We start from the raw sequence: 56,658 nt of genomic DNA, 5'->3' as shown, positions 1-56,658 counted from the left end.
GCGGCCATCGGCAGCAGCGCGGCGCGGTTCCACACGTTCTTCAGTTCGATGCCGCGTGGCGCGTCCAGCGCGGCCGCCTCCTGGGCCACCTCCGTGTCCGACGGCCCGTCGGCCAGGTCGAGCCGGGAGCGCAACTGCCAGGTGACCAGCGCGGCGACGGCCAGATGACCGGTGATGATCCGGGCCCCCGTCATGCCCGTGTCCGACAGGAGGTAGCCGAGGAAGATGACGACGACGATGCCCGCCACCCACATGACCTGCGTGAAGGACACAAGACGCGCCCGGCCGTCCGCGGGTGCGGCGTCCGAGACCACGGCCAGGGAGGTCGGCAGGTCGGCACCGGCGGCGAGCCCCGCCACGAGCACGCCGGCGAAGAGCACGATGTCGTTCGGCGCGAGCGTGATGACGACCGCGCCCAGCGCGAAGCAGAAGATGTCCCAGTTGTAGACACGGCGGCGCCCGAACATGTCGGCCAGCCGTCCGCCGACCAGGGAGCCGACCGCGATGCAGCCGGTGACGATCGCGCTGATCGCGCCCGCCATCCATACGCCCATGTCGTAACTGTCACGGTAGATGGCCAGGTTGACGGCGATGCTGACGATGAGAGCGGCGTCGAGGTAGGAGGCCATGCCCGACAGGGCCGCCACCTTCCACAACCGCCAGGGGATGGGCTGCTCCGAGCGTTCGGGAGCGGTCGGGGTTCGGACCATGATGCGACTCCGTCGTCTGGGGATGGGCCGAGCGGAGGGGGATGTCGCGGCACTGAGGCCGAGTGCAGTGAATATAGGGTGGGAAAAACGTTCCAACAACCCCTCATGCGTCCATTTGCAGGAAGACGCGACGGCGTCCTTCCCGTTGTTCGGATCCGGTGCCAACATTCCAGGTTGTCGACGACCCGGCTCACGTAAAACGTTTTTGATCCGCGAGGGTGCCCCGGCCGAACCCGGAAGGACCGTATTCGTGATCTCCTCCGCGCTGCAGCAGCTGTTCGACGACCCGCCCCGGGACTTCGGCCCCACTCCGCTGTGGTGGTGGTCGGGCGCGAAAGTCACCCGCGAGCGCCTCGCCTGGCAGATGCGCAGGTTCGCCGAGGGCGGCGTCCACAACCTGGTGGTCATCAATCTCGCGCCGGCCGGCCCGAGTTTCGGCGCCCGCGCCGACGAACCCCCCTGGTTCGGCGAGCAGTGGTGGGCACGCTTCACCGACGCCTGCGAGATCGCCCGGGACCTGGGCATGCGCCTGTGGTTCTACGACCAGATCGGGTTCTCCGGCGCCAACGTCCAGGGTTCGGTGACCCGCCTGCATCCCGAGGCGGCCGGCCTCGCCCTGCGCAGCCGCACGGCGCACGTCTCCAACGGCGTCGTGCCCCTGGGGAGTTCGGAGACCCTGGTGGGCGCGTACTCGGAGCAGGGCCGGCCCTTGCCCGTCACCGGCACCGCACGGATCGCGGTCGCCGACGGCAGCGAGGTGCGGGTCGTCACCGCCGTCCCCACGGCCTTCGACTACCTGGACCCGGACGCCGTCCGTCTGCTCCTGGAGGCCGTGCACCACGAGTTCGACCGCCGCGTCCCGGAGTACCTGGGCAACGTCGTCGCCGGAAGCTTCCAGGACGAACTGCCCGGCACCAACGCCTGGAGCCGCCGCTTCCCCGAGGAGTTCCTCGCCCGCCGCGGCTACGACCTGCTCGCCCACCTCCCGGCCCTCTTCCACGGCACTTCCGACGTCCCTGACGCGGCGAAGATCCGTGCCGACTACTACGCGGTCCGCGCCGAACTCGCCGAAGAGGCCCTGTTCAAACCTCTTGCCGCCTGGCACGACGCACGCGGCATGCTGCTGGGCTGCGACCAGAGCCACCCCGCCCGCTCCGGCTTCCCGGCGCAGTCCACGCAGATCTACACGGACTACTTCCGCACCCACCGCTGGTACGGCGGCGCGGGCAGCGACCACCACGGGGACTCCAAGGTCCACTCCTCCATGGCCCACCTCTACGGCCACGAGCGGGTCTGGATCGAGGCGTTCCACTCCTCCGGCTGGGGCGGCACCCTGGAGGACACCTACGACTGGCTCCTGCCGTTCCTGCGCAGCGGCGCCAACCTGTACAACCCGCACGCCAGCTACTTCGGCACCGCGGGAGGCTGGTTCGAGTGGGCGCCGCCGTCCACGGACTGGCGCCAGCCCTACTGGCCGCAGTACCCCGCCTTCTCCCGGGCCGTCGCCCGCATCTGCTCGATCCTGTCCTGGGGCACCTACAGCGCCGACGTCGCGGTCCTGCACCCCACCGCCACCATGCAGTCCCTCATCCCGCTGGACGCCCCCGTCCAGCACTTCGGCGACGGCCGCCTGGGCGACAGCCACGCCGACGTCGACGAGACCCAGCGGCACTACCTGGACCTGTGCGGCACCAACAACTGGCTGCGGCCCCACGTCGGCACCCTGGACCGGCACGGCGTCTCCTACGACGTCATCGACGACGCCTCGGTGCAGAGGGCCACGCCCGCCGACGGCGCCCTGCGGGTCGGGGACCTCGCGTACACCGCGGTGCTGCTGCCCTCGGCGAGCGTCCTGGAGCAGGGCACGGCACGACGGCTGAGGGAACTGCTGGACGCCGGAGGACGGGTGGTGGCCGTGGGCCGTCCGCCGGCGGCTGCGGCCGGACTGGCCGGTGACGACGCCGTCGTGGCGGCGCTGTGCGCTCATCGGAAGCTGGAGCGGGCGAGCGACGCCGAGGCGGGCGCGTTGGCCGTGGCGGACAGTGCCGGGTACGCGAGGTGTGACGTGCCGCTGCTCGTGCGGCGGAAGGGCGGGCAAGCGGTCGCCCTGGTGACGGGGGCCTTCCCCGACGCCCGTGCGCATCCGTCCGGCGGCAACCACGACGTCGACCCCGCCCGCTACGCTCCCACCAGGTCCCTCACCGTGCGCGCCCCGGTCGCCGAGGCAGAGGTCTGGAACCCGGCGACCGGCGCCCGACACCCCGCCCACGTCACCGTCACCGACGGCGTCTCGACCATCGAGGTGCCGCTGGAAGGCGCCCCCGCCGTCCTCGTCGTATGGCGCGAAGGCCCCCCGGCGGCTTCCTCGCCCGCACCACCTCCCGCGTCGGCCCGGACCATCGACGTGTCGGGCGGCTGGGAGGGCCGACTGGTGCCCACCATGGACAACACCTGGGGCGACCTTGCCCTGCCCGCCGGGTCGTCCGTCGACGAGCCGCAGATCTGGACCATGCGGTGGACCGAGAGCGACGCCCCCGACGCCCGCTGGGAGCAGACCCGGGCGACGTACGGCAACCGGGCGCGCGTGCTGCCCCCGGTGCCGGCCGCGAAGGCCCCCGACCCGCTCGACCCGGCGTCCGTCGCCCGGGTCCTGGCCGGAGAGCTGCCCCTGGTGCCGTGGGGCGAGAGCTGGCCCGTGGCGGTGTTCTCGTCGAGCCGCGGGATCCCGGATCCGGACGGGCTGCTGGGCAACAAGGGGCTGGTGAACGAGGAGTTCGTACGCGTCCCGGTGCCGGGCCGCGGAACCGTCGCCCGGGTCCGGTCGATCGTCGAGACCGACCACCTCGGGCCCGCCGATCTGCACGTCGGCGCGGCAGCGGCCAAGCGGGTGTGGTGGAACGGCGAGAGGCTGCCCACGTGCGGCGGATATCTGGCGTCCGCCCGGGTGGAGGTGGACCGGCCCCGCAACGTCCTGGAGTACGAACTCTCCGACGCCGAGGACCGCCCGTCGATGATCTCGGCCGAGGAGCATGCCCCGCTGGGCAGTTACTTCTGTCTGTCTCCTCCGGACGGTTTCGTGCCGCGCCCGCAGTTCATGTGTCTGCCGGACGGTGTACGGCCGGACGGCGGCGTCACCTACCGGGGCCGTCTGCGCCTGTCCGACGGCGGCGCGCGGGCCGTACTCGTGGTGGGTGCCGCGGCGGGAGTCACCGTGCTGCTCGACGGCGCGGTCGCGGCGCGGCAGGAGAAGGTCGAGTACTACGAGTCCGACTGGGGCGCGGTGCCGATGTTCTTCCGCCACGAACTGACCCTGTCGGCGGGCGACCACGTGCTGGACGTCGTCGCCGACAGCGTCCGCGCCCGGGATGCCGTGTTCGTCGACCTCGTCGCGGGAACAGGCGTGACCGCGCTGGTCAGCGGAGCCGGCTGGGAGGCGGAGACGGGGAAGTGGCGCGGGCGTACCGTCGAACATGAGGGCAGGTGGGGGGAGTTGCAGCACTGCCACGCCGCCGTACGACCGCATCCCCTGCCCGGCACCGCGTGGCTGACCGGCGAACCGGTGCTCGGCACCGCCGTACTGCCGCTGCGGTCCACCGACGAAGTCCGCGTGTACGCACAGCGGTTCCGCTTCATCGCGCCGCCGGGCACGGTGTCGCTCGACCTGCCCCTGGCACTCGCCGGGCGAGTCAGGACCGGCGACGGCGCGGAACTTCCCTTGGACGGAAGAGTGCTGACGCTGCCTCAACCGCTCCTCGAACCCACGGAGTTCGAGGTCGTCACCGAGCCGACAGCCGTGCTGCGGGGCGGTTCCGCCTGGTTCGGGCCGGTGCGTGTCCGTTCCGTGGCGGCCCCGCTGCCCCTCGGGGACTGGCAGTCGCTGGGGCTGGGGGGTTGGAGCGGCGGTGTGACGTACTCGCGTGATGTCGAGGTGCCTGCCGGGCGGGACCCGGTGCTCGACCTGGGGCGGGTGCGGGGGAGCGTCGCCGTCCTTCTCGACGGGGAGCCGGCCGGAGAGGCGTTCTGCGCGCCGTACCGCTTCGAACTCAGCGGTGCCGCCGGGCGCACCGTACGGATCGACGTGACCCTCCACAACACCCTGGCCCCGTATCTCGCCGAAGCCACCCCGACCGCCTGGGCGTTCCCCTCCCAGCTGACGTCCGGGCTGCTGGGACCGGTGACGCTACGGGTCGGGGAGTCAGCCGGCGGCGAGTGACAGGGTGGAGTCCCGCAGGACGAGCCCGGGCGCGAACACCCTTGCCTCGTGGGCGTGTTCGGCGCGGGCCTCCACCTCGTCGAGCAGCATCTCCACGGCGGCCCGGCCGAGATCCTCGACGGGCTGCCGGACCGTCGTCAGGGTCGTCCCCACGAAGCTGGCGATGTCGAGGTCCCCGTAACCCACCACCTGCACGTCCTCGGGCACCTTCACACCCCGCTCGGCAAGGCCCCGGCACAGCCCCGCGGCAAGGAAGTCGTTCGTGCAGAAGACACCGTCGGGCAGGTCGTCCAGTCCACGGGCGATCTCCATGCCGTACGCCACCGTCATCTCCTCGGCGACCACCTGGCCCAGCCGCGCCTCGCGCCGGGTGCGGACGGCCTGCCGGGCGCCCTGGTAGCGGTCGGTGCACTGCCGTATCGACCGTTCGCCGTTCACCACGACGATGTCGCGGGCCCCGCAGCCCAGGAGGTGCTGCACGGCGATACGGCCGCCCGCGATGTCGTCGACGGAGACGGAGCAGCCGTCCTGGGCGGGCATGGCGCGGTCCGCCAGCACCAGGGGAATGCCGCGCTCGCGCAGCCGGGTGAGCCGGGTGGGGTCGGCGCTGAGCGGGACGACCACGGCGCCGACGGCCCGCTGTTCGACGAGCATGGTGAAGTAGCCCTGCTCGCGCTCCGGGGCGTCCCCGCTGTGGCAGAGGACGAGGGCATAGCCGTGGTCGTACGCGGCGTCGGCGGCGCCCCGTGCGATGCGCGCGTAGAAGGAGTTGGTCACGTCGGGCAGGACCAGGCCGATCGAGGACGTGTGACCCGTGCGCAGTCCCGCGGCGCCCGGATGGGGCACGTAGTCGAGCGCCGCGACCGCGTCGCGGACCCGCTCGGCGGTGCGCGCGTTGACGCGCTCCGGGCGGTTCAGCACGTTGGACACCGTCGACACCGAGACTCCGGCGGCGGCTGCGACGTCCTGGATCCGGGCGGGGCGAACCGGAATGGCGTCCACCCCCCTCGCTGTGACAGCCGTGCGACCAGGCACGACGTGGTCCTTATGGGCGACGCAAGTCTACCCCGGCGGTGACTAAAACGTTTTTTGCCGGTGGACCGGCGTCTCGCCGGCCTCAGGCAGGCCCTCGTCTGACGAGCATCAGCACGCCCTCCGCGCTCGTCCACGGCCCGTGCTGCGTTCCGGGGTGCCGGTACGCGTACATCCCCGCGGTGAAGGTCTCGCCGAGGCTCAGGTCGGTCAGGGAGCCGTCGACGATGTACACCTCCTCGAAGTAGTCGTGCCGGACGCTGCCCTGCGCGCTGGTGTCCGTCCCCGGCTCGTACCGCTGCAGCACGGTGGCGTCCCCGGTTTCCCGATCCTCGGCCAGGACCTGCTCCCACACGCCGTCGGACGCCCCGGGCGGCCGCCGCCAGGGCGCCTCGGGCCGGTGGAACTCGGACTGCGGTCTGCTCATGGGCCATGCCTCCTCGCGGTGTCCACCGAGTTCAGCACAGCCACCGAGCCATTCACCCTCTGTCGTACCCCCGAGCACCTCCTGTCATCGGCGCATCGCCGACTGTGCCGGACCCGGTCGAGGTGGGACGCTGGGACGAGAGGTATCCGCCGAGGGGACTCGGGAGGGCCCGATGGGACGTGACGTACCCGCCCTGGTGTTCACGCGGGAGGACCGCCGTCGCTACCGGGACAAGATGCACACCTGTCTCGACGTGCTGGCGCAGATGCTGCGAGAGTCGGGCTTCGAGAGCGAGCGCCCCCAGGTCGGTCTGGAGATCGAGCTCAACCTGGTGGACGGCGACGGACGGCCCGCCATGCGGAACACCGAGGTCCTCCAGGCCATCGCCGACCCCGCCTGGTCGAGCGAGCTCGGCCGCTTCAACCTGGAGATCAACATCCCGCCCCGGCGGCTGACCGCCGGCGGCCCCGGTGCCTGGGAGCAGGAGATCCGCGACGCCCTCAACCACGCCGAGGAACGCGCCTCGGCGCTGGGCGCACACATGATCATGATCGGCATTCTGCCGACGCTGGGTGAGTCGGACGTGGGTGAGTCCGCCCTGTCCGGCGACCCGCGGTACAAGCTCCTCAACGAGCAGATCTTCGCGGCACGCGGCGAGGACCTGCGGATCCGGGTGGACGGCGTGGAGCGCCTGTCCATGTACGCCGACGCCATCACCCCCGAGGCCGCCTGCACCAGCACCCAGTTCCATCTGCAGGTCGCCCCGAAGGAGTTCGCGCCCTACTGGAACGCTGCCCAGGCCATCGCCGGCGTACAGATCGCCCTGGCCGCGAACTCCCCCTTCCTCTTCGGTCGGGAGCTGTGGCGCGAGACCCGCATTCCCCTGTTCGAGCAGGCCACCGACACCCGCCCGCAGGAGATCAAGGCCCAGGGCGTACGGCCGCGGGTGTGGTTCGGAGAGCGGTGGATCACCAGCGTCTTCGACCTCTTCGAGGAGAACGTGCGCTACTTCCCGGCCCTGCTGCCGCTGTGCGACGACGAGGACCCGCAGGCGACGCTCGACAGCGGCGGCGTCCCCCAACTGGGCGAACTGACCCTGCACAACGGCACGATCTACCGCTGGAACCGCCCCGTGTACGCCGTCACCGAGAGCGGACCGCATCTGCGCATCGAGAACCGCGTCCTGCCCGCGGGCCCCACCGTGGCCGACATCATCGCCAACGGCGCGCTCTACTACGGTCTGACCCGCGCCCTGGTCGACGAGGACCGGCCGGTGTGGACGCGGATGTCCTTCGCGGTCGCCGAGGAGAACCTGCACGCCGCCGCCCGCGACGGCATCGACGCCCGCCTGTACTGGCCCGGCGTTGGCGAAGTACCGGTCACGGAACTGGTGTTGCGGCGCCTGCTGCCGCTGGCCCATCGCGGCCTCGAACTGGCCGGCATGGACGCGACCTGGCGCGAACCCCTGCTCGGCATCATCGAGCAGCGCTGCGTCACGGCCCGCAACGGCGCCCCGTGGCAGGCGGAGACGGTGCACCACCTGGAGAAGACCGGCGTCCTGGACCGTCAGGAGGCGCTGCGCCGGATGACCACCACGTACATGGACTATATGCACCTGAACGCGCCCGCGCACACGTGGCCCGTGGACTGACGCGGTGGACGTTCGTCGTGCTGTCAGGGCTGCTCGTCGAGCAGGTCGACCCCCCACGCGGTCGCCACGGGCATGAACCTGTGCTCGGCCGCGTGCGCCGCCATGCGGGCGTTGCGCGCCTCGGTCTCGGGCCCGTCCGGCAGGTGGAACTCCTCGCCCGCCACCGCGGAACGGCCCTGCATGCTCGTGGCGGCCGCCAGGCGCCGGCGCACATACCGGTCGAGGGCGTCGGGTACGTCGGCGGGCCCCGCCTTGGTGAGACAGTCGCCGAGCACGGCCGCGTCCAGGATCGCCTGCGCCGCGCCCTGGGCCTGGAAGGGCACCATCGCATGGGCACCGTCGCCCAGCAGCGTCACCCGGCCGATGTGCCACCGCGTGAGCGGGGTGCGCGTGTAGATGCTCCAGCGGAAGACCTGCCCCGCGCGTTCCAGGACGCTGCGCACCCGGGAGTCCCAGCCTTCGAACGCGCGCAACTGCTCTCCCGGCTCGGCCTGCGCGGTCCACGACTCCTGGGCGGCGACCTCCGTGCCGAACACGGCGACCACGTTGAGGAGTTCGCCCCGGCGCACCCAGTAGTGGACGAAGTGCCGCCCCGGCCCCAGCCACACCCCGGTGTCCGGCAGGCCGAGATCGGCCACCTCCTCGACCGGGAGCAGCGCCCGATAGGCGGCAGTCTTCGAGAAGACGGCCTGGTCCGCGCCGAAGAGCCACTGGCGGGCCGCGGACCGGATGCCGTCCGCGGCCACGACCAGGTCCGCACCCAGGCGTTCGCCGTTCGCGGTCGTCACATACGCGCTCCTGTCGTCCTGGTCGGTTCCCACGACCAGGCTGTTCAGCCGCACCGACCCGTCCGGCACGGCGGCGGCCAGGGCATCGCGCAGATCGGTCCGGTGGACCTGCAGATACGGCGCCCCGAACGCGTCCTCGACCTCGTGGCCCAGCGCGTAGCTGCAGATCTCGGCCCCGTCGGACCAGGTGCGGAAACTGGCGGCGGCAGGGCGGGCGGACCGTGCGGCGACCGCGTCGAGCAGATCCAGCCGGCGCAGTTCGCGGGTGGCGTTGGGGGCGAGCTGGATCCCGGCGCCGGCCTCGGTGAACTGCGGTGACTGTTCGAGGAGCGTGACCTCGTGCCCGGCGCGGCGCAGACTCAGTGTCGCGGCGAGTCCCCCGATACCCGCTCCCACGACGATCGCTCTCACGGCACGACCTCACTTCGACGGACTCGCGGGCCCCGCATGGTGGCAACAGGCTATCGAGCAGAACTCCGCCGTTGTACAAGGCCTTTCCGGCCAGACAGGGGTCGGCCGCCGATGCCGAGGTCAGTCTCGGTAACCCCGCAGCTTCCGGTACAGCGTGGCGCGGGCGATGCCCAGGGCCGCCGCTGCCCGGGCCTTGTTGCCGCCGTGCAGGCGCAGGGCCTCCAGGATGGCGGCGCGCTCGGCGTGCTCCATCGGGCTCAGCTGCCGTTTGGCGGGGCCCTCGCGCACGGGGTCCGGCAGCTCGCTGCGCCGGACCGGGCCGGCCGCACGCCGCTGCTCGGCCAACGCCCGTACCAGATGGGCGAGTTCGGTGACATTGCCGGGCCACGGATGCTGTTCCAGAGCACGCAACGCGTCCAGCGTCCAGGTGAGCGGGGGCCGCCCCGGCGCCGGGCGGGGAGCCAGGGCGGTGAGCAGCTCTCTGATGTCGTCGGGCCGTTCCCGTAGCGCGGGCAGGGTGACCGAGCGTGCGGCCAGGGCGTCCAGGAGCCGTTGGAGACACGGCCCCGGCGGCACTCCGGGCGTGTAGGTGACCAGCAGACGCGCGCCCGGGTGCGATTCGAGCAGCGAGTTGAGGATCGCCGTGCCGGGCTGCGTGAGACGCTCGACATGCCGGACGAGCAGAGGGCGGCCGCCCGCCAACTCGTCGCCCTGAAGGGTAAGTTCACCCTCGGCCGCGTCCATGGTCACCAGATGTTGCTGTGCGAGGTGCCGTGCGAGCGAGGTCTTCCCCGTGCCGCGCTCGCCGACGAGTAGCAGCGGCTCGGGGGTTGCGGCCAGCTCGACCGCGCGGCCGACCGCATGCCGCCACGGCGCCGAACGGCCGGCCAGACCCACCGCGGGTCGCGCGGTGGGGGCCGCCCCCGTGTTCCCCACCGGCTCAAGCACGGCAACCGCCCCGACGACCGAGCCCTCGTGTGGCACAGGGATGAGCATCGCCGTACACCCCGTCCCGACCGGAAGCCGGAGGCGGTACGAGACCGAAGACGCCGGAGCTGTCGACGCCTCGGATCCGCCGACGGCACCGGAGGCCGAGTCGGGCTCCTCCTGCGCGCCACGGCGACGGCCCCCCTCCCGCAGCAGGGCCACCACCTCCCGCTCCAGCACCTCCAGCGCCTCCGGCGACAGCAGCTGTCCGGCCGCCTCACTGACGAGCCGGTTACGACCGTCGAGGGCGACCACGGCGCGCCCCAGCTCGCCCGCGGCTTTCAAGTACGCGTCCAGCAGCACCCGTTCGGCCGCCCGCGACCGGGACAGGAGTTCCGCCTCGACGGCGACCGCCGTGGCCTCGGCCAGCGGGGCGCCCGGATGCGGCCCGCACTCGGCGCACAGTCCGCAGGAGACGGTCACCGTGCCCAGCACCCGTCCCGTCTCCGTCTCCCGCACCGGCACACTGACCGCGGAGACGTCCTGCCACAGGTCGAGGAAGTGCTCGGGGCCGTGCACCTCGGCACGGCGCCGGGTGTGCAGCGCGAGGACCGCGCTGTTGTGGCCGACGACCTGTTCGGAGAGGTCGTGGCAGGGGTCGCCGGGCGCGAGCCCGGCTGCCCACAGCACCCGCAGCCGCTCGTCCGTCAGCACCAACGAGGTCTGCCCGGTGCCGAGCGCGGGGGCGATCCGTTCGAGCACGGGCCGCGCCGCGGTGAGCAGAGGAGGCTCCGGCGCCCGTACGGACGGGCGGGGCACCTCCGGCCCCGGGGGCTTCGTGTCGTGCCGCACGCCGAGGAAACGGGCTCGCTTCCAGGCGGCGACGACGTCCTCCGGCACCCCGTCCGGCAGCTGCCGCCCCAGCAGGAACAGCTCGCGGGCCCTGCGCAGCGAGGCGAGAGCAGGGTGGACGGCGGGGCGTTCTGCGGTGGTCACGGCACGGCTCACCCTATCGGGGACGGTTGAACGCGCAACGACCCGTGGTGCCGGCCCAGGAACTGTCTCGTATTGAGACACCCGGCTTCGCGCGTCTCCCCACATGATCATGAGCAGTCGGCGCCTGTCCTCATTCCGGAATTCCTGGAGCGTTTCCCCGTGCACACCGTCGAGCCCGATGTCGTGACCGACGTACTGATCGTCGGCAGTGGCCCAGCGGGCGCGTCGGCCGCGCTCGCCCTGAGCACCTACGGCGTACCGAACATCGTCGTCACCCGCTACGCGAGCCTCGCCGACACGCCCCGGGCGCACATCACCAACCAGCGCACCATGGAGGTGCTGCGCGACCTCGGCGTGGAACAGGAGGTCGTCGCCAAAGCCACCCCGCAGCACCTCATGGGCAACACGACCTTCTGCACCAGCCTCGCCGGCGAGGAACTCGGCCGGGTCCGCTCCTGGGGCAACGACCCCCTCGTACAGGCCGCGCACGAACTCGCCAGCCCCACCCGCATGTGCGACATGCCGCAGCACCTCATGGAGCCCGTGCTCATCGACGCAGCCGTCGCCCGCGGCACGCAGTTGCGCTTCAGCACCGTCTACAAGTCCTTCGTCCAGGACGCCTTCGGCGTGACGGTCACCGTCGAGGACCGGCTGCGCGGCGACGAGTACACCATCCGCGCCAAGTACCTGATCGGCGCCGACGGCGGCCGCAGCCAGGTGGCCGAGGACGCCGGGCTGCCGATGGGCGGCCAGATGGGGGTCGCCGGAAGCATCAACATCGTCTTCGACGCGGATCTGAGCAAGTACACCGCGTACCGCCCCTCCACCCTCTACTGGGTGCTGGCGCCCGGCGCCACCGTCGGCGGCATCGGCGCGGGCCTGGTGCGCTGCGTCCGGCCCTGGAACGAGTGGCTGATCGTCTGGGGCTACGACGTCACCGCCGGCGCCCCCGACCTGACCACCGAGTACGCCGAGTCCGTCGTACGCCGGCTGATCGGCGACGACGACATCCCGGTGACCATCAAGTCGTCCTCGGCCTGGACCGTCAACGAGATGTACGCGGAGACCTACTCCGACGGCCGCGTGTTCTGCGCCGGCGACGCCACGCACCGCCACCCGCCGTCCAACGGTCTCGGCTCCAACACCTCCATCCAGGACTCGTACAACCTGGCCTGGAAGCTCAAGCTCGTCCTCGACGGCACCGCGTCGCCCAGGCTCCTGGAGACCTACACCGCGGAACGCGCCCCGATCGGCCGGCAGATCGTCACGCGGGCCAACAAGTCCATCGGTGAGACGGCCCCCGTCTTCGAGGCGCTCGACGGACTGTCCCCGCGGACCCCCGAGCAGCTGTGGGCGAACATCGCCGCCCGCAAGGACGACACCGAGGCCGCGCAGAAGCAGCGCGCGAAGCTCCGCGAGGCGATCGCCTTCAAGGTGTACGAGTTCAACGCACACGGCGTCGACCTCAACCAGCGCTACACCTCCGCGGCCATCGTCCCCGACGGCACCCCCGACCCCGGCTTCGACCGCGACCCCGAGCTGTACCACCAGCCCACCTCCCGCCCCGGCGCCAAGCTCCCGCACGCCTGGATCCCCTCGGGCAGCCGCACCCTGTCCACCCTCGACACCGTCGGACAGGGCCGGTTCACCCTGATCACCGGTATCGGCGGCGCGGACTGGGTACGGGCAGCCGAGGCCCAGGACCTGGAGATCGCCGCCGTCGTCATCGGCCCCGGCCAGGAGTACGAGGACCCGTACGGCGACTGGGCCCGTCTGAGCGAAGTGGCCGACGGGGGAGCCCTCCTGGTACGGCCGGACGGTTACGTGGCTTTCCGGCACCCGACGGCGGCTGCCTCCGGCGAGGACGCCGAGGGGCTGCTGAACGGGGCGGTGCGGCGGATCCTCGGGCATGCCTGAGCGGAGGGCGCAGGACATGACCACCGAATCCACCTCCACCACCCGCCTCACCGAGGCCGTCGTCGACAGCATCGAGGGCACCAGCGACCCCCGGCTGCGCGAGCTCCTCGCCGCCCTCACCCGCCACCTGCATGCCTTTGCGCGCGAGACGCGGCTGACTCAGGAGGAGTGGGAGCAGGCGATCGGCTTCCTGACGGCGACCGGTCAGACGTGTACGGACACCCGGCAGGAGTTCGTCCTCCTGTCGGACGTGCTCGGCGTCTCGATGCTCGTGGAGACGATCAACAGCGACGGCTGCGGCACGGCGACCGAGTCGACGGTGCTCGGCCCCTTCCACATGACCGAGTCCCCGATCCGTGAACTCGGCGCGGACATCGATCTGGCGGGCGGCGGAGAGCCGTGCGTGGTCAGCGGCCGGGTACTGTCCCGGGACGGCACCCCGCTGCCGGGCGCGGTCCTCGACGTGTGGCAGGCGAACGCCGAGGGCTACTACGACGTCCAGCAGCCCGAGGTCCAGCCGGCCGGCAACGGGCGCGGGCTGTTCACCACGGACGCTGAGGGCCGCTTCTGGTTCCGCACCTGTGTGCCGAGCCCCTATCCGATCCCCACGGACGGCCCGGTCGGCGACCTTCTGCGGGCGACCGGCCGGCACCCCTACCGCCCGGCCCACATCCACTTCATCGCCTCCGCCGTGGGGTATACGCCGGTCACCACGCACATTTTCGTGGCGGGCAGCGACCACCTCGGCTCGGACGCCGTGTTCGCGGTCAGGGCAAGCCTCGTGCAGGACTTCACCGAGACCGACGACCCGCCCCTGGCGCGGGAGTTCGGCATCCGGAACCCGTTCCGGCACGCGCGCTTCGACCTCGTACTGAACCCGGCCCGAACCGGCCCGAAAGACTGAAAGGTGAAATCCATGCCCCTCGGACTGCTCCGGCGGCGATTCAGGAATGCCCCCGGAAGCGCCGCGGGCCTCACGCTTCCCGTCCCGTCCGGCGCGGGCGTCGTCGTCCGCGAGGTGCTGGATCCGGTGAACCAGCCCCTGGGCGCCGCCGATGTGACGGTGACGGAGCTTCGCAGTCACCAGGTCGCGGCGCGCGGCACCACCGATCCGTACGGACTGTTCATGGCCGTCCTGCCGCCGGGCAGCTACAGCCTGATGGCCATGGCCGAGGGGCTGGAACCCCACCGGGAGACGGTCGAGGTCGTCGCCGACGCCGGCGTCGAGTCCCAGCGGGTGTGGCTCCAGCCGGCCCGGCAGGCCGAACTCCCGGTTCCCGGCACCTGGCTCTTCGACCCGCCGCACACCGCGATCCGGTTCATCGCCAAACACGTCGGCATGGCCCATGTGCACGGCCGTTTCGAGCGCTTCGAGGGCGGCATCCAGGTCACGCAGGAGGTGGCCGACTCCCGCGTCCACGTGCGCATCGACGCGTCGAGCATCACCACGGGCAACAACACCCGGGACACCCACCTGCGTTCCGCCGACTTCCTGGACGTCGACCGTTTTCCGTACATCGACTTCACGAGTACCCGCTTCGCCTATCGGGGCGGCAGCAAGTGGTCGCTGCTGGGCACCCTCACCATGCACGGAGTGAGCCGGTCGGTGTCGCTGGACACGACGTACCTGGGCATGGTCAACGGCGGCTACGGCGAGGAACTGCGCTGCGCGGCCCTCGCCAAGGCGGAACTGCACCGTGAGGACTACACCCTCAACTGGCGGACCATGCTGGCCCGCGGCATCGCGGTGGTCGGCCCCACCGTCCAACTGGAACTGGACGTCCAGGCGATGTACCGCACCCACGACACACCTACGCCGCCGGAGTAGCGGCGGGCCGCGCGCCCGAGCGTCAACAACTCCGACCGTCGTCCACATCGGCCTGCGTCGCATCGCCACGGAGGGCGTCGAGGTCGGCGGGGTCACCATCCGGGCCGGCGAGGGCGTGGTGGTCGCATACCACCGCCTCGGCCGGTCGCCGGCCCGGACCGAACGCCGGTGGCCTGGTGAGCTCAACCACCTGCGACACAGCGCCAGTTCGACCGTGACTCCGACCCCATCCATAGGGTAATCTAAAGGCAAAGAAACGTCCGCGGTACGGCAAAGGAGGCAGCGGTGTTCGATCTTCGGACAGAGGCAGAGATGAGGCTGCACTCGGAAAAGACGGCAAGGGAACTCGCCCTGAAGAAGCAGGGTGAGGAGATGGCGACGGCTCCTGGCGCCGGCGAGGAGGATGCGACTGCTGGAACGCAGCCGCCGCCGACGTAGCGCGCCGGTCGCTCTCCTGGTTCGGCGGGTGGCTGACCTGCGACTTGTGTACGGGGTGGCGTGATGGAACGCTTCCTGTCCACGGCGGCAGGGGAGCGTACGGATGGACCTGGAGCTTCGGCATCTGCGTGTCCTGTGTGCGATCGCGGATGCCGGGAGCGTGGGCCGCGCCGCCTCGGACCTCGGGTACTCGCAACCCGCCATGAGCACCCAACTCCGGCGGATCGAGCGCTACTTCGGCCAGTCCTTGTTCGAGCGCGGGGCGACGGGAGTCAGGCCCACGCGGTTCGGCGTCGAGGTCGTCGCCCAGGCCCGCGACGTCCTGGCCCGCGCCGCAGCGATCGGGCGCCGTCCGGCCCCCGGCGCGGCGAGTGCCCGTAGGACCCTGCGCGTCGCCGCGACCAACTCGCCGGTGCTGTCCGGCATGGTCTCGCGGGTCCGGGCCCGGCTGCCGGACGTCGCGCTCGCCGTCAGCAGCGTGTACGCCTCCTCGCGGATCGTCGAACTCCTGGAGGAGGGCGAGGTGGACGCGGCCGTCGCCGCGGACTACCCCGGGATGGAACTGAAACATGCGGACACGGTGACCCACCGGGGGATCGTCACCGAGCCCACGTTCGTGGCGCTGCCCACCCGCCATCGCCTCGGACGCCGCGCTCAGGTCTCGCTCGCCGACCTGGCCGAGGACGCGTGGTTTTTGACACCGGACGACGGAGCGGGCTGGCCGGGGGTCTTCTACACGGCCTGTGCGGCGGCCGGTTTCTCGCCGGTCGCCGTACATGAATTCCTGGGTGACCAGTCGCAGTTGCAGAGCATGATCGCCGACGGCCTCGGAGTGTCCGTCGTACAGGCGACGCTGCGGCCGATCCCCGACGTGGCGATCAGACCCCTGATCGGTACGCCGCTGTGGTGCCGTTATGTGCTGGCCTGGCGGCGGGACGCGGTGGCCGAGGAGGTGGTGGAGGAACTGTTTCACTCCGCCGCTTCCGCATATCGCGAACTCGCCGGGCGGTCACCGCACTTGAGGGCGTGGGCCGCGCGCACTTGGCGGGGGAGCGGGGCGTAGCCGGAGCGGGGTGTTATGGCTCGCTGCCGCAGAGTGCTATGTCACATTCCATTGTTGGGCGCAGTCCGGCGTTGAGATGGTGCCTCACGCGCCTCAACACCCGTACCGAGGCGCATCCCTCCGCAGAGGAGTCCAGAGATGCGCTACCTCTTCGCGCTGCCCAGACGTGCCGCCGTCACCCTCGCCGCCTGCATCACCCTCGCGGGCCTGCTGTCGGTGCCGGCGCTCGCGGCACCTCCCGCCCGGCACGTCTCCACCCCCGTTACCGTGGCCCGGAAGACGACGCCACCCCCGCCGCCCACCGGCTCGACCGCCACCGCCGCCGACCAGCCGGCCGTACAGGCCCGACCGCTCACCACCGCCCAACTGCCCCCGCTGCAACCGACCCCGACCCGGACCCGGCCCACCACGCAGACCCGACCGAAATCCAAACCGAAGCCGGTCTCGTGCACCCCGGCCGACTTCGCCCGCAGGACCGGCCCCGCGCTCGTCACCTTCGTCGAAGCCTCGACCACGGGCTGCGTCAACACCCTGTTCGCCGTGACCGGCACCAACGCCCGCGACATCTTCCGCCAGTCCCAGATGGTCACCGTGGCGAAGGCCTTCACCCGAGAGGCGCAACGCTATCGGGGCGACAACTCCTCCGGAGCGTGGCAGCTCGTCCTGTTCCTGCGGGCCGGCTACTACGTCCAGTTCAACAACCCGTCCGACGTCGGCCCCTACGGCGCACCCCTGGCCCGGGCCACCACCCGCGGCCTGGACGCCTTCTTCGCCAACCGGCACTCCCATGACGTCACCGCGGCGAACGGAGACGTGCTGGGCGAGACGGTCGTTCTCACCGACAGCGCCGACCTGCAAGCCCGATACCTGACGGCCTATCAGCGCCTGCTCAGCGCCTACGACAGCTCCTACGACGCGATCCCCAGCATGCTCACCGCCGTCAACGACGTCTACACCCCGCTCTGGCGCGGCAACTGGAACCCGGACTACGTCAACGCGGTGACCGCCGACCCGGGCATCATCCGGACCCTGCACGGGTTCGCGCTCAAACACGTGGACCTGCTCGGCACCGAACGCGCCTACCTGGACTCCAACGCCGGGATGAACGTTGCCCGTTACGTCGAACACACCGCGCTGCGCGCCACGGTCCAGCCGCTGGCCAAGGACCTGCTGAACGCCTCGAAGATCACCGGTCCCACGGCCGCACTGTGGGTCGCCGTGGCGACGCAGGCCGACTACTACGACCGCCCCGACTGCTCGTACTACGACATCTGCGACCTGTCCGCCCGGCTGACCGACGCAGCCCTGCCCCTCACCCACACCTGCGACGCGACCCACACCGTCCGGGCCCAGGCGCTCACCGTCGCCGACCTCGACGCCGTATGCGCCGACCTCCGCGCCCAGGACCCGTACTTCGACGACCTCGTCGAGGACGACGGCCCCATACCGGGCCAGCACCTGTCGACGGCGCAGTTCGTCGTCTTCGCCACCCGCGCGGACTACCAGACCTACGCCGGGGCGATCTACGGCGTCAGTACGGACAACGGCGGCATCACGCTGACCGGGGACCCGGCCGACCCGGCAAACCAGCCGCTCTCGATCATGTACCAGAAGGGCTCCGACGACGGCTTCACGGCCCGCATCTGGAACCTCAACCACGAGTACACGCACATCCTCGACGCCCGCTACGACATGAAGGGCGACTTCACCCAGCAGACGTCGGTGCCGGACGTGTGGTGGATCGAGGGCCTGGCCGAGTACGTCTCCTACGGCTACCGGGGAATCACCGACGAGCAGGCGGTCGGAGAGGCGGGCAAGCACACCTACCGGCTGAGCACCCTGTTCCAGAGCACCTACGCCAACAGCGACGTGATCCGCACCTATCCGTGGGGCTATCTCGCGGTCCGCTACATGTTCGAGAACCACCCGGGGGACATCCAGCGCATGCTCGCCCGCTTCCGAGCCGGCGACTACGCGGGCGGATATGCCGTCTACAACTCCGGCGTCGGTATCCGTTACGACGCCGACTTCGACCAGTGGCTCACGGCGTGCGCCGGTGGCGCCTGCTCCGACACGCCCGCCCTCGGAAGGCGTAGCGCATCGGCGTGGTAGGCCGGACGGGGCTGAGGCCTGTGCTGGGGCGCGAGTTGCCATGCCGGACGCGGAACGCAGGTCGTGGCGTCGGCCTCCTGCGGATGCGCTGCGGGCCGAAATGGAGTATAGACGCGGCCAAGATCCCAAATTACTACTTAGTGCATGTATATGCTCACATTAAGTAGTCAATCCAGGGCTTCGCGCCCGGGTGAGAAAGGGTCAACCATGCGCAAGTTTCAGCGCGCTGCGGTCGTAGCCGCAGCGGTCGCGGGGCTGTCCATCGCCGGCGTCGGTGTCGGTTTCGCCGACGACGCCGACGGGCCGCGCGGGGGCACCGAGGTGGTTTCCCCGCAGTGGCACTTCGCACCGGACAGTTCAAAGAAGGCGACGCCGGAGCAGACGCCCAGATACACCGTGCCGCAGTTGGATCTCAACCGGTTCATCGATGCGTTCGTCGCCCCGGTCTCCAAGGATTCGAGCGAGAAGTAGCCAGGCGCCAAGGGGGCGAGCGGCTCCGTAGTCCGCACCTTGGCAGGCACACATCCGTCAGAGCAGCAAAGGCAGCCCGGACGCGCAGAGACCCACCAGGGTGCGCGCCTGGGCTGCAGCCGTTTCCGCTTTCTCCAAGGCCCGGGTGCACGCCGTACGACGGCGCCGACACCCGGGCCTCGATTGTGCGCGGGAGCAAGCACACGCCCTGTCAGTCGGAGATCCGTGAGGGAAAGGCCTCCGTCGAGGGAAATCAGTAATCTGTATCCAAGAATGCCGGGCCGGCCCGGCCGGGTTCCCGCTCCGCCATTTCGGCTTTCTGTGGTCTCGGCAGTCGACCGGGTTTTCCGGGCAGGCGAAAAACCCGGTGCCCCGGCTTGCGGCCGGGGCACCGGGGTGAGCTTTTTTCCTACTTACCGCCGACGCTGTTGTTGCAGCCCATGGACGAGCCCAGCGAGGTCGACTGTGCGCCCTCGTTGCCCTCGCCGTTCAGCGCGCCGCCCAGCAGGCCGTTGAGCAGTCCGACCTGGCCGAGGACGTCCAGGTTCAGGTCGTGTGACCTGCAGGTGGTGCTCTGCAGGACGGTGTTGCCGCCGCCCTTGTCGCCGCCGTCGTGGGCCTGAGCGGTGCCGGCACCCAGGAGGCCGACGCTGACGGCGGCGACCAGGACGGCAGCCTTGCGAAGCTGGTGCATGTCATCTCCGGTGGAGTGAAGTGGATGCGACCTGCGATAGATCGACTTCGTGTAGTTGTGGAGGTTAATAAGAAATATCCCCGGAACATCCGGCGGCGCGCCGAATTCGGGCAATCACTCACTAACCTGGTCGATGGCGGGAAATACGCCTTGTGAGTGAATCGCAAGGCAAGCAGATATTGAGGCCCTGCCAACTTGGGCGAGCATTCGGCGAGTTGTTGCGCGCGCTGTGCCCCTGACGCACGCTGGTCACATGGGTGAGCGCGACGGGCCCACGCTGATCACTTCTGTCCAGCGTGCCTTCCGGCTGCTGGAGGCGGCGAGCGCGCACGAGAACGGCGCGCCGGCGAAACAGCTGGCACGTGAGACGGGGCTGCCCCTGGCCACCGCCTATCACCTGCTGCGGACGCTGGTCCACGACGGATACCTGCGCAAGCTCGGCGACGGCGCGTTCGTGCTCGGCGACAGGCTGCAGACGCTGCACACCACGGGCCGTGGACAGGCACTGCTCAGCCGGGTCCGCCCCACGCTCGCCGCGCTGCGCGACGAGTTCGCGACCGCCGCCTACCTCACCTTCTACGAGGACGGCGAGATCCGCGTCGCCGAGATCGTCGACAGCGCCCGGGCCCCCCGAGTCGACCTGTGGGTGGGGTTCGAGGACGCGGGCCACGCCACCGCGCTCGGCAAGTCCGTGCTGCGCGAACTGGACGACGAGGCCCGCAAGGACTACCTCTCCCGGCACCACCTGGCCGACCTCACCCCGCGGACGATCACCAGCCGGCCCGAGCTCCTCCGGCGACTGGACACCTCGCCCGTGGCTCCGGCCGTCACGGACCTGGAGGAGTACAGCCTGGGCACGGTCTGCGTCGCCGTCCCCGTCCACAGCGGCGACACCCTCGGCTCGCTCGGTGTCTCGATGCCCGCGGACCGGCTCTCCCGGCTGCCGGAGATCCTGGCACGGCTGCTCCCGACCGCGGACCGCGTGACCAGGGGCCTGTCGCTCACTATCTGAAAACCCTCCGCTTGTGACCGCCCGGACCGACCGCGTTTCCTGGATGAAACAGACATTTCAGCGGTGAGCCCCCGGACCGACGTGCCCTACACAGGTGAGGACTGCAGACAGAACATGAGTCAGGACCGAGACCATGGCGGCGGCCACTGGCCGATTCGGTCGCTCAGGCGCGCCGTCGCGCAGCTGGCCGCCGGAGCATGCGTTCTGCCCGTACTGATCGTCTCCGTGATCGTGCTGGCCGACCTGGCCGGCGGAGCGGGGATCACCTGGCTGCCGATGCTCGCGGCCGGGCCCGCCCTGGCCGCCACCACCAACGGCCCGCGCGGAGTCCTCTGCGTCGGCCTCCTCGCCGCGGCGCTGGGCGCCACGCTCGGCACCCGCAACGACGTACCGGGCAGCGAGCTGGTGGCCGTACTGTCCGCTCTGGCCGCCGTCACCCTCGCCAGCAGCCTGGCCAGCGCTCTGCGGGGACGCCGCGAACGGGTGCTCGCCGCCGTCCGCTCCGTCGCGGAGACCGCGCAGCACGCGCTGCTCACGCCCGTCCCGGCGACCGTCGGCCCGTTCCAGGTGGCCGTCCGCTACAGCGCCGCGGCGGCCGAGGCCCGTATCGGCGGCGATCTCTATGCGCTGATTCCCACCCCGTACGGGGTACGGCTGATCGTCGGCGATGTGCGCGGCAAGGGGCTGCCGGCCGTGGGAACCGCGGCGCTGGTGCTCGGAATCTTCCGCGAGGCCGCCTACGACGAGCCCGATCTCCTCGCCGTCGTCGACCGGATCGAGCGCAGCCTCGCGCGCAATCTCGGCAGCGACGACTTCGTCACCGCCGTGGTCGCCGGATACCCGAGGGCCGGTCAGCTGGAGGTGGTGAACTGCGGACACGCGCCACCGCTGCTGGTGCGCGGGGACGGCAGCGTCACGGCGGTGGAGTCCACGCATCCGGCCCCGCCCCTCGGGCTGCGCGCGCTGACCGATCACACCCCCGGCCTCCAGGTGCTGCCCTTCGCCGACAGCGACCAGCTGCTGCTCTACACCGACGGCGTCACCGAGGCCCGCGACCGCGGCCGCGCCTTCTATCCGCTCGACGAGGGCCTGGCACGCCATGTGTCTGACGACCCGGCCCGCACCCTCGGCGCGCTCCATGACGAACTGCTGGCACATGTCGGCGGCCGTCTCCACGACGACGCGGCGCTGCTCCTGATCCGTAAACCGGCCCTCAGCGAGCCCGCCGTCGAGGCCGAACCGGGCGGCAGGGACCTCGCTTCCGAAGCTGCGTGACGAGTGTGTGGCCCGCTGCCGGTTTCACCGTGCGGCGGTTCGACCGGCGGCCGGTGCTCTCCACGCCTCGACGGCAGTGAGCGGAACCAGGTCCGGTGGCACTGCCGAGGTCGTCAGCTCGATGCGGCGTCCCTCTGCCGACGAGCGGAGGAGCGCGGTCATCGTCTCCAGCACGTGCAGGGCGAGCTCGCCGCTCGCGCGGGGCGCCCGGCGCCCGTCGGCGGTGATGAAGTCGAGCAGACCGAGGCCGCGGGCGCCGTCGACGTAACCCGCCGACGGCGGGAGCGTGCGCCACTGGGTGCCGCCGAGTTCGAAGAGCCGCACCTCGCCGTCGAAGTGGTTCGGATCCGGCACCGTGAGCGTGCCGCTCTCGCCGTGGACCTCGATGGGGGCGGCCGTGGTGGCCACACCGTCGAAGCTCGTGGTGACCGTGGTCAGAGCGCCGTCCACGTGCTCGAGCACACCGGAGACATGACTGTCCACCTCGACCGGAATCCGCTCGCCCGCGCGCGGGCCGGAACCGATCACGCGCTCGCTGCGCAGCCGGCCGGCCGCCCCGGTCACGGCACGCACCGGACCCAGCAGATGAACCAGGGACGCGAGATAGTACGGCCCCATGTCGAGCAGCGGGCCGCCCCCGGCGGTGTAGTAGAAGTCGGGGTGGGGATGCCAGCGCTCGTGCCCCGGCGTGACCATGACGGCCGAGGCGAACTGGGGGCGTCCGATACTCCCCGCCTCCACGGCCGCCCGTGCCGTCTGGACTCCGGTGCCCAGGACGGTGTCCGGCGCGCATCCCACGCCGACGCCCGCCTTCCCGGCGGCGTCCATGACAGCCTGGGCGTCGACGAGGGTGGCGGCCAGGGGTTTCTCCCCGTAGACGTTCTTCCCGTGGCCGATGGCGCCCAGGGCGATCTCGGCGTGCGCGGCGGGAACGGTCAGGTTCAGCACCGTGTCCACGTCCGGGCTGCTCAGCAACTCCTCGACGGTCAGCGCCCGCGTGCCGGGCAGCTCGGCGGCGACCGCGGCAGACCGCGTGGCGTCGAGGTCGGCGACCGCGGTGACGCGTACGGCGGGATGGCCGAGGAGCGTGTCCAGATACGCGCGGGAGATGACGCCGAGACCTACGACGCCGATGCGGTGCGCGTCGCCCACAGCATGCCCCTCTCGATGACCGTGCGGACGTTCGGGTTCTCCAGCACGTCCAGGCTGTGCCCCGGTGTCGTCACCACGATCCGCCCGGCGCCCCACCGCCGGGTCCAGATCGCCGGTGAGGTGACGGGCCGCTGCCAGGGCTGCCAGGCGCGGGCGGGGTGCGTGGTGGTGGCCAGGACGTCGATCAGGTCGTCGTGGAGCACCCAGTACTGCTCGGTGCACAGCTCGAAGTCGTCGAGCCCCTCGGTGACGGGGTGCTTGCGGCCGAGCTCGGTGATGTCGATGGTGTGCGGCAGGAAGTTGTCCTCCGCCTCGCCCCGGCGCTCGCACGGCTCCTTGCCCGGGTGGCAGGCGAACTGGCCTCCCACCAGCTGGAGATAGTCGGAGGAGGCACGGAACGAGTCGGCGATACCGCCGTGCCAGCCGGTGAACCCGGTGCCGGCCGCGACCGCCGCGCTCAGTCCCGCCACCTGCTCGGCGCTGATCTCCGACATCGAGACGCACTGCACCACCAGGTCGGTGCGCGCCAGCTCGGCAGCATCGGCGTAGAGCTCGGTCGACTCCTCGACCCGGACCGTGAAACCGCTGCTTTCGAGGAAGGGCAGGAACAACTCCGTGGCCTGGACCGGCCGGTGCCCCTCCCATCCGCCTCGGACCACCAGGGCTTTCTTCGGCTGCATCGCGTTCCTTCACCCGTACGGAGCCCTCACTATGCGCCAGTCACCCGCGCCCGGCAACGGGCTGCCGGATGCGCGAAAGTTTCGCGGCCGTCCCCTGCCCGCCGACTACAACTTCCTCCCGGGTTCAGCCGGCGGCCGAGACGGCCGGCGCGTGGGCGTCGACCAGCCAGCAGGCGGCGGTGAAGCGGACCTCCGTACCCTGCACAAAGGGATCGAACGCGGCGCGGACCGTGTCGATGACACGTGCGCGGGTCTGCTCGTCGACCCCGCCGAGGGCCAGACCGACCGGACCCAGCCGGGTGAGGTAGTGGACCAACTCGCTCTCGGGCAGGGCACAGGCCACGTCGAGCGGCCGGATGTCGATCCCGGCCCAGCCGCTCTCCGCCAGGACGCGGTGGATCCGGTCCGGGTCCGCGAAGGCGAACTGCCCGGGCTCGTCCGGGCGGCGGACGGGCAGGCCGGGCAGCAGCGGTGCCGCGGCGCGTTCGGCCGTCGTCATGAACGGGTTCTCCGCAGGGCCGCGCCAGGCGACGAATCGCAGCAGGGCCTCGTCCCTCGCGGCACGCCGGAGGTTCGCGAACGCCCGCACGGAGTCGCTGAAGAACATGACCCCGAAGCGCGAGATGACGGCGTCGAAGGCGGCGTGCTCGAACGCGTGGTCCTGTGCGTCGCCGAGGACGAAGGACGCCGGTGTGCCGTCCCGTTCGGCGCGCGACCGGGCGGCGGCGATCACCGGTTCGGAGATGTCGACGCCGACACAGCGGCCCGCCGGACCGAGCCGCCGCGCGACGGCCAGCGTGACGCCGCCGGTGCCGCAGCCGACATCGAGCACACGGCCCGCGTCTGCGCCGGTCACGGCATCGACGAGCAGTTCTTCCAAGGGCTTGAACATCTCGTCCATCACCGTCTGCAACTCGACCCAGGCGTTGCCGCCGGGCCCCTTCCAACGGGCCGCCTGATCGTCATCGCTTCCCCGCGCGACGTCCATGATCGCCTCCTGCGCTTGCGCTCGTCCGGTTCGAGATGACACCGTGCCACTTCAAGTCGACTTGAGGTAAAGAGGATGACAGACCTGGACATCGCCGAGGTGGTGCAGCGCGCCGGGGTACCCGCCTCGACCCTGCGGTTCTACGAGGAAAAGGGTCTGATCGCCGCGAGCGGCCGGCGGGGGCTGCGCCGTCAGTACGACCCCGCCGTACTGGAGCGTCTCGCGCTGATCGCGATGGGGCGCACCGCCGGGTTCTCGCTCGACGAGATCGCGCGCATGTTCGCGCCGGACGGGCAGCCGCGTATCGACCGGCAGGTGCTCGCGGGCAGGGCGGAGGAGCTGGACCGCACGATCCGCGAACTCGGCGTGCTGCGCGACTCCCTGCGACACGCCGCCGCCTGCCCGGCGCCGAGTCACATGGAATGCCCCACGTTCCGCCGCCTCCTCAGGTCCGCCGCCTCCGGCGCTGTCGCCGTACCGGGCAAGCGGGCTCCGCGCTCATCGCGAGAGCGCTGACGGAAGCTGGGGACGCCTGCGTCCTCAGGCCGAATCGGCGTCGTACTCGTGCCGGGACCGCTCGACCTTTTCGAGGTTGCCGGCGGACCACTCGGCGAGATGCGCGAAGAGCGGGGCCAGGCTGCGGCCGAGTTCACTGATCTCGTACTCGACCCGGGGCGGGACCTCCGCGTGATACGTGCGCACGACGAGGCCGTCGCGTTCCAACTGCCTCAGTCGCTGGGTCAGCACCTTCGGCGTGATCCTCGCGATGCGCCGCTCCAGCTCGACGAAGCGCTGCCGGCCGTGCGCGTGCAGGCTCCACAGGATCGGCGTGGTCCACCGGCTGAACACGATGTCCACCACCGGTCCGATCGGGCAGGCAACTTCCGGATCGGTCCCGGCAGTTGCCGCCCGCATGTCCTTGACCGCCATGCGCATCCCTCCGGGATAGCCACTTTCCCCTAGGTACCTACTATACCGGCGGTGTTAGCGTCCCGTAGGCGCCCGGAAAGCGGTACTCCGCGGCACTCTCGCCCGCTCGGGCATCGACAACACACGCAACACACAAGGGAGTTCATGGTGATCGTAGTGACGGGGGCGACGGGCAACGTCGGCCGATCGCTCGTGCAGAGCCTCGCAGCCACCGGTGCGCAGGTGACCGCGACATCCCGGGCCGTCTCGGCCGCGGACCTGCCTCAAGGGGTGCGGCACCGGCAGGCGGACCTGACCGATCCGGAGAGCCTGCGGCCCGTGTTCGACGGTGCCGAGGCGCTGTTCCTGCAGAACGGCGGCCCCAGCGCGCACCTGCTCAGCCCGCAGGACATCCTCGACGTCGCCAAGGCCGGCGGCATCGGACGTGTGGTGCTGCTGTCCTCCCAAGGGGTCACCACCCGGCCGGAGTCGGCCTCGCACGGGGGTGTCGCACGCGCCATCGAGGACGCCGTCCGGCAGTCGGGTCTTGACTGGACGATCCTGCGGCCCGGCGGCTTCAACTCCAACACCTACGCCTGGGCGGAGTCCGTGCGCGCCCGACGGGCGATCGCCGCGCCGTTCGCCGGCATCGGCCTGCCCACCGTCGACCCGGACGACATCGCCCAAGTCGCCGCCGCGGCCCTGCGCGAGGACGGCCACGCCGGACGGACCTACGAGCTGACCGGGCCCGCCCTCACCACGCCCCGTCAGCAGGCCGAGGCGATCGGCGATGCGCTCGGCGAACCGGTCCGCTTCATCGAGCAGACCCGTGACGAGGCCCGCGCACAGATGCTGCAGTTCCTGCCCGAGCCCGTGGTCGACACGACACTCGACATCCTCGGCGAGCCCACACCTGCCGAGCAGCGCATCAGCCCCGACGTCGAGCAGGTCCTCGGCCGCGCGCCCCGCACGTTCGCTGATTGGGCGCAGAGCCATATCGCTGCGTTCCGATAGACCCTCGCCCTTGTCCAAGGGTGCCTGGGCGGGCTCCGTCGGCTGGTTCCCGGCGAAGCCCGTTCGGCCACGGCGGCGCGGGCTCAGGCCGTCTGCAGCGTCAGCCCGTACCGGTTGAGGATCTCGTTGACGGGCTGGTACCAGGTCTCGCCGCCGGAGCTGCAGTTGCCCCAGCCGCCGGAGGTGACGCCCTGCGCCTGGTCACCGCTGATGAACGAGCCACCGGAGTCACCGGGCTCGGCGCAGACGCTCGTCTTCGTCAGCTCGTGGACGGCACCCTGGCTGTAGTTGACCGTCTCGCTCTTGGCCAGGACGGTGCCGCAGTGCCAGTGCGAGGTGGAGCCGGAGCGGCAGATGGACGCGCCGACGGGGGCTTCGGCGGAGCCGCGGACGAGCTGGTCGGAGACGGTGCCCCAGCCGAGCACCACCGGCACGGTCCACCAGCCGCTGCCGACGCTCACCCAGGCGTAGTCGTTGTCCGGGAACGACGAGCCCTGGAAGTCGCCGACGTAGGAGCCGTCCCAGCCGTACACCGCGCCTGTGTGCTGATCGCAGTGCCCGGCGGTGACGAAGCCGCCGTACACCGAGAAACCTATGGAGCAGCGGACGTTGCCGGTGTAGTACGGGTCGCCGCCCACGGTGCCGGCGGCGAAGGTCCGCGGCGCGTCGGCGGTTTCCCGCACCGTGACCGGGCCGGCTTGGCGGGCTCGTGCCAGGAAGGTTTGGACATCGTTGTCACGACGGTGCGCGGCAACGACGTTCACGACGACCTGGTCGGTCTTGACGTCGACGTACCAACCGCCGATCCCGGCGGGTGCGGAGAGCGCGTCGATGCGTGCCTTCGTCGCGTCCAGTTGCCGCGCGCTGTGCCGCACGAGACGAACGGTCGCGCCCGTCGCGCGCAAGGCCTCGGTGTTCGCGCCACGGGTGACCGCGACGGTCAGCCTGCCGCTCGTGGCGTCGAACCAGGAGCCGCCGTACGACGACCCGGCGGCACGCTTCGCCTTCCGTTCCACGGCTGTCGCCGTCTTCTCGGCGGCCAGGCGCGCTTCGGCCTGGCTCTTCGTCAGTCCCAGGTCGTGCCGCATGGCGGACAGGAGCGGGGCGGAGGCCGGGGGTTCGGTGGGGCGCGAGGGGGAGTCGGCGGCGGAGGCCGGCACGGCACTCGCGGTGGCCCAGCTGCCGAGCAGGAGGAGTGCGGACAGTCCGGTGCGCATGGCTGTTGTGCGTCTCAAGGGAGTGGCCCCTTCGTTGTTCCAGCAGGGTGGGGGTGGAACAGCAGAACGGTGAGAGCGCTCTCGCTTCATGCGCCGCAGAGCCTAGCCGGGGCAGCGGGGGAAGGTCCATACCAATTCCCGCATCAATGCACGGGGGTTGTCCTGACATTCCCCCGCCCCTAAGGTCATCTTCGGGCGCAAGCGCTTTCTGCAACCAGGCCATGCACGGCGACCACCCCCCCCCACACCGGCCCCCGAGGAGCGCGCATGAGTATCCGAGTCAGCCACGCGTACGGCGAGCACATCGCGGTCGCGGCGGCGGACGGCACCGAGATCCTCCGCTACGTCTACCGACCCGACCCCGATGCCTTCGAGGCGCGCAAGCCCTACGCGCACCCGGTGCGCACCCTCGCCGGACACGCCGTGACCGGCTACCGCCCCAGCGACCACCGCTGGCACAAGGGCCTGCAGATGACGGCCAGTCATCTGTCCGGGCAGAACTTCTGGGGCGGCAACTGCTATGTCCACGGCCGGGGTTATCTGCCGCTGCCCGACCGCATCGGCTCGATGCGGCACGACGGCTTCCCCGAGTTCACGGTCGAGGACGACCGGCTCGCCCTGACCGAGGCACTGACGTGGGTGGAGAACGGCGGCAGGGAATGGGCACGTGAGGAGCGCGGCCTCACCGTCCACTCGGTCGACGAGGAGGCCGGCGCCTGGGCACTGGACTGGTCGATCCACCTCACCAACCTCCGCGACGAGCCCCTGGCCTTCGGCTCGCCCACCACCGAGGGTCGCGAGCTGGCCGGCTACACCGGACTGCAGTGGCGCGGCCCCCGCGACTTCACCGGCGGCACCGCCTTCGGCCCCGGCATCGACGGCGGAGCGGGCACGGACGCCGGAAAACTGATGGGCACCCAGGGCCCCTGGCTGGCCTTCACCACCGAGCACGACGACATCGACGCGCACTCCACGCTCGTCTTCGCCCACGCACCCGAGAACCTCGACGAGCAGTCCGCGATCCACGCCTCGCACTGGTTCGTGCGCTCGGAACCGATCCCCACGGTCGCGTTCTCCTGGGCTTTCTTCGAGGAGTTCGAGCTGCCGCCCGGCGAGTCCTTCGCCTACCGCTATCGGCTTGTCGTCGCCGACGGTGCGTGGGACCGCGACCGTGTCGCCGGCCATCTGGAGGGTCTGGCGTGGTGACCGACCGGCCCTGAGAGCAAGCAGTTGTGAGGAAAGAGGTGACCTCGGCATGCCCGGACACAGGACAAAGGGGTTCTGCGCGGCGGCCGCCGCACTCGTGCTCAGTGCGGTGCTGGCCGGCTGCGGGGGATCCGGGGAGTCGGCCGGCGGCGGCAAGGTCGTGCTGCGCTACACGTGGTGGGGCAACCCCGACCGCGCGGCACGCACGGAGCAGGCCGTCGCCCTGTTCGAGAAACAGCATCCGAACGTGCGGGTGCAGACGTCGTTCTCGGGTTACGACGCCTACAAACAGAAGCTCGCCATCCAGGCCACGGGCGGCGACGCACCCGATGTGATGCAGCTCGACTACCGCCAGATCGACCAGTACGCCTCCGGACACGTCCTGCTCGACCTGGGCAAGGTCAAGGGCGACCTGCGCACCGCCGAGATCGACCCGGGCCTGCTGGCCACCGGCCGGGTGGACGGCACCCAGTACGCCGTCCCGCAGGGCCGGGGCACCGAGACCGTCGTCTACGACGTCAAGGCATGGAAGGCGTCCGGAGTGGTCCTCCCGCGCAAGGGCTGGACCTGGAGCCAATGGGCGGACGCCGTACGGGCGTTGGTCAAGAAGACCGGCAGGCCCGGTGCCACCGATCCCGGCCAGAGCGAGGACGCCTTCGAGGTGTGGCTGCGCGGCCAGGGCAAGGCCCTCTACACCAACTCCGGCGGCCTCGGTTTCACCGCCGACGACCTCGCCCGCTGGTGGACCTTCACCGACCGGCTCCGCCGGGAGGGCGCCGTCTCCCCGGCCGAACAGACCACCCAGCTCGACGGCTCCGTCGAGAACACCCCGCTCGGCCGCGGCAAGGCCACCGCCGACTTCAACTGGGACGCCCCGTCCAGCGGTTACCTCGCGCTCGTCAAGGGCGGCGTCGCGCTCGCGCCGATGCCGTCGGGCGAGGACGGCACGCCCGGCCAGTACTTCAAGCCGTCCATGTTCCTCGGCATAGGAGCCCACACCGGCCACCGCAAGGAGGCCGCCGCACTCATCGACTTCCTCCTCAACGACCGGCAGGCGGCGAAGATCCTCGGCGCGACCCGCGGCATCCCCGTCAACGAGACCATCCGCGAGCAGACCGCCTCACAGCTCAAGGACTTCGACAAGACGGTCGCCGACTTCCAGTCCTCGCTCGAAGGCTCCCTCAAGGACCCGCCGCAGGCTCCGCCGTCCGGCGACAACGCCCTGCAGACCACCTTCCAGCGCGACTACGACCAGGTGTCGTACGAGCGCATGTCGCCGCGCCGGGCGGCCGAGAACTATGTCACCGAGGCGAAGGCGGAGCTGAGGTCATGACCACCACCGACGTCCCCGCACCCACCGCTCGCCCGCCCCGCCCCGCGCCCGCCGCCAAGCGCCGCCCCAAACGCGAACGCGAGGGCGCCGCCTGGGTGTTCCTGTCCCCGTGGGTGCTCGGCGCGATCGTCCTGACGCTGCTGCCGATGGCCGTGTCGCTGTATCTCTCCTTCACCGACTACGACCTGTTCAACCCGCCGCACTGGGTGGGCCTGCGCAACTACATACAGATGTTCACACAGGACCCGCGGTACTGGCGGTCGGTCGTGACGACCCTGACGTACGTCGTCATCGCGGTGCCCCTGCAACTGGCGCTCGCCCTCGTCGTCGCGCTCGCCCTCAAGACCATGCGACGCGGCAAGGGCTTCTACCGCTCCGCGTTCTACGCCCCTTCGCTGCTCGGCGCGTCCATGTCCGTCGCCCTCGTCTGGCGCGCCGTCTTCAACGACGGCGGCACGGTGGACAACCTCCTCGGCACCGGCGGCTGGGTCAACAAACCCGGCTGGGCCCTGGTCGCCGTGGCGCTGCTGACGGTGTGGCAGTTCGGCGCGCCGATGGTCATCTTTCTGGCCGGGCTGCAGCAGATACCGGCCGAACTGTACGAGGCGGCGGCCGTGGACGGGGCGGGCAGATGGCGGCAGTTCCTGTCCATCACGGTGCCGATGCTGTCCCCGGTGCTGTTCTTCAACCTGGTCCTGCAGACCATCCAGGCCTTCCAGGCGTTCACGCCCGCCTTCGCGGTCAGCGGCGGCAAGGGCGGCCCCGCCGACTCCACCCTCTTCTACACCCTCTACCTCTACGACCGCGGCTTCGTCGCCTCCCACATGGGCTACGCCTCCGCCATGGCCTGGGTGCTGCTGCTCGTCATCGGCGCCGTCACCGCGGTGCTGTTCCGCACCTCTCGCTCCTGGGTCTTCTACGCCTCCGAGGGGGACCGATGACCACGACCGCCACACCCGCCGACGCCCCAACCACCGTTGCTCGCAAGCCCGTTCGCTGGGGCCGCGTCGCCGTGCACCTCGGCTGCCTGGCCGCACTGCTCGTGATGCTCTATCCGCTGGCCTGGCTGCTCGCCACCTCCCTCAAGCCGGCCGACGAGGTGATCGCGAGCCTCAACCTGCTGCCCAGCCATCTGGAATGGTCGAACTACAAGACCGCCCTGGACGGCGTGAACGGCGTGTCCGTCTGGCGGCTGCTCGGCAACTCGCTGCTGATCGCGGGCGGTGCGGTCGTCGGCAACGTGATCAGCTGCTCGCTCGCGGCCTACGCCTTCGCCCGGCTGCGCTTCCGCTTCCGCGGCCCGATGTTCGCCTTCATGATCGCGACGATCATGCTGCCGCACCACGCGGTGCTGATCCCGCAGTACATCATCTTCAACAAGCTCGGCATGGTGAACACCTACTGGCCGCTGATCCTGCCGAAGTTCCTCGCCACCGAGGCGTTCTTCGTCTTCCTGATGGTGCAGTTCATGCGCGGTCTGCCGAGGGAACTGGAGGAGGCGGCGCGCATCGACGGCTGCGGCCCGTTCCGCAGCTTCTTCCAGGTGATCCTGCCGCTCACCCGTCCCGCGCTGATCACCACGGCGATCTTCACGTTCATCTGGACCTGGAACGACTTCTTCACCCAGCTGATCTACCTCTTCGACCCGGACAAGTTCACCCTCACGCTCGCGCTGCGGTCCTTCGTGGACGCCTCCAGCCAGTCGGCGTTCGGTCCGATGTTCGCGATGTCGGTGATCGCGCTGCTGCCCATCGTGCTGTTCTTCCTCGCCTTCCAGCGGTTCCTGGTCGAGGGCATGGCCAGCTCCGGGCTGAAGGGGTGAGCGGGATGAGCGACACGCGTACGCGTGAGCCGGGCGAGGTCTTCGGGCCGCGGCTGACCCTGTTCGCCGACATGCTGAGCGTCGGGCTCGCCACGGCCGCGGCCTGTCTGCCGCTGCTGACCGCTCCGGCCGCACTGTCGACGGCCTGCGCGGTGCTGCGGGGCGCGCGGGAGGACCGGCCCGCCACCGCGGGCCGCTACTTCGCCCTGCTGCGGCGGCGCCTGCGGGCGGGTGACCTGGTCGCGGGCACCGCCGCCCTGGCGGGGGCGCTGCTGCTCGCCGCGGACCTGGCGCTGGCGGGGGCGGGACTGCCGGGAGCACCGCTGTTCGCGGTGACGGCCGCCGCGATCGGAACCTACGCCACCGTGGTCGCCCTCAGGGCCTGCGCCCGCCCAGAGTCCCTCGACGACTGGCCGACCGCCCTGCGCGCGGCCGCCCGGGACGCGGTGCGGGACGTGGGCGGCAGCGGCCTGGTGCTCCTCGCGGTGGCGACGTCCGCCGTGTGTGCGTGGGTGCTGGTTCCGCTGGCGTTTCTGGCGCCGGGGCCGCTGGCGCTGGCGGTCACTGCTGTTGATGTGCGGTGGGCCGCCGCCCGTGGGTGAAGGCCGGCGCTCGCGTGACCGCCCGCGCCGGCGGTCACAGCTCCGGACGTAGGGCGTGCGCCTGGGGCCTGCGCTGGGCGGGGATCGCCGGCGCCGGGCGGGTGATGCCGGACAGGTCGCGGGCGCTCATGCTGTTGCGGTCGGTGACCGAGCGGCCGAGGGCGTGGTGCGGCCACAGCCCTGCGGCCACCCGGCGGCTGCGCTCGGTCCATTCGCGGGCCGGGGCACTGCTCGCCTTGTAGTGGTTCACGGCGTACCCGCCCGAGTGGATCCGCAGCAGACAGAAGCCGCCGGGATAGTCCTTGACCGCGCTGACCTCCTGCATCGTGACGTGCGGGGCCTGCGGCAGCACCGTGCGCTTGTTGCGGTGGGTGTGGCCCGCGTGATGGAGGAACACACCGGGTGCGCTCGCGTAGGCGTCGAGGATGGCACGGGCCTGACGACGGCCGAGGCGCTGTCCGCCGGTCACCGGGAAGACGGAGTCCCGCACGGCCAGCGGATGGTGCCCGAACACCACGGTGGGCTGGTCCCTGTTCTCCCTCAACCGGGCCCGGAACCACGCCAGTTGCTCGGCACCGAGACCGCCCGCGTCGGCTCCGTTGCCGTCCTTCTCATAGGTGTCGAGTCCGACGATCCGCAGCCCTGCGAGATCGCGCGCGAAGTACGCGGGCCCGTCGCCGCCGAGGAACCCGTCCCGGAAGGAGTCCCCGCAACCGCCGTCACAGGACCGGCAGTTGCCGTGCCCGGGCCGGTCGTGGTTTCCGCGTACGACGAAGTAGTCCTGACCGTGGGCGCCGAAACCGTCCAGGATCTGCTTCGCCTCGGCCAGGTCCCGCGCCGCGCCGCCGGCCGAGATGTCCCCGGCGGCCAGCAGCACGTCCGCCCCGCGCCGACGGGCCTCCTCGACCACCGCCCGGCTCATGATCTCGGGATACGGCGCACGGCCGTGTTCCTGGGTGATCCCGCGCATCAGCGGGATGCCGGTCACCAGACCGGCGGTGGTCTCGCCCAGGTGCAGGTCGTTGCAGAGCGCGATCGACAGCAGGTGCCGCCCCGGCGGCGGCTGCGGCGTGGTGAAGGAGTACGGGCCTCCGGCCGAACCGAGCCCGTGGCGATTGGTGCCCACGGCGTTGCCGCGGACGAGGTGCAGCGGTGTGGGCGTCGCGGCCACGCCCCGCGAACGGGCCTGGTAGTAGTACGTCTGCCCGGGCTCCAGGTCGGTGAGCTCCACGTAGTGGTGCGCCACCGGCCCGTCCTCCGCCGCGACGCGGGTGAGGCGGCCGGGATGGGTGCCGTAGACGACCTCGCCCTCCGTGATCGCGGGGAGCATGTGGCCGAAGCCGTCGTCGGTGCCGGGCACGCCGGTGTACCAGGTGATGACGGCGCGGTCCTCGGCCAGGGTGACCAGTTCCAGGTGGACGGCGGCCAGGCCGTCGCGGTGGCTGTGCCTGCTTCTGCCCGCCGGGCCGCGCAGGGCATCGGCGGCGGTGCGCAGCAGGGCGGGGGTGAGGAGGGCGCCGGAACGCAGGACCTGACAGGGGTCGGGCAGGGCCGAGAGAGCGGCGAGGGGAGCGGACAGGCAGCAGCGCATGCCCCAGTGTGCCCGTGCGCAGTGAACGACGGCAGTGATGTGGACGGCGCTTTGGCGTAGGGCGGGCGACAATTCCCAGGTCGGCCCGGCTGCGACCGGTCCGGGTGATAATGCTCACCTCGTGATGATCAGCGTGGTTCGCCCCGATATGTACCGAAGTACCAGCGGTTTCCTTCGGGGTCGCGGGCGGCGAAGTCGCGCGAGCCGTAGTCCGTGACGTGCAGATCCGCGGTGATCTCCGCGCCGGCAGCTTTGGCGCGGGCGTGGACGGCGTCCGGGTCGGCGGTGACGACGTAGGCGCTGAAGGCACCGGGCGGTGTCGGGCCGGTGCCGGGCTCCTGCTCCTCGCGTACGGAGCCCAGCATGATGCCGCCGCCCTCGGGCCAGCTCAGCTGGGCGTGCTCGACCAGGTCGCCGTCTCCGTACACCACGGTCTCCTCGAAACCGAAGGCGTCGACGAGGAAGCGGATCAGTGCGCAGGCGTCATGGGCACGCAGGGTGGGCCAGACCTGCGGGGCGGGCGGCTGCTCGGCGGTGTCGGGCGTACTGGTCGTCATGGTGATGCGCCTCCGTTTCGCGGAAGTCGGGAGCCTGCCGGGTCGTCCGGCCGGCCTCACCAGGGTCACGCGGGCGGATGGTGCCCGGATTGGATGTTTCGGAACTCCTGCATCAGCCAGGCGCTGGGCGTGCAGGAGGCCAGGGCGGCGAACTCGCGGTCGAGGTGGGACTGGTCCGCGTAGCCGCAGTCGGCGGCCAGGCCCGCGAGGCCCGGCAGGCCAGGTCCGGCCGCCAGGCGGCGCCGTACCAGGTCGAAGCGTATGACCCGGGCGGCCGCCTTGGGGGTGAGGCCGATCTCCGCGCGGAAGCGGTTGCGCAGATGCCGCTCGCTGAAACCGGTGTCGGCGGCCAGCTTGTCGACGCGCAGGCGACCACCGGCGGACAGCAGCCGCTGCCAGGCGCCGGCCACCGGGGTGATCGTTTCCGCGCCGTCGTTTCGCGACATGCGGTGCAGCAGCCAGTCGTCGACGACCGCGAACCGGGCGGCCCAGTCGGGTGCCTCGCGCACCTTGTCGTGGACCTCGCGTATGCCCGCGCCCAGCACGTCGTCGGCGTGCACGTCGGTCCCGGCCAGCTCTCCCGCGGGCAGCCCCAGCAGGACGCGCGCGCCGAGCGGGCTGACCGCCACCTGGATGCCGGACTGCCGCCCGGGGACGTCGATCAGCGCGGGCGTCAGGTGCAGGCCGCCCAGCAGGGTGGGATAGTCGCCGGGGGCGGCACCCGGATCGGGGTGGGCGGCCATGCTGAACGGCTCGTCCAGGGGTGATGATCAGGGTCAGCCACGGCGACGGCAGCCCCCGGTGCCGGGTGTGCGGGATGCCGCGCTGGCGGTAGCCGGAGTACCAGCCGACCAGCCCGCGCAGCGGCGGCGCAGGCACCGCCCGCACCGCCTCGTCCACCGGCTCACCGCCCATGCGGTCATTGTCCTGCGCCGGACACGGAGGGCGCTACGGCAGCGCCGGCGCCTCCCCGGGCCCGCTCGCGCCCACGTGAGCGAGCCCGGGACCGGGCCCCCGACACCGCAGATGTCGATCCGATGCACGGGAGTCATCCGGCAGGTTCTGCGATGCCGATGAACTGCCCGGCCACCGTCCGGATGCGCACCGACCACCCCAGCGCGGTGAGGTCGCTCGTGAGCGCCCGCGCCTCGTGGAAGACCTTCACGATGCGGTACTTGCTGCCGTCGTCGAGCCGCCGCACCGCCGCCGGGACGGCAGGATCCGCGAGGACATCCTCCGCCCCGGCCCCGGCAGGCCCGTCGTCGATGAAGATCGCTTTGCCACCCGGGGCGAGCGCGTCGGCGACCGTGTCCCAGAAGCCGGGCAGCCGGGCGGGCGGGACATGCGAGAGCCAGAAGGCGAAGAACACGGTGTCGTAGCGCCGCGGCGGCCGCCACGCGAACAGGTCGGCCTCGACGAACTCGACCGTGGGGGAGGCAGTACGCGCACGAGCGAGGGCCAGCATCTCGGGTGCCGCGTCGACGGCCGTCACCGCGCGCGCCCGCGCGGCGAGCAGCCGGGTCCACTGGCCCGTTCCACAGGCCAGTTCCAGTACATCCCCGGCAATCGGGAGACCGTCGACGCAGCGCGGCAGTTCCTGTAGGTCTGCGTGCTCGGCATAGGGCCGGTCGTACTCGGCCGCCCCTGCCCGGTAGTAGGCCAGCTGTTCGGCCAGGAGTGCGTTTTCATCCATACCGCCACGGTCGGCCCTGCCCCTTGGGCGGAGTCAAGGCCGACCAGGACGCCGTCGCCGCCCCGTCAGGCGCCGACGTACTCCGCGAGATGCTCTCCGGTGAGGGTGGAACGGGTGGCGACCAGGTCGGCCGGTGTGCCCTCGAAGACGATGCGGCCGCCGTCGTGGCCGGCACCGGGGCCGAGGTCGATGATCCAGTCGGCGTGCGCCATGACCGCCTGGTGGTGTTCGATGACGATCACGGACTTGCCGGAGTCGACCAACCGGTCCAGCAGACCGAGGAGTTGTTCGACATCGGCGAGGTGGAGCCCGGTGGTCGGTTCGTCGAGGACGTAGACGCCGCCCTTGTCGCCCATGTGCGTGGCGAGCTTCAGGCGCTGGCGCTCACCGCCGGAGAGCGTGGTGAGCGGCTGGCCGAGGGTGAGATAGCCGAGCCCGACGTCCGCGAGACGTTCCAGGATCTTGTGCGCGGCCGGGGTGCGGGCCTCACCCTCGGCGAGGAACTCCAGGGCCTGAGACACCGGCATCGCGAGCACCTCGGAGATGTCCCGGCCGCCGAGCCGGTACTCCAGGACCGAGGCGTCGAACCGCTTGCCCTCACAGTCCTCGCAGGTGCTGGCGACCCCGGCCATCATCGCCAGGTCGGTGTAGACGACGCCCGCCCCGTTGCACGTCGGGCAGGCACCCTCGGAGTTGGCGCTGAACAGGGCGGGCTTGACGCCGTTGGCCTTGGCGAACGCCTTGCGGATCGGTTCGAGAAGACCGGTGTACGTCGCCGGGTTGCTGCGCCGCGACCCCCGGATCGGGCTCTGGTCGACCGAGACGACCCCGAGCTCCTCGGGGATCGACCCGTGCACGAGCGAGCTCTTGCCGGACCCCGCGACGCCGGTGATCACGGCCAGCACACCGAGCGGGATGTCCACGTCGACGTCCCGCAGGTTGTTCGCCGTGGCGCCGCGGATCTCCAGGGTGCCGGTGGCCTCGCGCACCCCCTCCTTGAGCTTCGATCGGTCGCCGAGGTGGCGTCCGGTGACGGTGTCGCTGCCGCGCAGCCCGTCGAGCGTGCCCTCGTAGCAGACGGTGCCGCCCGCCGTGCCTGCGCCGGGGCCGAGGTCGACCACGTGGTCCGCGATCGCGATGACCTCCGGCTTGTGCTCGACGACGAGGACCGTGTTGCCCTTGTCCCGCAGCCGCAGCAGCAGACCGTTCATCCGCTGGATGTCGTGCGGGTGCAGGCCCGCGGTCGGCTCGTCGAAGACGTAGGTGACGTCGGTGAGCGAGGAGCCGAGGTGGCGGATCATCTTGACGCGCTGCGCCTCACCACCGGAGAGCGTGCCGGCGGGCCGGTTCAGCGAGAGGTAGCCGAGACCGATCTCGACGAACGAGTCGAGCGTCTGCTGCAGCGCGGTCAGCAGCGGCGCCACCGACGGCTCCGCGAGTTCCCGTACCCAGCCGGCCAGGTCCCTGATCTCCATCGCGCAGGCGTCCGCGATCGAGATCTTCTCGATCTTCGAGGAGCGGGCGTGCTCGGCGAGCCGGGTGCCCTCGCACTCGGGACAGACGGTGAAGGTGACCGCACGCTCCACGAAGGCCCGGATGTGCGGCTGCATCGCCTCCTTGTCCTTGGACAGCATCGACTTCTGGAGGCGCGGGATCAGACCCTCGTAGGTCATGTTGATGCCCGCGATCTTCATCCGGACCGGCTCGCGGTGCAGGAGGTCGTGCAGCTCCTTCTTCGTGAAGGTGCGGATCGGTTTGTCCGCGTCGAAGAAGCCGGACTCCGCGTACAGCCGGGAGTTCCAGCCGCCGCCGGTGTAGCCGGGGATGGTGAACGCGCCCTCGTTGATCGACTTGCTGTCGTCGTACAGCTGGGTCAGGTCCAGGTCGGAGACCGAGCCGCGGCCCTCGCAGCGCGGGCACATGCCGCCCACCTTGTTGAACGTGACCTTCTGCTTGGTGCCGCCGCCCACCGAGATCGCACCGGCCGCCGACACCGACGGCACGTTGAACGCGAACGCTCCGGGCGGTCCGACGTACGGCTTGCCGAGCCGGCTGAACAGGATCCGCAGCATCGCGTTGGCGTCGGTGGCGGTGCCGACCGTGGAGCGCGGGTCGGCGCCCATCCGCTGCTGGTCGACGCTGATCGCGGTGGTCAGACCGTCCAGGACGTCGACCTCGGGCCGCGACAGGCTGGGCATGAAGCCCTGCACGAAGGCGCTGTAGGTCTCGTTGATCAGACGCTGCGACTCCGCGGCGATCGTGTCGAAGACCAGCGAGCTCTTGCCCGAGCCGGAGACACCGGTGAACACCGTCAGCCGGCGCTTCGGGATCTCGATGCTGACGTCCTTGAGGTTGTTCTCGCGCGCGCCGTGCACGCGGATCATGTCGTGGCTGTCTGCGGCGTGCAGCGCGGGCACCTGCGCGTTCGTCCTCTTCGCCGTGGTCATCGTCTCTCCATGGGTCGGGCCGGGCGGGCGCGGGAGTCGTCGTTCTGCGGTCACGTTAGCCGCGGCTCACGAGAGCGCGCTTCTCGATTCCTGATCGGTTGCCACGCCGGGCCAGCAGCAGGATGCACGCGAGCGCGCCGAGCGCCACTGTGGCGAGCCCCGAGCCGCCGAGCGCCGCGCGCGGGCCCAGCGCCGCGGTGAGCGGTCCGCCGAGCGCCGTGCCCAGCGGCGACGCGGTGAGCAGCACCGCGCTGCGGGCCGCCAGCATCGCGGCCAGGTGCCGCGGAGGCGACTTCGCCTGCATCAGCGTCACCGAGAGCGCCACGAACGGGCCGTAGACCGCGCCGCCGAGGGCGAAGCACGCGACGGTGACGGCCGTCGGCGCCCCGGCCCCGAACGGCACCAGTGCGAGCCCCCAGGCCGTCACGATGCCGACCGTCACGGGCCACAGCGGCAGCCGCCGCAGCGCGCCGACCGCCAGCGAGCCGAGCACCGCGCCGCAGCCGAACAGCATCCAGTACAGGCCCAGCAGTGTGCCCGGCGCGTGCAGGTCGTCGGTCACATGCAGCGGCAGGGCGACCTCGACCGGGCCGTACAGGAAGTTGAAGAACCAGGTGAGCGCCAGCAGCCCGAGCAGCTCGGGACGGGACCGCAGCAGCGCGAGTCCGCCGCGGGCGGCCGCTCCGGCGACGGGGGAGACAGGTCCCGACTCCGGCAGCCGGGTGCGCACGACGAGCACGGCGAGGAACACGTACGTGAGCGCGTCCAGACCGAGTACGAGCGCGGGACTCACGTACGTCACCAGCACACCGGCGAGGGCGGGCCCGGCGATCGTGGCGGCGAAGTCCAGCGAGCCGACCAGGGTGTTCGCGGCGAGTCGCTGCTCGTCCGGCAGCAGTTCGGCGAGCAGGGTGTACTTGCCCGCGCCGCCCCACGCGTGCAGCAGTGACGACGACGCGAGCAGCACGACGTACAGCGACGGCGAAAGCAGCCCGGCGAACCAGGCGAGTGGCACGGCGCCCAGGAACACACCGCGCACCATGCTGTCGGCGACCAGCAGCCGCCTGGCCGGCACCCTGCGCAGCCGGCGGCCGAGCACCAGCGCCCCGACCACACCCGGCAGGGTGTACGCGGCGACCGCGCCGCCGACCCACAGTCCGGCACCGGCCTGCGGCGCGAGCTCGATGGCGAGCCACGCCACCGCGACGAAGCTCATGCCGTCACCGAGGCAGGACACCGCGAAGCCGAGGATCAGCCGCCGGAACAGCCGGTGGGCGAGCACCGGCCGGTACGGGGAGGGAACGAGGCGTGGGATCACCCCGGTCACCGTAGGTGTGGCTGAGCGGGCGGCGCTTCTCGATTCCTGATCGTTCTGGATACGGCGGCCGGTGAACAGCCGCCGGTGTCCACGCGTACCCCTGTGGTACGCCCGTCCGCCCTGGGCGGGCGCAACCGCGCCGAGATGGAGACGCACGTGTGGCCGCACCCCCCACGAGGACGCACCGTACGCATCCCGCCCACCGCCCGGCTGGTGCGCGGCGCGACACTGGCCGGCAGTCTGGCCCTCCTTCCCCTGGCCGCGGCCTGCAGCGGGGGAGAGGACGACGCCTCTGAACGGTCCAAGGCGACCAGGACGGCGGTGACCGCCGCCCCGGAGGCGGGAGTTGTGGCCCCGGCGAAGGTCGAGGTCATCGCCGCACTGACCGGCTGCAAGGCCAGGATCCGGGTGGAGGCGGAGGAACTGCGCCAGGGCGTCTGCCACACGAAGAACGCCGACTACCTCATCACCACCTTCCCCCGGGACGAGTTCCAGCAGGTCTGGCTCGACAGCGCGGCCATGTACGGGGGCAGGTACCTCGTGGGCTCCCGCTGGGTGGTCAGCGCGCAGCCGAAGATGCTGGAGGGCTTCCGGCCCAGGCTCGGCGGGACCATCAGGCAACTGGGGGTGGCGGGGCCGACACCGCAGCCGAGTGCGTCGTGACGCCGTTTCCCGGGGCCCCTATCCGCTGAGGGACGGCCTCAGGGCGGACGCTGTCCCGAACCGGACCGAGACGCCCGGCGAGTAGAGCACGCTGGCCGGCGCGTCCGTCATGCGTGGCAGACCGGCCGCCGTGATCAACTCGTCGTCCAGGTCGAGCAGTTCGGCCCGGTGCAGCGGCCACGGCGCGTGCTCGTTCGGCAGGTGGACGGTGCGGCCGTGCCACGGCACGTGCATGCCCCAGCGGGCGGTGAGGAACAGCTCCAGCGGTGTGGGCCGCGCTATGGGCGCGCCGGGTCGGACCACGACCCGGCTGCTGGGGCCACGGCCCGCGGGTCGTCCGCGGCGGCAGGTGTAGGTGAGTCTGTCGTTCTCGCGGTGCAGTCGCATCGCCGACCACACATAGGGCAGCCGTACGCCCAGCCGCCCCGCCAGCACGGGCAGCAGCCGGGTCGCGTCCAGGGAGCGGAACACGACACCGCGGCGGCCCTGCCCGTCCACCGAGTACAGCCGTACGTTCGTCTCGCAGAACGTGCCGAGATACGGTAGCCCGGGCCCCGGGCCGAGGCCCACGCCACGCATCAGGAACGGCACCAGGCCGACGTAGGTGACCCCGTCGAGCGTGTCCGGCCGGGTCCCGGCGGGCAGCAGAGCGGCCACCCGCTCGGGGTCCACCGGCCAGTGCAGGAAGGTCAGTTCGTGCCAGCCCTGCACCAGCATCGGCCTGCGCACGGGCCGCGGCGTGGACGGGGTGACCGGTTCGGTCTCCATGCCCGGACTTGTGGCAGCCGAGTGCCGGCCCGGCTGCTCGAACGGGCTCGGGTCTGCCGGCGTCTGGGGCGAGAGCACAGTCATCGATGCCGGTCCGGCGGTGCCGCGGTGCTGTGCCTGACCACCAGGCTGGTCGGGACGAGATCGGTGCCGGGCTGTGAGCCGCCGTGGGTGCGGATCTGGTGCAGGGCGTCCTGGACGCAGCGGCGGCCGACCTCCGCGAAGTCCTGGTGGACGGTGGTCAGCGGCGGGACGAAGAAGGCGGCGTCGGGGATGTCGTCGAAGCCGACGACGCTGATGTCCGCGGGCACCCTCAAACCGCGCTCGTGGAAGGCGCGCAGCAGCCCCAGCGCCATCTGGTCGTTGGACGCGAACACGGCGGTGCAGTCGGGCTGTGCGGCGAGCGCGAGACCGGCCGCGTAGCCGGACTCGGCCGACCAGTCGCCGTGCAGGGGCGGCGGAACTGGGCGTCCGGCCTCCTCAAGGACCCTGCGCCAGGCCTGAGTTCGGCGCTGCCCGGCGAAGGACGTCTCCGGGCCGGTGACATGCCATACGGTGCGGTGGCCCAGGTCCAGCAGGTGGCTCACGGCCTTGCGGGCCCCGTCGGCCTGGTCGGTGTCGACCACGCTGTAGCGGTCGCCGGCGTCGGAGTCCACGACGACGACGTGCACGCCGGGCGGCAGCTGCACCGTGCCGGTGTCCAGCAGATGGATCTCCATGATGACGATCACGGCGTCGACGGCCAGCTCGCCCATCCGCGTAAAGGCCCCCAGTACGTTGTCCTGGGTCGGGACGTCGATGGGGATCAGGGTGATCGCGTACCCCTCTGCCGCGGCACGGGTGGCGATCGCCTCCACGGTGCGGCTGTTGCCCGTCGAGGACAGGCTGAAGAGGATCACACCGATGGTGTTGAACTGCCCGTAGCGCAGGGCGCGCGCCGCGCTGTTGGGCCGATAGCCGAGATCCCGCATCGCCGTGAGCACCTGCTCCCGGGTCGCGCCGATCACCCCGGGGTAGCCGTTGGAGACCCGCGAGACCGTCTGGGAGGAGACGCCGGCCAGCTTGGCGACATCGGCCATGGAGACCCGCTGCTTGCGGCGTCCGCCCGGAACGCCGGTGCTGCCCCGTTCCACCACTGGTGCCTCCCTCGGGTCCCCGACCTGTTGCGCGACGCACCGGATGTTACGCGTGAGGAGCCTTGACGGCCGCTGAGGCGGATGCCACGATTCCGGCGCCGCCGAGTTTACGTAAACATCCGTTGCGACGACAGCACATGTTTACGTAAACATGCGGGGCGCCGAGCCGCCACCTCCTGAAAGGCCACGTCGATGCGCAAGACCCCCACCAACCGCCTCGCTCCCCGGCTGCGCGCCGCCTGCGCGGCGGTCGCGATCGCCGCGGTCAGCGGCGCGACCCTCGCCGGCAGCCCCGCCTCCGCCGCACCGAAAACGGACACCACCCAGTTCAAGGGCGTCAACTGGGCCGACCCCCGCGACAACTACGCCAACGACCCCGTCGTCCTGTCCGGCCTGTCGCTCTCCGACAGCTACGCCCAGACGTACACCAAGGCGAGCCGGGTCATCTCGGCGTTCCGCGCCAACCTCGGTGCCAACACCGTCCGCCTGCCGATCAACCCGTACACCGTCAACGGCTCCTACTGGAAGTCGTACCGCGGAGTGATCGACGCGGCCACGGACAAGGGCTTCAAGGTGATCCTTTCCTACTGGGAGGGCACGGGCGCCCAGAAGGACGGCTTCATCGACGACGAGGCCACCTACTGGCCGATGTGGAACACCGTCGTCAAGGCCTACAAGGGCAACTCGAAGGTCTACTTCGAGCCGATGAACGAGCCGCACGGCTACACCGACACCCAGTGGGCCGACATCGCCGCCAAGTGGCTGTCGACGTACGGGTCCGTCCCGCGGGGCCGCGTCTTCGTCAGTGGCGCCGGCTACAACGACCACGTCACCTCGGTCTGCGCCGACCCGCGGCTGAAGGGCACCTACCTGTCGCTGCACCACTACGGCTTCTGGAAGTCGTACGCCACCTACGACCAGTGGACCGCCGACCTCAAGGAGCGCATCGGCGACTGCGCGAGCCGTACGGTCATCGACGAGTTCGGCGCCCCGATGACCACCGGCCTGAACTACGACAAGCCGGCGCCCGACGACAACTACGTCAACTTCATCCAGGCCGAGACGGACACCGCCCGCGAGCTGAAGATGGGCTCGGTGTACTGGCCGGGCCTGCGCACCGACGACATCTACTCGATGCAGAAGCTCGTCGGCAACCCCTCCCGCCCGTGGCTCGCCACCACCAACCAGTCCGGCGCCGACCGTCTCGCCTGGGCCTGGGGACGCGGCCGGCCCGTCCAGCCCTGACCGGCCTCTCGCCGAAACTGCCGGACGGCCCCGGACCCGCTCGGGTCCGGGGCCGTCCGCCCCCCTGCACCTCGCGGCTACGGCTTGATGCCCACCCCGGTCCAGAGGCTGACCTCGGCGTCCGTGGCGTCGCAGTCGCCGTCCGGGCGCCAGCGGTGGCCGACGGCGATTCCGGGGGCGAGCAGGTCGAGCCCGCTGAAGAACCGGGCGACCTCGTCCTTCGAGCGGAACTGCACCGGCGTGCCCGCATTGGTGTAGATGTCGGTGACCTTCTGCCAGGTGGCCGGGTCGAAGTCGGGCGTGCAGTGGCTCAGGGCCAGCGCGCTGCCCGAGGGGAGGACGGCCAACAGACGGTCCACGATGCCGTACGGGTCCTGCGCGTCCGTCACGAAGTGCATCAGGGCGTTGAGGGACAGGGCCACGGGCTGGTCCAGGTTCAGGACCTCGGCCAGGGCGGTGGAGTTCAGCAGCGCGGCCGGGTCGTTGACATCCGCCTCGATGTACGTGGTGCGGCCCTGGGCCGTGCTGCGCATCAGACGCTCGGCGTACTTGAGGACGAGCGGGTCGTTGTCCGCGTAGACCACCCTGGCCTCGGGGACCACGGACTGGGCCACCTGGTGCAGGTTCGGCTCGGTGGGGATACCGGTGCCGATGTCCAGCCACTGGCGGATGCCGTGCTCCTGGGCGAGCACCCGGGTGGCGCGATGCATGAACGCCCGGTTCTCACGGGCGCACACGAAGATGGCCGGGTAGACCGAAGCGACGGTCTCCGCGGCCAGCTTGTCGACCTCGAAGTGGTCCTTGCCGCCGAGGTAGTAGTCGTACATCCGGGCGGAGTGGGGCCGACTGGTGTCGATGTCCCGCGCGGGCGAGTTGGTCATGCTGTCCCTTTCGGTGGTGTGCGTGGGGGGTACAGCGCCGTCAGGTGATCGGCGAGACCTCGTTTGACCCCCGCGACGAACGCGGTGATCTCCTCCGGGGTGTAGATCAGCGCGGGGCCGGCCGGATCGGTCGACTGCCGCAGGGCCACACGGCCGTCGGCGAGCTGTTTCGTCTGCACGCACTGGCCCCCGTTGGGACCGCTCCACGGAGACTCCCAGCCCTGTTCACCGAGGTCCGACGCCGGCATGCCGTTGTAGACGCCGCGGACACTGCTGTCGACGCTGGTCATGAGTACTCCTTTCGCATGCGGTACAGGAGTGCCCTGCTGTCCGTGTCCGAGGTCAGCAGGGACATGCGGTTGTGCGCCTCGAGATGGGCCGCGACGTCCGAGCGCTGGTCCAGGTACATGGCGCCGGAGAGGATCTCGCTGTAGACGATGTCGGGCAGCTCCGGCTCCTTGAACCGGAAGTATGTGAAGGGGGCGCAGGCGCCGACGTGGGCTCCCGCGGTGAACGGCACCACGTCGACGCTGACGTGCTCCAGCTCCGAGACCTCCAGGAGCCGGTCGATCTGCTCCCGCATCACCTCGGAGCCGCCCACCACCCGGTGCAGCACCGCCTCCTCCAGCACCACCCACAGCGTCGGGGCGTCGGATCTCTCCAGCAGGCCCTGGCGGCGCAGCCGCAGGTCCACCCGCCGTTCGAGATCCTCCGCGCTGCCGCCCGGGAAGCCGCCGCGCAGGACCTCGCGCGCGTAGTCGTGGGTCTGCAGCAGTCCCGTCACATAGTGCGGCTCGTAGGTGCGCAGCGTCGTGGCCCCGGTCTCCAGGCTCACGTATCCGCTGAACCAGCTGGGCAGCACATCGCGGTACACATGCCACCAGCCGGGCTCGTTGGCCCGCTCGGCCAGGTCGACGAACTCGTCGATCTCCTGCCGTTCGGCCCCGTACGTCTCCAGCAGCTTGTCCACGTAGAGGGGCTTGAGGCCGACCTCCGCCTTCTCCAGGCGGCGGATGGTCAGGGACGTCACCCGCAGGGCCCTGGCCGCCTCGTCCAGCGACAGACCCGCGTCCTGGCGCCGCTCCTGCAGCCGCCGGCCGAGGATCATGCGGAGAACGGTGGGAGCACTGGGGCTGTTGCCCGCGCCCGACCGACCTTCGTTCACCACGCCCTACCTCCTGAGTGGACGTCACCGTCCAGCCGACCAAAGCGACTTGTCGACGCTGCCGGACAGATACCGGCTCCATGAAATTATCAGGCAGCTGGTTGCAGCTTGAACTGCCCTGTGAGCATAGTTACTTGTGTGAATCGTTTCGACGGTCACTGCGCGCCCCGCTCCCCACGGAAGGCAACTGCGTGTCCCCCCACACGACTTCCTCCCCGCAGCTGTTAGACGCCCCGAACCCGGAGCGCACGCACTGGCTCGAACTGCCGCCGCACCGCTCCAGCATCAGGGTCGCCCGCCGCTCCATCGGCGCGCGGCTGAGCGCCTGGCGCCTGCCGGGCGACCTGTGCGCGGACGCCGTCCTGCTCGTGTCCGAACTGGCCACCAACGCCGTACGTCACACACTCAGCGCCAAGATCCTGTGCGGCATCGGGCTCATCAGCGACACGTGCCTGCGTCTCGAGGTCCACGACCACGACCGCACGGACCGCGGCCTGCCCCGGTGCGAGCCGTGCCCGGACGACGAGAGCGGTCGCGGCCTGCTCATCGTGGAGGAGATCGCGGACAGCTGGGGCGTCGACCGGTCGAGGCTCACCGGCGGCAACGCCGTGTGGGCGCACCTGACGGCCTGAGAGCCTGCCGGGAAAGGGCGTTCAGCCCTTCAGAGGCGTCAGCTCGGCGAGCAGCAGGGTGCGGTCGTCGGCGGCGGCCGAGGCCGAAGGGGTGCCGAGCAGCCGCCGGCACAGGGACTGCAGCGGGTCCTGCTCGCCGGCGGCCGTGGGCTCGACGGCCGCCGTGTCCAGGGCGCGGGCGAGGCGGACGATCTCCTGGTCGATGTCGGCGTCCCGGGACTCGACCAGGCCGTCGCTGTAGAGCCCGAGCAGGGCGGGTTCGTCCACGGTCAGCACGGTCGCCTCGTAACTGCCCGTACCCAGCCCCAGAGGCAGGCCCGGGCTGGCGAGGACGACCGGCGCGGTCCGGCCGTCGGGGCCGCGCAGCAGCGGCGGCGGGTGGCCGGCCCCCACCAGGGTGCAGATGCGCTGCCGGGCGTCCCACTCGGCGTAGATACAGGTCGCGAACGATGCTCCGGGGGTGTCGCAGGCGAGCGCGTCGAGACGTCGTATGAGATCGGCCGGCGGGATGTCGAGGGTGGCCAGGGTGCGTACGGCGGTGCGCAGCTGGATCATCGCGACGGCTGACTCCGGGCCGTGTCCCATGGCGTCCCCGACGACGAGACTGACCCGGTCACCCGGCCGTTTCAGCACGTCGAACCAGTCACCGCCGATGATGTTGCCCTGCCCGGCGGGCAGGTACCCGTGGGCGATGCGGCACCCCTCGACCTCCCGGGTCGTGCCGGGCAGCAGGCTGTTCCGGATGGCCAGGGCGGTGCGGCGCTCGCGCTCGTAGCGTCGTGCGTTGTCCAGGGCGGTGGCGGCTCGAGCGGCCAGCGCCTCCGCGGCCAGTACGTCAGCCGGCCGGAAGGGGGCCCGGTCCGGGCCGCGCGAGCAGGCGACGAAGCCGACCGCGGTGCCCCGCAGCTGAAGCGGGACGACGACGAAGGACGACACGTGCAGCAGATCATCGATCCGCGCGTCGCCGCCCCCGGAGGCCACCAGCCGCTGGGAGGTGTGCGGGTCGATCGCGTCGAGCAACTGCGCGTGCCCGGCGGCGAGAGCGCGGGCGTACGGCGTCTCACGCGGGAAGACGATCACCTCGCCGACCGGCAGCACGCCCTCCCAGTCCTCGACCGCGTCCGTGCCGATGCGCAGCGCCAGACGGCGCGCCTCTATCTGGGGCGGGTCCGCGACGGCGTACGCGTTCTCGTCGCGCAGCCAGCGCTCCAGCAGGTAGATCGATGCCGCATCGCAGAAGCCGGGGGTCAGCGCGTGCACGACATGGGTGGCGGTCAGCCCCAGGTCGAGTTCCGAGCCGATGGCGTCGGCGGCGGGGGAGAAGGCCGACCGGCGGGGCGAGGGCAGTGCGGCGGGGGGTGCGTCGATGCGGCTGCGCGGTTCGTTCCGCAGGGGTCGTGCCTTTCCGGGTGTGGGGCTCCGGGCGCACGGCGATGAGGGTGGCTCGCCGTGCGTCGTCGGCAACTATATGATGTCGCGTCAAGGCCCCTGGCCGGAAAGGGAGTTGTAGTGCTCGACAACGAACGGATTCCGCCGGGGACCGATCCCGACAAGGCGAGTGTGGCCCGCATGTACGACGCCATGCTGGGCGGGCAGCACAATTTCGCCATAGACCGTGAGGCGGTGGCGGCCGTCACCGGCATCGATCCCCAGGTGCGCACGCTGGCCCGGGCCAACCGCGCCTTCCTCGGACGAGCCGTGCGCCACCTGGTCGACACCGGGGTGCGGCAGTTCATCGACCTCGGCTCGGGCATCCCCACCCAGGGCAACGTGCACGAGGTGGCCCAGGCGGCAAGCCCCGGGGCCCGGGTGGTCTACGTGGACAAGGACCCCGTGGCCGTGGCCCACAGCACCTCCCTGCTCGCGGACAACCCGGACGCGGGCATCGTCGACGCCGACATCCGCCGGCCCGACGACGTCCTGTCCTCCTCGAAGCTGCGCGAACTGATCGACTTCGAACAGCCCGTCGCCGTGCTGATGGTCGCGATCCTGCACTTCGTCACGCCCGAGGAGAACCCGGCCGGCATCGTCGCCGCCTTCCGGGACGCCCTGCCCGACGGCAGCTGGCTGGCACTGACCCATGCCACGAACGAGGACCGCCCGGACACGGCCGCCGCCGTGAGCAAGCTGTACAGCGCCAGGGCCACCTCCCCGGTCACCGCCCGCTCCCACGACGAGATCCACGACCTGTTCACCGGCTTCGACCTCGTGCAGCCGGGCCTGGTCCACGTGCCGCTGTGGCGCCCGGACCCCGGCGACCCGATCCCGGACAAGCCGTCGGAGTACTGGGTGTACGCGGGAGTCGGCCGAAAGTCCGCCTAGCGGGGCGGCACGGCTGGGCTCAGCACTGCGGGATCCGGGACTTCCAGGTGTTGGGGCCTCCGGTGTCCAGGTACCAGTCGTTGACGAAGCCGTTGACACTGCCGGTGGAGACCTGCATCCAGTAGCGGTAGCCGTGGCCGTCCGCGTCCGGGTCGCCGGTGGTCCAGCAGATCAGGCCGAGTTCGTCCCCGTTGTGGTGGTGGCCGAAGACCGGCGACTCCGACGCGCCGTATCTGGGGGCGGTGCGCACGGCCAGGTAGGAGCCGGCGTCGATGCCGGTGACATTGGCGCACAGGGCCGGATCACCTGAGATGCTGCACGAGTGGATCGCGGCGCCGGCCGGCCCCGCACCGGCGAGGACGGCCGAGGCCGTGGCGGTCAGGGCGATGCCCACCGCGGTGAGAGCACGCAGACGAGTCATGAGGGTTGCCTCCGTCGGTTCGGCTGGTTCGACTGGATCGCTTCGCTTGGCCCGGATCGAGGAGGGATCAGGCGCACCGCGGGATCTGGGCCTTCCACACGCCCGGGCCGCCGCTGTCGAGGTACCAGTCGTTGACGAAGCCGTTGACACTGCCGGTGGAGACCTGCATCCAGTAGCGGTAGCCGTGGCCGTCCGCGTCCGCGTCCGGGTCGCCGGTGGTCCAGCAGTCGAGCTCCAGCCACTGCCCGTTGCCGAACCGGGCCACCGGCGCGGCGCCGTAGCGCGGTGCTGTGCGCATCACCAGGGACGAGCCCGCATCGATGCCGATCACTTGGGCGCAGCGTGCCGGGTCGCCCGGGCCGGCGCCGGGGCACGGCCGAGGATCGGCCTGGGCGGGCGCGGCCGTGAGCAGTCCGGCCCCGGCGAGCAGGACGGCGGCGGCCCCCGCGGCGATCGCCGAACCCAGCCGGGAGTCGGTCGGTCGTGACGTCAGCATCGGTTCCTCCGTTCGGTTGCCGATGGCCAACGACCATGGCATCGAAGGAGGAAGGAGACATCCTGTGATGTCACAGGGTTGCCGTGTGCTGTCGATTCGGCGGGGGGTTGTTCGTGTAGAAGGTGAGAGGCCGGCACCGCGCCGCTCCGAGCGAAGGGCTGTGAGGACGATGACCCAGGTATCCACGCTGCTCACCGGCCGAGGCCTGGTCGAGTCACCCCGCTGGCACGGCGAGAGGCTGTACTTCTCCGACTGGACCGCCGGCGAGGTCGTCGCCGTCGACCGGGCCGGCCGCAGCGAGGTCGTCGCCCGGGTGCCGTCGCTGCCCCTGTGCACCGCCTGGCTTCCCGACGACCGGCTGCTGATCGTCTCGTCCGCGGAAGGGCGGCTGCTGCGCCGTCAGCCCGACGGCAGCCTGGTCGAGTACGTGGATCTCGGCATCCCGGGCTGGAACGACATCATCGCGGACGGCCGCGGCAACACCTACGTCAACCGAGCCGACTTCGACCCGATGGCGGGAGAGGACGTCAAACCCGGCTCCGTCCACCTGGCCGCCCCCGACGGCTCGGTGCGCGAGGTGGCCGACGACATCGCCTTTCCCAACGGCATGGCGGTGACCGCCGACGACGCCACCCTGATCGTCGCCGACTCCTACCGCCACCAGCTGCTCGCCTTCGACATCGACGCCGACGGCACCCTGTTGCGGCGACGCGTCTGGGCCGATCTGGGCGAGGGCGTCCCGGACGGCATCTGCATCGACGCGGAGAACGCCGTCTGGTACGCGGACGTGCCCAACCGGCGGTGCGTGCGCGTCGCGGAAGGCGGCACCGTCCTGCGGACCGTACCCGTGGACCGCGGAGCCTTCGCGTGCGTGCTCGGCGGCCCCGACCGCAGCACGCTGTTCGTCACCGCGGCGCGATGGCAGGGCATGACCGAGACCGAGATGGTCGCACCCGGAACAGGGCAGGTGCTCGCCGTTCCGGTCGAGGTGCCGGGTGCGGGACGGCCGTAGGACTGTGACGACCGCGCCTCACAGGAACGGCGTGCCCGCATCGAGCCCCGCCAGGAACCGGCCGTGGATCTCCCCGGCGGAGGCCCTCCACCACCTCGCCGTACAACGTGCGCGCGGCGCATCTCGGCGGGCGAGGGCGTGGTCGACCCCGGAAGCATTCGCCCTCGGGCTCGGCCGGCCCCTGGCCGCAGCAGGGGTGAAGTCCACGAGAATGCGGAGGCGGTGGGGTTCAGGACCGGCGCGGGTCAAGAAACGTTCGGCGTCACCCTGGGGCCGGTCACAGGGCGCCGACTCACCGAGTACGTCCGCACCGGGCGGCGCCCCGAAGTCCTGGAACCGTTCCGCTTCGACCGGCTGCGCCACTCATGACGGCGTGATTCAGTGGGCCGGGCAGCGGTATCGCCGCAGGATCCGGGAGGAGCCGTATGACACCGGCCGAAGAGCGCTTCGACGACCTGGTGACCGAGCTGCTGGGCCTGCCCGGGGTCACTCCTCCCGGCGGCTCCGGCTTCGGTCGGAGCGCGCTGCGGGTGCACAACAAAATATTCGCGATGCTGGTCCGCGGGCAGTTGGTGGTGAAACTGCCCGGAGAGCGAGTGGACGGGCTGGTGGACGGTGGAGAGGGGGGCAACTTCGACGCCAACAAGGGCACGCCCATGAAGGAGTGGTTCGCTCTCTCCCCGGACTCCACCCTGGACTGGTCACCCCTTGCGCGGGAAGCCCTGGCGTTCGTCGGCGGCCGGCACAAGGGTCCCGCCGGGGACTGAGGACGGTCCTCAGCGGCCGGACACCTGCCCGGGGCGGCTCAGCGTCCGCGCAGCGGATTGGCGCGGGCCGCCGCCAGCAGATACCAGGCCGTCGCGCCGACGTGCCGGTACGGGTGGTAGCCGAAGCCGAAGCCGAAACCGGTGTACAGAGGACTGGCGCCGAGCGGTTCGTCGGTCAGGCCGTGCGCCTCCACCCACTCGCCGATCAGAACGGCACCTGCCAGAAACCGCCAAGCCCGCGTGCGGTGGGCCGGCGCAGACAGCGCGATGCTCGCCCAGGCCATGTACCCGACAGCCGTACCCGTGAAGCCGAACTGCGTGCCGACATTTACGCTGCCGTCCGTGCGCACAAAGCCGTCCGGCTGTGGTGAACCGTCGTAGAAGACGTACGGCCCCACGTTGTACGCCTGCCGGGGCCTGCCGTCCGCGTGCTGCGGGTCGTGAGCCTGTGCGTAGAGCAGAGCGTCCCCGACAGACACGGCCCTGGCGCGCGACCCGGTGCTCGAGTGGGCGAGGTGGGCCAGGATCGCGAGGGCGTTGTCGTAGGTGAAGGCCGTGCTGAAGAGCCCGGCCTGATCGGTGTAGCTCTGGGCCAGGCGGATGCTGCCGTGACCCGGTAGCCGTCCACGGCCGCGCCGAGGAAAGCACGGCCGCGCATCCGGGCGTCTTCCGTCCCGGCGGCGGGAGCTGACCCGGTGGCAGCGCGAGCCGTGCCACTGCCGGCCACGGCCAGGGCGGCGGCCGCGCTCCCCCGCCCCGATGATCGTCCGACGGGCGATCTCGGCCATGGTTGCTCTCCTCGGGGTCGGTGACGCTGCTCGGTCTGAGAGCACGATGGCTTTGAGAGCGCTCTCAGGCGGGCCATACTCTGCTGGCCGGAACGGAAGTGGTCAAGGCGATGTGCGGGGGTGAAGGTGCGGGAGTGTCGGGTATGGCGGAGGGGTGGGCCGGCACTCCAACTCTCCACACCCGGACGGGTCTTCACCGTTCGGCCACATAGGTGTAGGTGAGAGCGCTCTCAGGTGTAACCATTGACGGCCTTCACGGTGCGCACCACAGTGGCGGACGCGGTTTCTGTTGAAGCTGTTACCTCCTGCTCCCCCACCTCGTGGAGGTCATCTCGTGTTGCGCAGCAAGCATTCAAGGAAGACACGTCGGCCGCTGAGGGCGGCGACGGGAGTGCTGGGCGGGCTCGCCCTGCTCGGCGGCGGACTGTACGGCTTCGCCAGTGCCGATGGTCCGCCGACTCCCAGCGGCTGGAACCTGGTCTGGAGCGACGACTTCGCCGGGGCCGCGGGCAGTCCGCCCTCCGGTGACAACTGGATCGTCGACACCGGGACCAGTTACCCGGGCGGCGCCCCGCACTGGGGCACGGGGGAGGTGCAGACCTACGCCTCGGACCCCGCCAACCTCCAGCAGGACGGCGCCGGGAATCTGAAGATCACCCCGATCAGGGACGCGGCCGGCAACTGGACCTCCGCCCGGATCGAGACCAAGCGCAGCGACTTCGAGCCGCCCGCCGGAGGCAAGTTGCGTATCGAGAGCCGGATCCAGGTCCCCGACGTCACGGGCGACGCGGCCGACGGCTACTGGCCCGCCTTCTGGGCCCTCGGGGCGCCCTTCCGAGGGAACTACCAGAACTGGCCAGGCATCGGGGAGTTCGACGTCATGGAGAACGCCAACGGCGACAACAAGGTCTTCGGCACCCTCCACTGCGGCACCGACCCCGGCGGCCCCTGCAACGAGACCAGCGGCATCGGCGCCAACCGTCCGTGCCCCGACACCGCCTGCGCAGGCAACTTCCACACCTACGCCTTCGAATGGGACCGCAGTGTGTCCCCGCAGGAACTGCGCTGGTACGTCGACGGGGTCCAGTACCACTCCGTCAACGCCTCTCGGATGGACGCGGCCACCTGGAACGCGGCAACCGGGCACGGCCACTTCATCCTGCTGAACCTGGCCATGGGCGGCGCGCTCCCCGACCCGCTCGCCGCACACGCCACACCCGGCTCGTCCACCCGGTCCGGCGTGCCCATGCTCGTCGACTACGTGTCGGTCTACAGCTCGGGCCACCGGTTGAGGCTCAGGCCTTCGGGCGCCGCCCGCTCCGGCGCCGGGCGGGCTCGGCGCCGCCCAGCAGGGTCTGGCGGCGCTCCTCGCCATTCTCCTCCACCTGGATCACCACGCGCCGCAGGCCCTCCGCCAGGGCCCGGCACTCCTCGTCCGTCAACTGACCGGTGACGAAGGCCTCTTCCTCGTTGAACGCGGGGAACAGCCGCTGCATCAGTTGCTCGCCCTCGTCGGTGAGGCTGAGCAGCACCAGACGGCCGTCCGTCGGGTGGCCGGCCCGCCTGACGAGTCCGCGGGACTCCAGGGTGCGCGACACCCCGGTCAGCGTCCCCTTGGAGATCCCCGCCTCCTCGGCCACGTGCCGGGTCTCCGACTCGCCCCACACCCACACGACCCACAGCACGACGAACGCCGTCCAGGTCAGGTCCGAGTCGCGCAGTACCGAGTTCTCGACGTGCTGGCGTACGGCGGAGGCGGCCCGGTAGATGTTGGCCACGGCGGCCATCTGGTCCCGTCGTATCGGGATGCCGCCGAGTTTCGCCGCGGCGAGCTTCTCGGCTTCGGTGATGGATCGCTGGCCGGGCACGGGTGCTCCCTCGCTCTTCATTGACCGTTCGGACTCAAATTGTACGAAGGGAATGCCGAAGCGAGTCACGTGGTGAACCACGACGAAAGCCACGTTGAGAACCCCATGAGAACCACGATGAGATCACGAAGAGAATCACGAAGGACGTCAGCGTTCGTGGACGACGCGACCGTCGAACACCGTCAGGTCCACCTCCGCGTCCGTGATCGCGTGCGGATCCAGGTCCAGCAGCGGGCGGTCCAGGACGCACAGGTCCGCGACCTTGCCGACCTCGACCGTCCCCTTCCACTCCTCGGCGAAATCCTGCCGGGCCGCGTTGACCGTGTACGCCCGCAGGGCCTCGGCGAGGCCCACGCACTGCTCGGGGCCGCTGCGCCGGCCGCTGGCCTTCGACTCCCGCAGCATCATCGCGGACACCCCCTGCCGCCAGTCGGGCTCGGTGATCGGCGCGTCCGAACTGGCGCAGACCGCCACGCCGGCCTCGACGGCGGAGCGGACGGGCCACTGGCAGGCGGACCGCTCGGGTCCGACGACCTCGTCCATCAGGTCGGAGATGGTCCACTTGATGGCCGGGTTCATGTTGATTCCGTAGCCGTGCGCGGCGAGCTTGGCGAGGCTGCCGGCGCCGATGAAGTCGCCGTGGATGACGTAGTGCCGGGCGTCGGGCCGGGGCGTGGCCTCGTTCGCGGCGACGAAGGCGTCCACGACGGTGTCGATGGCGCGGTCACCGGTGACGTGGACGCCCAGTTGGAAGCCCGCCTCATGGGCGGTGCGGATCATCTCGCGCAGTTCGTCGACCTGGAGCGCGGGGGTGGCACCGTGCACGCACAGGGCGCCGTGGCCACCATCGGAGTACGGCTCGTTCATCCAGGCCGTACGGTTCGGGGGCACCCCGTCGGCGAAGACCTTGACGCCGATGGCGCGCAGCAGGCGCGGGTCGGCCGACTCCGGGCGCCGCAGCTCGGCCAGGCCCTTGCGTACGTCGTCGGCGGAGCCGCCCATCGGCGCGGGCAGCAGCAGGACGCTGACCCGGGCCTGCAGTTCGCCGGTGGCCGCGAGGTCGGCGTAGGCGGTCCAGTTGTCCGTGCTCAGCCCGCCGAAGAGGGTGGTGGCGCCGCCGGGGCCGAGGCCGGGCTCGGTGTAACTCGTGATGCCGCGGGAGTGGAGTTCGGCGATCACGTTCTGGATGGCATGGCGGCGCCGGTCGACGGTGGGGGAGGGGAGGGCGGTCTGGACGAGCCCCTGGGCCGCCTCGCGCAGGATGCCGGTGGGCTCGCCGTCCGGGCCGAGGTCGATGACACCGCCTCCCGGCGGCACGCTCGACGCGCCGATGCCGCACTGGCGCAGCGCCGCGCTGTTGACCCACAGCATGTGAGAGGAGAAGTCGGTCAGGCAGACCGGGTTGTCGGGCGCGACCGCGTCGAGGTCCCGGCGGTGCGGGAAGCGGCGCGGGTCGGCGAGGCACTCCCTGAGATAGCCGGGATCCCAGCCGAGGCCGATGATCCACTCGCCGGGCCGGGCGGTCCGCACCGCCCGGCCCACGGCGTCCGCGATGTCGGCGATCGAGCCCACCGCAGGGTGGCCGACGGCGATGGCGAACGGCGGCTTCGTCATGCCGTACGCCGCTCCGTGCAGATGGGAGTCGTTGATGCCGGGCAGGACGGCACGCCCGCCCAGTTCCACGACGCGCGTGCCGGGCCCGGCCAGGGCACGCATCTCGGCGTCGCTGCCCACGGCGACGATGGCCCGGCCGCGCACGGCCACGCCTTCGGCCACCGTGAAGCCGTCGTCGACGGTCAGTACCTGGCCGCCGGTCAGGACGAGGGTGGGGGTGCTGTCGCTCACGCGCTGCCTCTCAGCGATATGTACGAGGGTATGGGGGGTGCCTCTATGTCTTTCGTCAAGCGAGGCGTGGGGTTCTGGGTTCGTAGAAGGTGCCGTCGCGGAGCATGGCGAACAGCACGTTGATCCGTTGTCGGGCCAGGCGGAGAAGTGCTTGG

At 71.1% G+C, this 56,658-nt stretch carries 52 protein-coding genes and 1 pseudogene (1 of these 53 only partly in view); 25 read left to right on the top strand and 28 right to left on the bottom strand.

What is annotated here, in order from left to right; genetic code table 11:
• Positions 1-710, bottom strand: partial view of an MFS transporter gene (locus LJ657_RS42250; protein ID WP_232655016.1) — the 5' portion only. 589 nt of this gene lie to the left of the window's left edge; only the first 710 of its 1,299 coding nucleotides appear in the window; its start codon is at positions 708-710; its stop codon lies beyond the left edge, outside the window.
• A gap of 250 nt (positions 711-960) precedes the next feature.
• Here LJ657_RS42250 and LJ657_RS42245 point away from each other — a divergent pair, with 250 nt between their 5' ends.
• Complete coding sequence (locus LJ657_RS42245) at positions 961-4,923, top strand: glycosyl hydrolase (RefSeq protein ID WP_232655015.1); 3,963 nt, start codon at positions 961-963, stop codon at positions 4,921-4,923.
• On the opposite strand, the gene LJ657_RS42240 is transcribed toward LJ657_RS42245, so the two are convergent.
• Together LJ657_RS42240 and LJ657_RS42235 are read right to left on the bottom strand one after the other, a co-directional pair.
• A complete protein-coding gene (locus LJ657_RS42240) occupies positions 4,906-5,925 on the bottom strand; it encodes a LacI family DNA-binding transcriptional regulator (RefSeq protein ID WP_232655014.1) in 1,020 nt (339 codons plus the stop codon). The genes LJ657_RS42245 and LJ657_RS42240 overlap by 18 nt on opposite strands.
• 115 nt (positions 5,926-6,040) lie before the next feature.
• Entirely contained in the window at positions 6,041-6,382 is a 342-nt protein-coding gene (locus tag LJ657_RS42235; RefSeq protein WP_232655013.1) for a cupin domain-containing protein, read from the bottom strand.
• Between the two features lie 172 nt (positions 6,383-6,554).
• Here LJ657_RS42235 and LJ657_RS42230 point away from each other — a divergent pair, with 172 nt between their 5' ends.
• Positions 6,555-8,033, top strand: a complete 1,479-nt coding sequence (locus LJ657_RS42230) for a glutamate-cysteine ligase family protein (RefSeq protein ID WP_232655012.1) — start codon at positions 6,555-6,557, stop codon at positions 8,031-8,033.
• Between the two features lie 23 nt (positions 8,034-8,056).
• Here the strand turns inward: LJ657_RS42230 and LJ657_RS42225 are convergent, their stop codons facing one another.
• Both LJ657_RS42225 and LJ657_RS42220 read right to left on the bottom strand, forming a co-directional pair.
• Positions 8,057-9,232, bottom strand: coding sequence for an FAD-dependent monooxygenase (locus LJ657_RS42225; RefSeq protein ID WP_232655011.1), 1,176 nt, complete (start codon positions 9,230-9,232; stop codon positions 8,057-8,059).
• A gap of 120 nt (positions 9,233-9,352) precedes the next feature.
• Complete coding sequence (locus LJ657_RS42220; RefSeq protein WP_232655010.1) at positions 9,353-11,155, bottom strand: helix-turn-helix domain-containing protein; 1,803 nt, start codon at positions 11,153-11,155, stop codon at positions 9,353-9,355.
• Between the two features lie 159 nt (positions 11,156-11,314).
• Between LJ657_RS42220 and LJ657_RS42215 the strand changes: the two genes are divergently transcribed.
• The 7 genes from LJ657_RS42215 (at position 11,315) to LJ657_RS42185 (ending at position 18,984) form a co-directional block, all read left to right on the top strand.
• Positions 11,315-13,072, top strand: a complete 1,758-nt coding sequence (locus LJ657_RS42215) for an FAD-dependent oxidoreductase (protein WP_232655009.1) — start codon at positions 11,315-11,317, stop codon at positions 13,070-13,072.
• Between the two features lie 16 nt (positions 13,073-13,088).
• Positions 13,089-13,976: an intradiol ring-cleavage dioxygenase gene (locus LJ657_RS42210; RefSeq protein WP_232655008.1), complete on the top strand. Its 888-nt coding sequence runs from the start codon at positions 13,089-13,091 to the stop codon at positions 13,974-13,976.
• A 12-nt stretch (positions 13,977-13,988) separates the two neighbouring features.
• Positions 13,989-14,900, top strand: coding sequence for a YceI family protein (locus LJ657_RS42205; RefSeq protein ID WP_232655007.1), 912 nt, complete (start codon positions 13,989-13,991; stop codon positions 14,898-14,900).
• A 285-nt stretch (positions 14,901-15,185) separates the two neighbouring features.
• Complete coding sequence (locus LJ657_RS42200) at positions 15,186-15,338, top strand: hypothetical protein (RefSeq protein ID WP_232655006.1); 153 nt, start codon at positions 15,186-15,188, stop codon at positions 15,336-15,338.
• Between the two features lie 103 nt (positions 15,339-15,441).
• On the top strand, positions 15,442-16,401 hold the full coding sequence (locus tag LJ657_RS42195) for a LysR family transcriptional regulator (RefSeq protein ID WP_232655005.1): 960 nt from the start codon (positions 15,442-15,444) through the stop codon (positions 16,399-16,401).
• 138 nt (positions 16,402-16,539) lie between these two features.
• Positions 16,540-18,513, top strand: coding sequence for a collagenase (locus tag LJ657_RS42190; RefSeq protein WP_232655004.1), 1,974 nt, complete (start codon positions 16,540-16,542; stop codon positions 18,511-18,513).
• Between the two features lie 207 nt (positions 18,514-18,720).
• Positions 18,721-18,984: a hypothetical protein gene (locus LJ657_RS42185; RefSeq protein WP_232655003.1), complete on the top strand. Its 264-nt coding sequence runs from the start codon at positions 18,721-18,723 to the stop codon at positions 18,982-18,984.
• A 409-nt stretch (positions 18,985-19,393) separates the two neighbouring features.
• On the opposite strand, the gene LJ657_RS42180 is transcribed toward LJ657_RS42185, so the two are convergent.
• Positions 19,394-19,678 (bottom strand): hypothetical protein, encoded by a 285-nt coding sequence (locus tag LJ657_RS42180; RefSeq protein WP_232655002.1) that lies wholly within the window; start codon positions 19,676-19,678, stop codon positions 19,394-19,396.
• A 253-nt stretch (positions 19,679-19,931) separates the two neighbouring features.
• Between LJ657_RS42180 and LJ657_RS42175 the strand changes: the two genes are divergently transcribed.
• Together LJ657_RS42175 and LJ657_RS42170 are read left to right on the top strand one after the other, a co-directional pair.
• Positions 19,932-20,690, top strand: a complete 759-nt coding sequence (locus LJ657_RS42175; RefSeq protein ID WP_232655001.1) for an IclR family transcriptional regulator — start codon at positions 19,932-19,934, stop codon at positions 20,688-20,690.
• 114 nt (positions 20,691-20,804) lie between these two features.
• Positions 20,805-21,965: a PP2C family protein-serine/threonine phosphatase gene (locus tag LJ657_RS42170; protein WP_232655000.1), complete on the top strand. Its 1,161-nt coding sequence runs from the start codon at positions 20,805-20,807 to the stop codon at positions 21,963-21,965.
• 24 nt (positions 21,966-21,989) lie between these two features.
• Here the strand turns inward: LJ657_RS42170 and LJ657_RS42165 are convergent, their stop codons facing one another.
• The 3 genes from LJ657_RS42165 to LJ657_RS42155 all read right to left on the bottom strand — a co-directional run bounded on the left by LJ657_RS42165 (position 21,990) and on the right by LJ657_RS42155 (position 24,785).
• Positions 21,990-23,117, bottom strand: a complete 1,128-nt coding sequence (locus LJ657_RS42165) for a Gfo/Idh/MocA family protein (RefSeq protein ID WP_232654999.1) — start codon at positions 23,115-23,117, stop codon at positions 21,990-21,992.
• Positions 23,087-23,797 carry a ThuA domain-containing protein gene (locus LJ657_RS42160; RefSeq protein WP_232654998.1) on the bottom strand — a complete coding sequence of 237 codons (711 nt, stop codon included), beginning with the start codon at positions 23,795-23,797 and terminating at the stop codon, positions 23,087-23,089. Before LJ657_RS42160 ends, LJ657_RS42165 begins: the two co-directional genes overlap by 31 nt.
• Before the next feature lie 124 nt (positions 23,798-23,921).
• The gene (locus LJ657_RS42155) at positions 23,922-24,785 is read right to left on the bottom strand and encodes a class I SAM-dependent methyltransferase (protein WP_232654997.1); all 864 of its coding nucleotides are present in this window, start codon (positions 24,783-24,785) and stop codon (positions 23,922-23,924) included.
• Between the two features lie 75 nt (positions 24,786-24,860).
• On the opposite strand from LJ657_RS42155, the gene LJ657_RS42150 reads away from it, so the two are divergent.
• Complete coding sequence (locus LJ657_RS42150; RefSeq protein ID WP_232654996.1) at positions 24,861-25,301, top strand: helix-turn-helix domain-containing protein; 441 nt, start codon at positions 24,861-24,863, stop codon at positions 25,299-25,301.
• Between the two features lie 24 nt (positions 25,302-25,325).
• Here LJ657_RS42150 and LJ657_RS42145 read toward each other — a convergent pair whose 3' ends face one another.
• The gene (locus LJ657_RS42145) at positions 25,326-25,715 is read right to left on the bottom strand and encodes a winged helix-turn-helix transcriptional regulator (protein ID WP_232654995.1); all 390 of its coding nucleotides are present in this window, start codon (positions 25,713-25,715) and stop codon (positions 25,326-25,328) included.
• A 147-nt stretch (positions 25,716-25,862) separates the two neighbouring features.
• On the opposite strand from LJ657_RS42145, the gene LJ657_RS42140 reads away from it, so the two are divergent.
• Positions 25,863-26,708: an NAD(P)H-binding protein gene (locus tag LJ657_RS42140; protein ID WP_232655044.1), complete on the top strand. Its 846-nt coding sequence runs from the start codon at positions 25,863-25,865 to the stop codon at positions 26,706-26,708.
• Between the two features lie 83 nt (positions 26,709-26,791).
• Here LJ657_RS42140 and LJ657_RS42135 read toward each other — a convergent pair whose 3' ends face one another.
• Positions 26,792-27,925 (bottom strand): S1 family peptidase, encoded by a 1,134-nt coding sequence (locus LJ657_RS42135; protein WP_372488049.1) that lies wholly within the window; start codon positions 27,923-27,925, stop codon positions 26,792-26,794.
• 267 nt (positions 27,926-28,192) lie between these two features.
• On the opposite strand from LJ657_RS42135, the gene LJ657_RS42130 reads away from it, so the two are divergent.
• The 5 genes from LJ657_RS42130 to LJ657_RS42110 are packed head-to-tail and all read left to right on the top strand — an operon-like array spanning position 28,193 to position 32,888.
• Positions 28,193-29,131 carry a DUF6807 domain-containing protein gene (locus tag LJ657_RS42130; protein ID WP_232654993.1) on the top strand — a complete coding sequence of 313 codons (939 nt, stop codon included), beginning with the start codon at positions 28,193-28,195 and terminating at the stop codon, positions 29,129-29,131.
• A 49-nt stretch (positions 29,132-29,180) separates the two neighbouring features.
• Complete coding sequence (locus LJ657_RS42125) at positions 29,181-30,464, top strand: ABC transporter substrate-binding protein (protein WP_232654992.1); 1,284 nt, start codon at positions 29,181-29,183, stop codon at positions 30,462-30,464.
• Complete coding sequence (locus tag LJ657_RS42120) at positions 30,461-31,405, top strand: carbohydrate ABC transporter permease (RefSeq protein ID WP_232654991.1); 945 nt, start codon at positions 30,461-30,463, stop codon at positions 31,403-31,405. The genes LJ657_RS42125 and LJ657_RS42120 overlap by 4 nt, the downstream gene beginning before the upstream one ends.
• Positions 31,402-32,286, top strand: a complete 885-nt coding sequence (locus LJ657_RS42115) for a carbohydrate ABC transporter permease (RefSeq protein WP_232654990.1) — start codon at positions 31,402-31,404, stop codon at positions 32,284-32,286. The genes LJ657_RS42120 and LJ657_RS42115 overlap by 4 nt, the downstream gene beginning before the upstream one ends.
• A 5-nt stretch (positions 32,287-32,291) precedes the next feature.
• A complete protein-coding gene (locus tag LJ657_RS42110) occupies positions 32,292-32,888 on the top strand; it encodes a hypothetical protein (protein WP_232654989.1) in 597 nt (198 codons plus the stop codon).
• Positions 32,889-32,922: 34 nt separating this feature from the next.
• On the opposite strand, the gene LJ657_RS42105 is transcribed toward LJ657_RS42110, so the two are convergent.
• The 6 genes from LJ657_RS42105 to LJ657_RS42080 all read right to left on the bottom strand — a co-directional run bounded on the left by LJ657_RS42105 (position 32,923) and on the right by LJ657_RS42080 (position 40,494).
• Positions 32,923-34,479, bottom strand: a complete 1,557-nt coding sequence (locus LJ657_RS42105; protein ID WP_232654988.1) for a purple acid phosphatase family protein — start codon at positions 34,477-34,479, stop codon at positions 32,923-32,925.
• A gap of 128 nt (positions 34,480-34,607) precedes the next feature.
• Complete coding sequence (locus LJ657_RS42100) at positions 34,608-35,036, bottom strand: VOC family protein (RefSeq protein WP_232654987.1); 429 nt, start codon at positions 35,034-35,036, stop codon at positions 34,608-34,610.
• A 65-nt stretch (positions 35,037-35,101) separates the two neighbouring features.
• Positions 35,102-35,779: an AraC family transcriptional regulator gene (locus tag LJ657_RS42095; RefSeq protein ID WP_232654986.1), complete on the bottom strand. Its 678-nt coding sequence runs from the start codon at positions 35,777-35,779 to the stop codon at positions 35,102-35,104.
• Positions 35,780-36,084: 305 nt separating this feature from the next.
• Positions 36,085-36,729, bottom strand: a complete 645-nt coding sequence (locus LJ657_RS42090; RefSeq protein ID WP_232654985.1) for a class I SAM-dependent methyltransferase — start codon at positions 36,727-36,729, stop codon at positions 36,085-36,087.
• A gap of 65 nt (positions 36,730-36,794) precedes the next feature.
• Complete coding sequence (locus LJ657_RS42085) at positions 36,795-39,176, bottom strand: ATP-binding cassette domain-containing protein (protein WP_232654984.1); 2,382 nt, start codon at positions 39,174-39,176, stop codon at positions 36,795-36,797.
• Between the two features lie 55 nt (positions 39,177-39,231).
• Positions 39,232-40,494: an MFS transporter gene (locus tag LJ657_RS42080; RefSeq protein ID WP_232654983.1), complete on the bottom strand. Its 1,263-nt coding sequence runs from the start codon at positions 40,492-40,494 to the stop codon at positions 39,232-39,234.
• 84 nt (positions 40,495-40,578) lie between these two features.
• Here LJ657_RS42080 and LJ657_RS42075 point away from each other — a divergent pair, with 84 nt between their 5' ends.
• Positions 40,579-41,157: a hypothetical protein gene (locus LJ657_RS42075; RefSeq protein ID WP_308117132.1), complete on the top strand. Its 579-nt coding sequence runs from the start codon at positions 40,579-40,581 to the stop codon at positions 41,155-41,157.
• 18 nt (positions 41,158-41,175) lie between these two features.
• Here the strand turns inward: LJ657_RS42075 and LJ657_RS42070 are convergent, their stop codons facing one another.
• Positions 41,176-41,925 carry a YqjF family protein gene (locus LJ657_RS42070; RefSeq protein ID WP_232654982.1) on the bottom strand — a complete coding sequence of 250 codons (750 nt, stop codon included), beginning with the start codon at positions 41,923-41,925 and terminating at the stop codon, positions 41,176-41,178.
• A gap of 80 nt (positions 41,926-42,005) precedes the next feature.
• The gene (locus tag LJ657_RS42065) at positions 42,006-43,061 is read right to left on the bottom strand and encodes a LacI family DNA-binding transcriptional regulator (RefSeq protein WP_232654981.1); all 1,056 of its coding nucleotides are present in this window, start codon (positions 43,059-43,061) and stop codon (positions 42,006-42,008) included.
• Positions 43,062-43,253: 192 nt separating this feature from the next.
• On the opposite strand from LJ657_RS42065, the gene LJ657_RS42060 reads away from it, so the two are divergent.
• The gene (locus tag LJ657_RS42060) at positions 43,254-44,306 is read left to right on the top strand and encodes a glycoside hydrolase family 5 protein (protein WP_232654980.1); all 1,053 of its coding nucleotides are present in this window, start codon (positions 43,254-43,256) and stop codon (positions 44,304-44,306) included.
• 77 nt (positions 44,307-44,383) lie between these two features.
• Here the strand turns inward: LJ657_RS42060 and LJ657_RS42055 are convergent, their stop codons facing one another.
• From LJ657_RS42055 to LJ657_RS42045, 3 genes are read right to left on the bottom strand one after another with little or no spacing between them, the layout of a single operon-like run.
• Positions 44,384-45,187 carry an SAM-dependent methyltransferase gene (locus LJ657_RS42055; protein WP_232654979.1) on the bottom strand — a complete coding sequence of 268 codons (804 nt, stop codon included), beginning with the start codon at positions 45,185-45,187 and terminating at the stop codon, positions 44,384-44,386.
• Complete coding sequence (locus LJ657_RS42050; protein ID WP_232654978.1) at positions 45,184-45,477, bottom strand: DUF397 domain-containing protein; 294 nt, start codon at positions 45,475-45,477, stop codon at positions 45,184-45,186. Before LJ657_RS42050 ends, LJ657_RS42055 begins: the two co-directional genes overlap by 4 nt.
• Positions 45,474-46,352 (bottom strand): Sco1979 family transcriptional regulator, encoded by an 879-nt coding sequence (locus tag LJ657_RS42045; protein WP_232655042.1) that lies wholly within the window; start codon positions 46,350-46,352, stop codon positions 45,474-45,476. Before LJ657_RS42045 ends, LJ657_RS42050 begins: the two co-directional genes overlap by 4 nt.
• 191 nt (positions 46,353-46,543) lie before the next feature.
• On the opposite strand from LJ657_RS42045, the gene LJ657_RS42040 reads away from it, so the two are divergent.
• The gene (locus LJ657_RS42040) at positions 46,544-46,984 is read left to right on the top strand and encodes an ATP-binding protein (protein WP_232654977.1); all 441 of its coding nucleotides are present in this window, start codon (positions 46,544-46,546) and stop codon (positions 46,982-46,984) included.
• A gap of 21 nt (positions 46,985-47,005) precedes the next feature.
• Here the strand turns inward: LJ657_RS42040 and LJ657_RS42035 are convergent, their stop codons facing one another.
• Positions 47,006-48,448: a PP2C family protein-serine/threonine phosphatase gene (locus tag LJ657_RS42035; RefSeq protein WP_372488048.1), complete on the bottom strand. Its 1,443-nt coding sequence runs from the start codon at positions 48,446-48,448 to the stop codon at positions 47,006-47,008.
• Between the two features lie 45 nt (positions 48,449-48,493).
• Here LJ657_RS42035 and LJ657_RS42030 point away from each other — a divergent pair, with 45 nt between their 5' ends.
• Positions 48,494-49,306, top strand: a complete 813-nt coding sequence (locus tag LJ657_RS42030; RefSeq protein ID WP_308117131.1) for an SAM-dependent methyltransferase — start codon at positions 48,494-48,496, stop codon at positions 49,304-49,306.
• A 19-nt stretch (positions 49,307-49,325) separates the two neighbouring features.
• Here LJ657_RS42030 and LJ657_RS42025 read toward each other — a convergent pair whose 3' ends face one another.
• Together LJ657_RS42025 and LJ657_RS42020 are read right to left on the bottom strand one after the other, a co-directional pair.
• Entirely contained in the window at positions 49,326-49,727 is a 402-nt protein-coding gene (locus LJ657_RS42025) for a hypothetical protein (protein ID WP_232654976.1), read from the bottom strand.
• A gap of 67 nt (positions 49,728-49,794) precedes the next feature.
• Positions 49,795-50,223: a hypothetical protein gene (locus tag LJ657_RS42020; RefSeq protein ID WP_232654975.1), complete on the bottom strand. Its 429-nt coding sequence runs from the start codon at positions 50,221-50,223 to the stop codon at positions 49,795-49,797.
• Positions 50,224-50,392: 169 nt separating this feature from the next.
• Between LJ657_RS42020 and LJ657_RS42015 the strand changes: the two genes are divergently transcribed.
• Both LJ657_RS42015 and LJ657_RS42010 read left to right on the top strand, forming a co-directional pair.
• A complete protein-coding gene (locus LJ657_RS42015) occupies positions 50,393-51,235 on the top strand; it encodes an SMP-30/gluconolactonase/LRE family protein (protein ID WP_232654974.1) in 843 nt (280 codons plus the stop codon).
• A 425-nt stretch (positions 51,236-51,660) separates the two neighbouring features.
• Positions 51,661-52,002: an MmcQ/YjbR family DNA-binding protein gene (locus LJ657_RS42010; RefSeq protein WP_232654973.1), complete on the top strand. Its 342-nt coding sequence runs from the start codon at positions 51,661-51,663 to the stop codon at positions 52,000-52,002.
• A gap of 38 nt (positions 52,003-52,040) precedes the next feature.
• Here LJ657_RS42010 and LJ657_RS42005 read toward each other — a convergent pair whose 3' ends face one another.
• Positions 52,041-52,790 carry a hypothetical protein gene (locus LJ657_RS42005; RefSeq protein ID WP_372488047.1) on the bottom strand — a complete coding sequence of 250 codons (750 nt, stop codon included), beginning with the start codon at positions 52,788-52,790 and terminating at the stop codon, positions 52,041-52,043.
• 880 nt (positions 52,791-53,670) lie between these two features.
• Here LJ657_RS42005 and LJ657_RS49220 point away from each other — a divergent pair.
• Positions 53,671-53,892 (top strand): annotated as a pseudogene (locus tag LJ657_RS49220) (family 16 glycosylhydrolase); the annotation flags it as partial.
• Positions 53,893-54,085: 193 nt separating this feature from the next.
• On the opposite strand, the gene LJ657_RS41995 reads toward LJ657_RS49220, so the two are convergent.
• Positions 54,086-54,658, bottom strand: a complete 573-nt coding sequence (locus tag LJ657_RS41995; protein WP_232654972.1) for a MarR family winged helix-turn-helix transcriptional regulator — start codon at positions 54,656-54,658, stop codon at positions 54,086-54,088.
• Between the two features lie 147 nt (positions 54,659-54,805).
• Entirely contained in the window at positions 54,806-56,503 is a 1,698-nt protein-coding gene (locus tag LJ657_RS41990) for an amidohydrolase (protein WP_232654971.1), read from the bottom strand.
• Positions 56,504-56,658 lie beyond the last annotated feature (155 nt).

The organism is Streptomyces guryensis (genome assembly GCF_021261325.1).
GTDB lineage: Bacteria > Actinomycetota > Actinomycetes > Streptomycetales > Streptomycetaceae > Streptomyces > Streptomyces guryensis.
The sequence above is the reverse complement of the archived record's forward strand: the minus strand, read 5'-3'. Positions and strand labels throughout refer to the sequence as shown.

Excerpts from the sequence above, each read along its gene's own strand:
- LJ657_RS42090 (WP_232654985.1), bottom strand. The coding sequence starts at position 36,729 with ATGGATGAAAACGCACTCCTGGCCGAACAGCTGGCCTACTACCGGGCA.
- LJ657_RS42145 (WP_232654995.1), bottom strand. The coding sequence starts at position 25,715 with ATGGCGGTCAAGGACATGCGGGCGGCAACTGCCGGGACCGATCCGGAA.
- LJ657_RS42180 (WP_232655002.1), bottom strand. The coding sequence starts at position 19,678 with ATGCACCAGCTTCGCAAGGCTGCCGTCCTGGTCGCCGCCGTCAGCGTC.
- LJ657_RS42020 (WP_232654975.1), bottom strand. The coding sequence starts at position 50,223 with ATGCTGACGTCACGACCGACCGACTCCCGGCTGGGTTCGGCGATCGCC.
- LJ657_RS42005 (WP_372488047.1), bottom strand. The coding sequence starts at position 52,790 with ATGGCCGAGATCGCCCGTCGGACGATCATCGGGGCGGGGGAGCGCGGC.
- LJ657_RS42175 (WP_232655001.1), top strand. The coding sequence starts at position 19,932 with ATGGGTGAGCGCGACGGGCCCACGCTGATCACTTCTGTCCAGCGTGCC.
- LJ657_RS42210 (WP_232655008.1), top strand. The coding sequence starts at position 13,089 with ATGACCACCGAATCCACCTCCACCACCCGCCTCACCGAGGCCGTCGTC.
- LJ657_RS42085 (WP_232654984.1), bottom strand. The coding sequence starts at position 39,176 with ATGACCACGGCGAAGAGGACGAACGCGCAGGTGCCCGCGCTGCACGCC.
- LJ657_RS42195 (WP_232655005.1), top strand. The coding sequence starts at position 15,442 with ATGGACCTGGAGCTTCGGCATCTGCGTGTCCTGTGTGCGATCGCGGAT.
- LJ657_RS42060 (WP_232654980.1), top strand. The coding sequence starts at position 43,254 with ATGCGCAAGACCCCCACCAACCGCCTCGCTCCCCGGCTGCGCGCCGCC.
- LJ657_RS42055 (WP_232654979.1), bottom strand. The coding sequence starts at position 45,187 with ATGACCAACTCGCCCGCGCGGGACATCGACACCAGTCGGCCCCACTCC.
- LJ657_RS42100 (WP_232654987.1), bottom strand. The coding sequence starts at position 35,036 with ATGACGACCAGTACGCCCGACACCGCCGAGCAGCCGCCCGCCCCGCAG.
- LJ657_RS42135 (WP_372488049.1), bottom strand. The coding sequence starts at position 27,925 with ATGCGCACCGGACTGTCCGCACTCCTCCTGCTCGGCAGCTGGGCCACC.
- LJ657_RS42170 (WP_232655000.1), top strand. The coding sequence starts at position 20,805 with ATGAGTCAGGACCGAGACCATGGCGGCGGCCACTGGCCGATTCGGTCG.
- LJ657_RS42025 (WP_232654976.1), bottom strand. The coding sequence starts at position 49,727 with ATGACTCGTCTGCGTGCTCTCACCGCGGTGGGCATCGCCCTGACCGCC.
- LJ657_RS42235 (WP_232655013.1), bottom strand. The coding sequence starts at position 6,382 with ATGAGCAGACCGCAGTCCGAGTTCCACCGGCCCGAGGCGCCCTGGCGG.
- LJ657_RS42160 (WP_232654998.1), bottom strand. The coding sequence starts at position 23,797 with ATGCAGCCGAAGAAAGCCCTGGTGGTCCGAGGCGGATGGGAGGGGCAC.
- LJ657_RS42190 (WP_232655004.1), top strand. The coding sequence starts at position 16,540 with ATGCGCTACCTCTTCGCGCTGCCCAGACGTGCCGCCGTCACCCTCGCC.
- LJ657_RS42185 (WP_232655003.1), top strand. The coding sequence starts at position 18,721 with ATGCGCAAGTTTCAGCGCGCTGCGGTCGTAGCCGCAGCGGTCGCGGGG.
- LJ657_RS42110 (WP_232654989.1), top strand. The coding sequence starts at position 32,292 with ATGAGCGACACGCGTACGCGTGAGCCGGGCGAGGTCTTCGGGCCGCGG.
- LJ657_RS42105 (WP_232654988.1), bottom strand. The coding sequence starts at position 34,479 with ATGCGCTGCTGCCTGTCCGCTCCCCTCGCCGCTCTCTCGGCCCTGCCC.
- LJ657_RS42155 (WP_232654997.1), bottom strand. The coding sequence starts at position 24,785 with ATGGACGTCGCGCGGGGAAGCGATGACGATCAGGCGGCCCGTTGGAAG.
- LJ657_RS42010 (WP_232654973.1), top strand. The coding sequence starts at position 51,661 with ATGACACCGGCCGAAGAGCGCTTCGACGACCTGGTGACCGAGCTGCTG.
- LJ657_RS42050 (WP_232654978.1), bottom strand. The coding sequence starts at position 45,477 with ATGACCAGCGTCGACAGCAGTGTCCGCGGCGTCTACAACGGCATGCCG.
- LJ657_RS42230 (WP_232655012.1), top strand. The coding sequence starts at position 6,555 with ATGGGACGTGACGTACCCGCCCTGGTGTTCACGCGGGAGGACCGCCGT.
- LJ657_RS42120 (WP_232654991.1), top strand. The coding sequence starts at position 30,461 with ATGACCACCACCGACGTCCCCGCACCCACCGCTCGCCCGCCCCGCCCC.
- LJ657_RS42130 (WP_232654993.1), top strand. The coding sequence starts at position 28,193 with ATGAGTATCCGAGTCAGCCACGCGTACGGCGAGCACATCGCGGTCGCG.
- LJ657_RS42205 (WP_232655007.1), top strand. The coding sequence starts at position 13,989 with ATGCCCCTCGGACTGCTCCGGCGGCGATTCAGGAATGCCCCCGGAAGC.
- LJ657_RS42115 (WP_232654990.1), top strand. The coding sequence starts at position 31,402 with ATGACCACGACCGCCACACCCGCCGACGCCCCAACCACCGTTGCTCGC.
- LJ657_RS42070 (WP_232654982.1), bottom strand. The coding sequence starts at position 41,925 with ATGGAGACCGAACCGGTCACCCCGTCCACGCCGCGGCCCGTGCGCAGG.
- LJ657_RS42125 (WP_232654992.1), top strand. The coding sequence starts at position 29,181 with ATGCCCGGACACAGGACAAAGGGGTTCTGCGCGGCGGCCGCCGCACTC.
- LJ657_RS42095 (WP_232654986.1), bottom strand. The coding sequence starts at position 35,779 with ATGGCCGCCCACCCCGATCCGGGTGCCGCCCCCGGCGACTATCCCACC.
- LJ657_RS42150 (WP_232654996.1), top strand. The coding sequence starts at position 24,861 with ATGACAGACCTGGACATCGCCGAGGTGGTGCAGCGCGCCGGGGTACCC.
- LJ657_RS42015 (WP_232654974.1), top strand. The coding sequence starts at position 50,393 with ATGACCCAGGTATCCACGCTGCTCACCGGCCGAGGCCTGGTCGAGTCA.